The organism is Azoarcus sp. Soil_N_20 (assembly GCF_057656155.1).
Genome location: NZ_JBDGKX010000003.1, coordinates 416,422 through 474,092, shown reverse-complemented (window position 1 = coordinate 474,092; position 57,671 = coordinate 416,422). Strand labels below are relative to the sequence as shown.

42 protein-coding genes, 1 pseudogene and 1 riboswitch (2 of these 44 only partly in view) are annotated in these 57,671 nt (G+C 66.0%); of the genes and pseudogenes, 17 read left to right on the top strand and 26 right to left on the bottom strand.

Features of this window, described 5'->3' with window-relative positions:
* The 10 genes and pseudogenes from fucP to zwf form a co-directional block, all read right to left on the bottom strand.
* Nucleotides 1-926, bottom strand: partial view of an L-fucose:H+ symporter permease gene (gene fucP / locus AC3A35_RS09440; RefSeq protein WP_487435784.1) — the 5' portion only. The gene continues 418 nt to the left of window position 1, outside the view; only the first 926 of its 1,344 coding nucleotides appear in the window; its start codon is at nt 924-926; its stop codon lies off the left edge, out of view.
* Between the two features lie 118 nt (nt 927-1,044).
* Nucleotides 1,045-1,728: pseudogene (gene gpmA, locus AC3A35_RS09435) on the bottom strand (2,3-diphosphoglycerate-dependent phosphoglycerate mutase); the annotation flags it as partial.
* Nucleotides 1,729-1,745: 17 nt separating this feature from the next.
* Complete coding sequence (locus tag AC3A35_RS09430; protein WP_487435783.1) at nt 1,746-3,071, bottom strand: NAD(P)/FAD-dependent oxidoreductase; 1,326 nt, start codon at nt 3,069-3,071, stop codon at nt 1,746-1,748.
* 173 nt (nt 3,072-3,244) lie between these two features.
* Nucleotides 3,245-4,528 carry a phosphopyruvate hydratase gene (gene eno / locus AC3A35_RS09425; protein ID WP_487435782.1) on the bottom strand — a complete coding sequence of 428 codons (1,284 nt, stop codon included), beginning with the start codon at nt 4,526-4,528 and terminating at the stop codon, nt 3,245-3,247.
* Nucleotides 4,529-4,635: 107 nt separating this feature from the next.
* A complete protein-coding gene (locus AC3A35_RS09420) occupies nt 4,636-6,285 on the bottom strand; it encodes an NADP-dependent glyceraldehyde-3-phosphate dehydrogenase (protein ID WP_487435781.1) in 1,650 nt (549 codons plus the stop codon).
* A 49-nt stretch (nt 6,286-6,334) separates the two neighbouring features.
* Nucleotides 6,335-7,765, bottom strand: a complete 1,431-nt coding sequence (gene pyk, locus AC3A35_RS09415; RefSeq protein WP_487435780.1) for a pyruvate kinase — start codon at nt 7,763-7,765, stop codon at nt 6,335-6,337.
* A gap of 60 nt (nt 7,766-7,825) precedes the next feature.
* The gene (gene pgi, locus AC3A35_RS09410; protein ID WP_487435779.1) at nt 7,826-9,490 is read right to left on the bottom strand and encodes a glucose-6-phosphate isomerase; all 1,665 of its coding nucleotides are present in this window, start codon (nt 9,488-9,490) and stop codon (nt 7,826-7,828) included.
* 26 nt (nt 9,491-9,516) lie between these two features.
* Nucleotides 9,517-10,572 (bottom strand): glucokinase, encoded by a 1,056-nt coding sequence (locus tag AC3A35_RS09405; protein ID WP_487435778.1) that lies wholly within the window; start codon nt 10,570-10,572, stop codon nt 9,517-9,519.
* Nucleotides 10,553-11,248, bottom strand: coding sequence for a 6-phosphogluconolactonase (gene pgl / locus AC3A35_RS09400; protein ID WP_487435777.1), 696 nt, complete (start codon nt 11,246-11,248; stop codon nt 10,553-10,555). The genes AC3A35_RS09405 and pgl overlap by 20 nt, the downstream gene beginning before the upstream one ends.
* Complete coding sequence (gene zwf, locus AC3A35_RS09395; protein WP_487435776.1) at nt 11,248-12,708, bottom strand: glucose-6-phosphate dehydrogenase; 1,461 nt, start codon at nt 12,706-12,708, stop codon at nt 11,248-11,250. Before zwf ends, pgl begins: the two co-directional genes overlap by 1 nt.
* Nucleotides 12,709-12,981: 273 nt before the next feature.
* On the opposite strand from zwf, the gene edd reads away from it, so the two are divergent.
* The 3 genes from edd (at nt 12,982) to glk (ending at nt 17,456) form a co-directional block, all read left to right on the top strand.
* On the top strand, nt 12,982-14,805 hold the full coding sequence (gene edd / locus AC3A35_RS09390; RefSeq protein ID WP_487435775.1) for a phosphogluconate dehydratase: 1,824 nt from the start codon (nt 12,982-12,984) through the stop codon (nt 14,803-14,805).
* 47 nt (nt 14,806-14,852) lie between these two features.
* Nucleotides 14,853-15,494, top strand: a complete 642-nt coding sequence (locus AC3A35_RS09385; RefSeq protein ID WP_487435774.1) for a bifunctional 4-hydroxy-2-oxoglutarate aldolase/2-dehydro-3-deoxy-phosphogluconate aldolase — start codon at nt 14,853-14,855, stop codon at nt 15,492-15,494.
* 63 nt (nt 15,495-15,557) lie between these two features.
* The gene (gene glk / locus AC3A35_RS09380; protein ID WP_487435773.1) at nt 15,558-17,456 is read left to right on the top strand and encodes a glucokinase; all 1,899 of its coding nucleotides are present in this window, start codon (nt 15,558-15,560) and stop codon (nt 17,454-17,456) included.
* A gap of 443 nt (nt 17,457-17,899) precedes the next feature.
* Here glk and AC3A35_RS09375 read toward each other — a convergent pair whose 3' ends face one another.
* Complete coding sequence (locus AC3A35_RS09375) at nt 17,900-18,970, bottom strand: substrate-binding domain-containing protein (protein WP_487435772.1); 1,071 nt, start codon at nt 18,968-18,970, stop codon at nt 17,900-17,902.
* 236 nt (nt 18,971-19,206) lie between these two features.
* On the opposite strand from AC3A35_RS09375, the gene AC3A35_RS09370 reads away from it, so the two are divergent.
* The 7 genes from AC3A35_RS09370 to AC3A35_RS09340 all read left to right on the top strand — a co-directional run bounded on the left by AC3A35_RS09370 (nt 19,207) and on the right by AC3A35_RS09340 (nt 29,174).
* Nucleotides 19,207-20,856: a glycoside hydrolase family 13 protein gene (locus AC3A35_RS09370; protein ID WP_487435771.1), complete on the top strand. Its 1,650-nt coding sequence runs from the start codon at nt 19,207-19,209 to the stop codon at nt 20,854-20,856.
* A gap of 23 nt (nt 20,857-20,879) precedes the next feature.
* Nucleotides 20,880-22,568, top strand: coding sequence for a glycoside hydrolase family 13 protein (locus AC3A35_RS09365; RefSeq protein ID WP_487435770.1), 1,689 nt, complete (start codon nt 20,880-20,882; stop codon nt 22,566-22,568).
* Nucleotides 22,569-22,674: 106 nt separating this feature from the next.
* The gene (locus tag AC3A35_RS09360) at nt 22,675-23,943 is read left to right on the top strand and encodes an ABC transporter substrate-binding protein (protein ID WP_487435769.1); all 1,269 of its coding nucleotides are present in this window, start codon (nt 22,675-22,677) and stop codon (nt 23,941-23,943) included.
* Nucleotides 23,944-24,061: 118 nt separating this feature from the next.
* Nucleotides 24,062-25,048 carry a carbohydrate ABC transporter permease gene (locus AC3A35_RS09355; RefSeq protein ID WP_487435768.1) on the top strand — a complete coding sequence of 329 codons (987 nt, stop codon included), beginning with the start codon at nt 24,062-24,064 and terminating at the stop codon, nt 25,046-25,048.
* Nucleotides 25,045-25,890: a carbohydrate ABC transporter permease gene (locus tag AC3A35_RS09350; RefSeq protein ID WP_487435767.1), complete on the top strand. Its 846-nt coding sequence runs from the start codon at nt 25,045-25,047 to the stop codon at nt 25,888-25,890. Before AC3A35_RS09355 ends, AC3A35_RS09350 begins: the two co-directional genes overlap by 4 nt.
* Before the next feature lie 85 nt (nt 25,891-25,975).
* Nucleotides 25,976-27,157 (top strand): ABC transporter ATP-binding protein, encoded by a 1,182-nt coding sequence (locus AC3A35_RS09345; RefSeq protein WP_487435766.1) that lies wholly within the window; start codon nt 25,976-25,978, stop codon nt 27,155-27,157.
* A gap of 460 nt (nt 27,158-27,617) precedes the next feature.
* Entirely contained in the window at nt 27,618-29,174 is a 1,557-nt protein-coding gene (locus AC3A35_RS09340; RefSeq protein WP_487435765.1) for a carbohydrate porin, read from the top strand.
* A 360-nt stretch (nt 29,175-29,534) separates the two neighbouring features.
* Here AC3A35_RS09340 and AC3A35_RS09335 read toward each other — a convergent pair whose 3' ends face one another.
* The 5 genes from AC3A35_RS09335 to AC3A35_RS09315 all read right to left on the bottom strand — a co-directional run bounded on the left by AC3A35_RS09335 (nt 29,535) and on the right by AC3A35_RS09315 (nt 36,892).
* A complete protein-coding gene (locus tag AC3A35_RS09335; protein ID WP_487435764.1) occupies nt 29,535-30,674 on the bottom strand; it encodes an ABC transporter ATP-binding protein in 1,140 nt (379 codons plus the stop codon).
* Between the two features lie 44 nt (nt 30,675-30,718).
* Entirely contained in the window at nt 30,719-31,558 is an 840-nt protein-coding gene (locus tag AC3A35_RS09330; protein WP_487435763.1) for a carbohydrate ABC transporter permease, read from the bottom strand.
* Entirely contained in the window at nt 31,555-32,496 is a 942-nt protein-coding gene (locus tag AC3A35_RS09325; protein WP_487435762.1) for a carbohydrate ABC transporter permease, read from the bottom strand. The genes AC3A35_RS09330 and AC3A35_RS09325 overlap by 4 nt, the downstream gene beginning before the upstream one ends.
* Nucleotides 32,497-32,581: 85 nt before the next feature.
* Complete coding sequence (locus AC3A35_RS09320; protein WP_487435761.1) at nt 32,582-33,862, bottom strand: ABC transporter substrate-binding protein; 1,281 nt, start codon at nt 33,860-33,862, stop codon at nt 32,582-32,584.
* Between the two features lie 171 nt (nt 33,863-34,033).
* Nucleotides 34,034-36,892, bottom strand: coding sequence for an adenosylcobalamin-dependent ribonucleoside-diphosphate reductase (locus tag AC3A35_RS09315; protein WP_487435760.1), 2,859 nt, complete (start codon nt 36,890-36,892; stop codon nt 34,034-34,036).
* Between the two features lie 265 nt (nt 36,893-37,157).
* Here AC3A35_RS09315 and AC3A35_RS09310 point away from each other — a divergent pair, with 265 nt between their 5' ends.
* The 5 genes from AC3A35_RS09310 to AC3A35_RS09290 are packed head-to-tail and all read left to right on the top strand — an operon-like array spanning nt 37,158 to nt 42,188.
* On the top strand, nt 37,158-38,969 hold the full coding sequence (locus AC3A35_RS09310) for an NAD(P)H-dependent oxidoreductase subunit E (RefSeq protein WP_487435759.1): 1,812 nt from the start codon (nt 37,158-37,160) through the stop codon (nt 38,967-38,969).
* 18 nt (nt 38,970-38,987) lie between these two features.
* The gene (locus AC3A35_RS09305) at nt 38,988-39,692 is read left to right on the top strand and encodes a 2Fe-2S iron-sulfur cluster-binding protein (protein WP_487435758.1); all 705 of its coding nucleotides are present in this window, start codon (nt 38,988-38,990) and stop codon (nt 39,690-39,692) included.
* Nucleotides 39,689-40,237, top strand: coding sequence for an NADH-quinone oxidoreductase subunit B family protein (locus AC3A35_RS09300; protein ID WP_487435757.1), 549 nt, complete (start codon nt 39,689-39,691; stop codon nt 40,235-40,237). The genes AC3A35_RS09305 and AC3A35_RS09300 overlap by 4 nt, the downstream gene beginning before the upstream one ends.
* 8 nt (nt 40,238-40,245) lie before the next feature.
* Nucleotides 40,246-41,709: a Ni/Fe hydrogenase subunit alpha gene (locus tag AC3A35_RS09295; RefSeq protein ID WP_487435756.1), complete on the top strand. Its 1,464-nt coding sequence runs from the start codon at nt 40,246-40,248 to the stop codon at nt 41,707-41,709.
* A 5-nt stretch (nt 41,710-41,714) separates the two neighbouring features.
* Nucleotides 41,715-42,188, top strand: coding sequence for a hydrogenase maturation protease (locus tag AC3A35_RS09290; RefSeq protein WP_487435755.1), 474 nt, complete (start codon nt 41,715-41,717; stop codon nt 42,186-42,188).
* Here the strand turns inward: AC3A35_RS09290 and AC3A35_RS09285 are convergent.
* The 8 genes from AC3A35_RS09285 to AC3A35_RS09250 form a co-directional block, all read right to left on the bottom strand.
* Nucleotides 42,144-43,346 carry a benzoate/H(+) symporter BenE family transporter gene (locus AC3A35_RS09285; RefSeq protein WP_487435754.1) on the bottom strand — a complete coding sequence of 401 codons (1,203 nt, stop codon included), beginning with the start codon at nt 43,344-43,346 and terminating at the stop codon, nt 42,144-42,146. The genes AC3A35_RS09290 and AC3A35_RS09285 overlap by 45 nt on opposite strands.
* A 14-nt stretch (nt 43,347-43,360) precedes the next feature.
* Nucleotides 43,361-44,218, bottom strand: a complete 858-nt coding sequence (locus AC3A35_RS09280; protein ID WP_487435753.1) for an HDOD domain-containing protein — start codon at nt 44,216-44,218, stop codon at nt 43,361-43,363.
* A 27-nt stretch (nt 44,219-44,245) separates the two neighbouring features.
* Nucleotides 44,246-45,220 (bottom strand): cation diffusion facilitator family transporter, encoded by a 975-nt coding sequence (locus tag AC3A35_RS09275; RefSeq protein ID WP_487435752.1) that lies wholly within the window; start codon nt 45,218-45,220, stop codon nt 44,246-44,248.
* Between the two features lie 112 nt (nt 45,221-45,332).
* Nucleotides 45,333-49,400, bottom strand: coding sequence for a cobaltochelatase subunit CobN (gene cobN / locus AC3A35_RS09270; RefSeq protein ID WP_487435751.1), 4,068 nt, complete (start codon nt 49,398-49,400; stop codon nt 45,333-45,335).
* Nucleotides 49,397-49,753: a DUF2149 domain-containing protein gene (locus tag AC3A35_RS09265; protein WP_487435750.1), complete on the bottom strand. Its 357-nt coding sequence runs from the start codon at nt 49,751-49,753 to the stop codon at nt 49,397-49,399. The genes cobN and AC3A35_RS09265 overlap by 4 nt, the downstream gene beginning before the upstream one ends.
* The gene (locus tag AC3A35_RS09260) at nt 49,750-50,214 is read right to left on the bottom strand and encodes a hypothetical protein (protein ID WP_487435749.1); all 465 of its coding nucleotides are present in this window, start codon (nt 50,212-50,214) and stop codon (nt 49,750-49,752) included. The genes AC3A35_RS09265 and AC3A35_RS09260 overlap by 4 nt, the downstream gene beginning before the upstream one ends.
* Before the next feature lie 22 nt (nt 50,215-50,236).
* Entirely contained in the window at nt 50,237-50,773 is a 537-nt protein-coding gene (locus tag AC3A35_RS09255; RefSeq protein WP_487435748.1) for a ZrgA family zinc uptake protein, read from the bottom strand.
* A 76-nt stretch (nt 50,774-50,849) separates the two neighbouring features.
* Nucleotides 50,850-51,118, bottom strand: a riboswitch (cobalamin riboswitch).
* 123 nt (nt 51,119-51,241) lie between these two features.
* A complete protein-coding gene (locus tag AC3A35_RS09250) occupies nt 51,242-52,021 on the bottom strand; it encodes a DUF2189 domain-containing protein (RefSeq protein WP_487435747.1) in 780 nt (259 codons plus the stop codon).
* 432 nt (nt 52,022-52,453) lie between these two features.
* Between AC3A35_RS09250 and AC3A35_RS09245 the strand changes: the two genes are divergently transcribed.
* Both AC3A35_RS09245 and AC3A35_RS09240 read left to right on the top strand, forming a co-directional pair.
* Nucleotides 52,454-55,222 carry an AMP-binding protein gene (locus AC3A35_RS09245; protein WP_487435746.1) on the top strand — a complete coding sequence of 923 codons (2,769 nt, stop codon included), beginning with the start codon at nt 52,454-52,456 and terminating at the stop codon, nt 55,220-55,222.
* 99 nt (nt 55,223-55,321) lie between these two features.
* Complete coding sequence (locus AC3A35_RS09240) at nt 55,322-56,173, top strand: endonuclease/exonuclease/phosphatase family protein (protein ID WP_487435745.1); 852 nt, start codon at nt 55,322-55,324, stop codon at nt 56,171-56,173.
* A 12-nt stretch (nt 56,174-56,185) separates the two neighbouring features.
* Here the strand turns inward: AC3A35_RS09240 and AC3A35_RS09235 are convergent, their stop codons facing one another.
* Entirely contained in the window at nt 56,186-56,980 is a 795-nt protein-coding gene (locus tag AC3A35_RS09235) for a DUF2189 domain-containing protein (protein WP_487435744.1), read from the bottom strand.
* A gap of 123 nt (nt 56,981-57,103) precedes the next feature.
* Nucleotides 57,104-57,671, bottom strand: partial view of an alpha/beta fold hydrolase gene (locus AC3A35_RS09230; protein WP_487435743.1) — the 3' portion only. It continues 239 nt past the right edge of the window; the window shows 568 of its 807 coding nt (coding positions 240-807); its start codon lies beyond the right edge, outside the window; the stop codon is at nt 57,104-57,106.

Sequence of the window (57,671 nt, the reverse complement as noted above, 5' to 3'; positions counted from 1 at the left end):
GCACCGCCCCAGTACAGCGCCAGATATTTCGCGGCGACCTCCTCGGTCAGCCCGGCGATCTCGGGCGCACCCATGAAATTGATCAGGAAACTGCCGATGGCCACCTCGGCGCCGACGTAGGCGAAGATGGCGACGGCGCCGAGGACGAGGTGCCGATAGGCCCAGACGCTGTCGTGGCGGTGGTAAACGCTGCGTGCGTCGGGCGCTTCGACCGGCGTTTCCGGCGCCTCGAGGCGCGGCAGGCGGACGACTGCGATGACTACGGCAAGGACGAAGAACGCCGCCGCGAGGCCGAGGTAGGGCAGCTGCACCGCGCTGCCCTGGGCGATGCCGTAGGCCGCCAGATCGGCGGGATTCATCTGCTGCAACTCCTCGCTGGTCTTGAACGCCGCCGACAGGATCAGCATCGAGCCGAAGAAGGGGGCGAGGGTGGTGCCGAGCGAATTGAACGCCTGGGTCAGGTTGAGCCGGCTGGAGGCGGTTTCCGGTTTGCCCAGCACGGTCACGTAGGGGTTGGCGGCGACCTGCAGCAGGGTAATGCCGGAGGCGAGCACGAACAGGGCGCCGAGGAAGAATGGATAGGACGCCAGACTCGCCGCCGGGTAGAACAGCAGGCAGCCGCAGCCGGCAGTCGACAGGCCGATGATGATGCCGGTCTTGTAGCCGAGTTTCTCGACCAGATAACCGGCCGGGAAGGACATCACCAGATAGGCGGTGAAGAAGCAGAACTGGATCATCATCGCCTGGGTATAGCTCAGCGTGAACATCGCGCGCAGATGCGGGATCAGGACGTCGTTGAGCGAGGTCATGAATCCCCACAGGAAGAATATCGAGGTCAGGACGACCAGCGGTGTCGTGTAGCGGCCCCCGCGTGTGTGCGTGGCCGGTGCGGCGGATGCGAGCGTCGTGCTCATGTCGGTGCCCATGATCGGTGTCTCCGTTGTGGCGCCCCTTATGGAGCTGTGTCGTTGTGATTGTCGTGGTGCGGTGCGCGGGCCGCCCGGCCGGTGGGCAGCCCGCGTGTTCGAGCGCTTCCGCGGTTTACAGGTAGTAGCTGCGGATCGGCCTGAGGTCGTCGGTGAGCTCGTAGACCAGGGGCGTGCCGGTCGGAATGTTCAGTTCGATGATGTCCTCGTCGCTGACCCGGTCCAGATGCTTGATCAGCGCCCGCAGCGAGTTGCCGTGGGCGGCGACGACGACGCGTTCGCCGGCCGCGATCGCGGGCGCGATCACCTGGCGCCAGTGCGGGATCAGCCGATCCACGGTGTCCTTCAGGCATTCGGTGAGCGGCAGCGCTGGGCCCGACAGACTGGCATAGCGGCGGTCGTGCGCGGGGTGGCGGTCGTCGGCCGGGTCGAGTGCGGGCGGCGGCACGTCGTAGCTGCGGCGCCACAGCCTGACCTGCTCATCGCCGAATTCGGCGGCGGTCTCGGCCTTGTTCAGGCCTTGCAGGGCGCCGTAGTGACGCTCGTTCAGACGCCAGTGCGGATGGACCGGAATCCACGGCTGTTCCATCTGCTCGAGCACCAGCCACAGGGTGTGGATGGCGCGCTTGAGCACCGAGGTGTGGGCAAGGTCGAACACGAAGCCTGCCTCCTTCAGCCGCCTGCCCGCGGAGATCGCCTCGGCGCGGCCCTGTTCGGACAGCGCCACGTCGGTCCACCCGGTGAAGCGGTTCTCCTTGTTCCATATGCTTTCGCCGTGGCGAAGCAGCACGAGCTGTTTCATGTTCCTTCCTTTCGTGGTCAGTGAAGTTTGACGTGGGGGTCGGTGTGCCGCCGCATCCAGCCGGTGACGGTGTCGAGCGCGGTCTTCCAGAAGCCGTTGAGGGCGATCAGGTGGCTGCGATAGAGCAGCCAGTACATGAAGCTCGCCACCATGCCCTCAATGCGGATGCCCTTGCCGCGCACGAAACCCATCAGGTTGCCCAGGGTGTCGTGGTGGCCGATCGACACCAGCGAGCCGTAGTCCTTGTAGCGGAAGGCTGGTGGCGCTTCACCGCGCAATCGCGCCGGCAGCGCGCGGGCCAGGTAGCTGGCCTGCTGGTGCGCGACCTGGGCGCGCGGCGGCAAGGTGGCGTTGCCATCCTGCCAGGGTGCCGCGGCGCAGTCGCCGAAGGCGTAGATGCTGGGGTCGCGCGTGCTCTGCAGGTGGGTGTTGACCGCCAGGCGGTCGATGCGGTCGGTCTCCAGGCCGTCGAGCTCGTGCAGGAAGGCCGGCGCGCGGATCCCGGCGGCCCACACCACCAGATCGGCGGGCAGCGCTTCGCCGGATGCGGTGTGAACCGCGGCCGGCGTCACCTCGGTCACCTTCACGCCGGTACTGACGGTGACGCCGATGCCGGACAGGATGGTGTTGACCGCTGCCGACAGGCTTTCCGACAGGCCGGGCAGGATGCGCGGCCCGGCTTCGATCAGCCGGATGCGGATGTGGCGGTCGGGGTCGAGGTCGCGCAGGCCGTAGGCGGCGAGCACCCGGGTCGTGTTGTGCAGCTCGGCGGCCAGTTCGACCCCGGTCGCGCCGCCACCGACGATGGCGATGTCGAGGTGCGCGCCGGATCCGGGCAGATGGTAGTTGGCGCTGAAGCAGGCATTCACCAGCTTGCGGTGGAACAGGTGCGCTTCCCAGGCGGCATCGAGCTTGTATGCATGCTCGGCAACGCCGGGCGTACCGAAGTCGTTGCACAGCGAGCCCACCGCGATGACCAGGGTGTCGTAGCCGATCCGGCGCTCGGGGAGGACCAGTTCGCCGTCGTCGCCATGGACCGCGCCGACGGTGATCTCGCGCGTGGCCCGGTCGAGGCCGCGCATCGCTCCACGGCAGTACTCGAAGTGATTCCAGCGCGCCTGGTACAGGTAGTCGATCTGCTCTTCGTGGATGTTCAGACTGCCGGCCGCCACCGCGTGCAGCAGCGGCTTCCACATATGGGTGCGGGTCCGGTCCACCAGGACCACCTCGACGGTGCCGCGCCGGCCGTGGCGCCGGCCCAGACGGGTGGCCAGTTCCAGTCCGCCTGCTCCGCCGCCGACGATGACTATGCGGTGCGGGGTGGCGCTTTGCGCTCGTGTCATGACCTGTCTCTCCGTGCTGTGCATGTTGTGCTTATGAGGCTTCGGCGGCGGGCCCGTGGTGCTTTGGCCCGCGCCGCGGGCCACGGTCGAGCGGGCGCAAAAAAGGCCGGCACCACCGCCGGGGGAGGGAGCGATTGCGTGGTGCCGGACCAGGGCAAGCGTCGGGGATGCCGTCAGCGGCGGCGGAAGGCCTCCGATCCGGCGAAGCGGGCGGCGGCACCGAGTTCGCGTTCGATCGCGAGCAGGCGGTTGTACTTCTCGACGCGGTCGGAGCGGCTCGCCGAACCGGTCTTGATCTGGCCGCACGCGGTCGCTACTGCCAGATCGGCGATGGTGGTGTCGCCGGTCTCGCCCGAACGGTGGGAGACGATCGAGGCGTACCCGGCCTTGCGTGCCATGTCCATGGCCGCAAGGGTCTCGCTCAGCGTGCCGATCTGATTGGGCTTGATCAGGATCGCGTTGGCGATGCCCTTGTCGATGCCGGCGGCGAGGATCGCGGTGTTGGTGACGAAGAGGTCGTCGCCGACCAGTTGCACGCGGCGCCCGAGGCGGTCGGTGAGCTGGCCCCAGCCCGCCCAGTCGTCCTCGGCCATGCCATCCTCGATGCTGACGATGGGATAGTCGCCGACGAGGTCGGCGAGATAGCTGCAGAAGGTGGCACTGGAGTAGGCCTGGCCTTCGCCGGTCAGACGGTATTCGCCGTCGTGGTGGAACTCGGAGGCGGCGCAGTCGAGCGCCAGCGCGATCTGGGTGCCCGGCTCGTAGCCGGCGTGCTCGATCGCTTCGAGGATGAGCTCGAGCGCTTCGCGCGTGCCGCTCACGTTCGGCGCGAAGCCGCCTTCGTCGCCCACCGAGGTCGGGAAGCCCTTCTTGTCGAGCAGGGCGCGCAGCGCGTGGAACACGCCGACGCCGGCGCGCAGGGCATCACTGAAGCGCTCGAAGCCGTGCGGCACGATCATGCATTCCTGGATGTCGAGGCTGTTGTTGGCATGGGCGCCGCCGTTGATCACGTTCATCAGCGGTACCGGCAGGACATGGCCGAGCGCCGCGTCGCCCAGATGGCGGTAGAGCGGAATCCCTTCTGCGGCAGCCGCGGCGTGGGCGGTGGCGAGCGACACCGCGAGCAGCGCGTTGGCGCCGAGGTGGGACTTGTCCGGGGTGCCGTCGAGTTCGCACAGCCGGGCGTCGATCGCCGCCTGGTCCGATGCATCGCGGCCTTCGAGCGCGGCGGCGATCGGGCCCTCGATGTTCGCCAGTGCGCGGGTGACCCCCTTGCCGCCGAAACGCGCCGGGTCGCCGTCGCGCAGTTCGAGCGCTTCGCGCGCACCGGTGGAGGCGCCGGAGGGCACGGCGGCGGTGCCGACATGACCGGAGGCGAGTCGCACGGTGGCTTGCAGGGTGGGGTTGCCGCGGGAGTCGAGAATTTCCAGGCCGCTGAGGCCGATGATCGTTTTCATGGGCGTAGTAGGAGAAATGAGGGGCCAAAAGAGTGCCGGCAGCAGTGGCGAGGGGAGGAGCCGTCGCCGCCGGCCAAGGGAGGAAAGCGTGGTGCGCGTCGTCGCCGTCAGAGGATGAAGCGCGTATTGACGAAGTTCGACTTGTTGCCGAGCACGATGCTGTCGAGCAGCTTCTTGCTCGCTTCGGTCTGTTTGGCTGCGACCATGGTGCGGATCGAGAACGCGCGCAGTGCGTCATGCACCGACAGGGTGCCCTCGGCCGAGTCCTTGCGTCCGGCGAAGGGAAATACGTCCGGGCTGCGCTGGCACTGGCAGTTGATGTTCACCCTGCACACCTGGTTCACCAGCGGATCGACGAGCTGGGCGATCTGGTCCGGGTTGGAGCCGAACACGCTCACCTGCTGGCCGTGGTCCGAGCTGATGACGTAGTCGAGCGCGGTCTCGATGTCCTCGAACGGCGCCACCGGGATCACCGGGCCGAACTGCTCCTCGCGGTACAGCTTCATGCCGTCCTTTACCGGGAACACCACGGCCGGGTAGAACATCGTCTCCACCGCGCAGCCGCCGTCGGCATTGAGCACCCGGGCGCCCTGGGCCACCGCGTCGGCGATGCATTCGTTCATGTAGTCGACCTTCTGCATCTCGGGCAGGGGCGTGATCGTGACCCCCTGGTCCCAGGGCATGCCGATCTTCAGCTCGGCGATCTGTTCGCTGAAGCGGCGCAGGAACTTGTCGGCGATGGCCTGGTGCACCAGGATCATCTTGAGCGCGGTGCAGCGCTGGCCATTGAACGACAGGCTGCCGGCAATGCACTCCTTCACCGTCAGCTCGATATCGGCATCGGGCAGGATGATCGCGGCGTTCTTCGCCTCCAGCCCGAGCACCGCGCGCAGGCGGTTGGTCTTGGGGTGGGCCTTCTTGAGCTGGTCGGCGACCTTGCTGGTGCCGATCAGCGCGAGCACATTGACCTTGCCCGAGCTCATGATGTGCGGCACCACGACGCTGCCCTGGCCATAGACGATGTTGATCGCCCCGGCCGGGAAGGCGCTGCGGAAGGCTTCGAGCATCGGGTAGTAGAGCAGCACGCCGAAGCGCGGCGGCTTGAACAGCACCACGTTGCCCATGATCAGGGCCGGGATCAGGGTGCAGAAGGTCTCGTTCATCGGGTAGTTGTACGGTCCCATGCACAGCACGATGCCCAGCGGCGAGCGGCGGATCTGCGCGATCGTGCCGTCGACGATCTGGAAGCGCGAGTTGGCGTTGTCCAGGTTCTTCAGTTCGGCGATGGTGGCCTTGATGTAGTCGATGGTGCGGTCGAACTCCTTCTCCGAGTCGGCCAGGCTCTTGCCGATCTCCCACATGATCAGGTTCACGATCTCGCGCCGGCGGGCGACGATCTGGTTGGTGAAATTCTCGACGCAGGCGATACGGTCGGCGACCGACATCGTCGGCCACTGGCCGCGACCGTTGTCGTAGGCCTTCCACGCCGCGGCGATGGCGGCATCGGCTTCGTCGGTGCCGGTGACCGGGAAGCTGCCCAGTTCCACCGGCGTGAGGCCGCCGTCGGCGGCGCGCACATGCACGGGCGAGAACACGGCGCGCGTATCGCCCTTCCAGATCACCATCTCGCCGTTCAACAGGATGGAGCGTTGGTGCAGCGGCGCGAGCACGCGGCACTCCGGCGGGATGTCGGCTTCGGTGGGAAAGAGCTGATGCAGCCGTTCCTGCATCGGGGTCGGCTTGAGCTTGGTATCCATGATGGGCGGTTTCCTTGCGTGGGGTTCGGGGGTTGTCGTGGGCGGCGCGTCAGGCTGCAGGGGCGGTGGTCGGCCAGGCCAGGCGCAGCAGGTTGGTGCTGCCGGGGGTGCCGAAGGGCACGCCGGCGGTGACGATCACCGCCTCGCCGTCGCGCAGCAGGCGTTCGCTGCGGCAGCTCGCCACGGCGGCGTCAACCATCTCCTCGACGGTGCCGGTGGCGGTCGAGACCCGGGCACGGATGCCCCAGGCCAGCGTCAGCCGGCCGGCGACGCGCGCCGACGGCGTCAGGCACACGATGCGGGACTGCGGGCGCTGGTGCGCGATCCGCAGCGCGGTCGCGCCCGAGGCGGTGAAGGCCACGGTGGCGCACACCGGCATCATCGCGGTGATGCTGCGGATCGCGGTGCCGATCGCGTCGGTGCCGCCGGCCTGCATGTTGGTCGAGACCGTCTCGATGTACTGGCGATGCAGCGGGTCGGCTTCGGTGCGGCAGATGATGCGCGACATCATCTCGACCGCTTCCAGCGGGTACTGCCCCGAGGCCGATTCGGCCGACAGCATCACCGCATCGGCGCCGTCGAACACCGCGGTGGCCACGTCCGAGGCTTCGGCGCGGGTCGGCGCCGGCGCCGACACCATCGATTCGAGCATCTGCGTGGCCACCACCACCGGCTTGCCGGCGGCGCGCGCCAGGCGGACCAGTTTCTTCTGCAGACCGGGGACTTCCTCGGCGGGCATCTCCACGCCGAGGTCGCCGCGGGCGACCATGATCCCGTCGGCCAGGGCGAGGATGGCCTCGATGTCGGTGATCGCCGACGGCTTCTCGATCTTGGCCATCAACGCCGCGCGGCCGGCGATCAGCTCCTGCGCCCGGGCGACGTCGGAAGCGCGCTGGACGAAGGACAGCGCGACCCAGTCGACGCCGAGGGCCAACGCGAAGTCGAGGTCGATCAGGTCCTTCTTCGTCAGTGGCGACAGATCGAGCGTGGCCGAGGGCACATTGACACCCTTGCGATTGGACAGGGTGCCGTCGTTGACCGCCTCCAGTTCGAGCGCGTCGGCATGGGCGACCTTCACCTGCAGGCGAACCCGGCCATCGTCGAGCAGCAGTTCGTCGCCGGCCTTCGAGGCGGCGATGATCTCGGGGTGGGGCAGGCACACGCGGGTCCGGTCACCCGGCGCCGGATCGGAATCGAAGCGGATCGTGTCGCCGCGTCTGAGCGTCACCGCACCGTCGGCAAAGGTGCCGATGCGCAGCTTGGGGCCCTGCAGGTCGGCGAGGATGCCGATCGGGCGCCCGGTCTCGGCGGCGATCTCGCGGATCTGCGCGGCGCGGGCGGCGTGGTCCTCGTGGCTGCCGTGGCTGAAGTTCAGGCGGAACACGTCGGCCCCGGCCTGATGCAGCGCGCGGATGGTGGCAGTGTCCGAACTGGCGGGACCGAGGGTGGCGACGATCTTGGTATTGCGCGAGGTACTCACTGCATCTCCTGTAGGGCCGGGGCCGTATCGTTGTGGTGTGGATCGGTGCCGATCAGCGCCTCATGCAGGCCGGTCGGCGGCCTGTCGCCTGTGCTGGCGATAGCGTTCGATCAGCGCCGCGGTGCTGGCGTCATGGGGGTTGCCATCGGTCGCGCCGGCGAGGTCGTCGAGCACGCGCGCGGCGAGTTGCTTGCCGAGCTCCACGCCCCACTGGTCGAACGAGTTCACCCCCCACACCACGCCCTGCACGAAGGTGCGGTGTTCGTAGAGCGCGACCAGGGTGCCGAGGCCGAAGGGGTCGAGGCGCTCGAGCAGCAAGGTGTTGCTGGGCCGGTTGCCGGGGAATACCCGGTGCGGGATCAACGCGCCGATGCGCTCCCCGGCGACGCCGGCGGCGCGCATCTCGGCCTCGACCTCGGCGGCGGACTTGCCGCGCATCAGGGCTTCGGCCTGCGCCACCATGTTGGCAAAGGCGACCCGGTGGTGATGATCGAGGTGTGCCGGGTGCTCCAGAACGCCGATGAAATCGACCGGTGCGAAACGGGTGCCCTGGTGCAGCATCTGGAAGTAGGCGTGCTGGCCGTTGATCCCCGGCTCGCCCCAGATCACCGGGCTGGTGTGGCAACCGACCGGGGTCCCGTCGAGCTTCACCGACTTGCCGTTCGACTCCATGTCGAGCTGCTGCAGGTAGGCCGGAAGCCGGTGCAGGCGCTGGTGGTAGGGGGCGATGACGTGGGTCGGGGCGTCGAGGAAGTCGATGTTCCAGATCCCGAGCAGCGCCATGATCGCCGGCAGGTTGTGCTCGAGCGGTGCGCTACGGAAATGCTCGTCCATGGCGTGGGCGCCGGCGAGCAGTTCGTCGAATCGGTCGGCACCGATCTGCAGCACGATAGTCAGGCCGATCGCGCTCCACAGCGAGTAGCGGCCGCCGACCCAGTCCCAGAAACCGAACATGTTGGCGGTATCGATGCCGAAGCGGCTCACCGCCTCGGCATTGGTCGACACCGCGACGAAGTGGCGCGCGACCGCCGCTTCGTCGCCGGTACGGTCGATCAGCCAGCTTCGTGCGGTATGGGCATTGGTCAGGGTCTCCTGGGTGGTGAAGGTCTTGGAGGCGACGATGAACAGAGTCGTGTCCGGATTCACCGTGTTCAGCACGTCGTCGATCTGAACGCCGTCGACATTCGACACGAAGTGCATCCGCAGGCCCGGATGGGCGTAAGGCTTGAGCGCCTCGCACACCATCAGCGGGCCGAGGTCGGAGCCGCCGATGCCGATGTTGACCACGTCGGTAATCGGCCGGCCGTCATGGCCGAGCCAGCTGCCGAGCCGCACCTGCTCGCTGAAGTGGCGGATGCGTTCGCGCACGTCGACGATATCGCCCATCAGCGCGTGACCATCGACCGTGAGGCTGGCGTCCGCCGGACGGCGCAACGCGGTGTGCAGCACGGCGCGGCCTTCGGTGGTGTTGATGTGCACACCGTCGAACATTGCCGCGGTGCGCTCGGCAAGGCCGGCGTCACGGGCGAGGCGGAACAGCAGTGCGAGGGTCTCGGCGGTGACGCGGTTCTTCGAATAGTCGAGGAACAGGCCGCAGGCCTCAGCCTGCATGCGCGTGGCGCGCGCCGGATCGGTGGCGAAAATCTCATTCAGGTGGCGTTCGCCGAGTTCGGCGCGGTGCGCGGTCAAGGCGCGCCAGGTGGTGCGGTGAGCGGGACTCGTCATGATCGGGGATCCTTCGTCTGCGGAATTCAATCTCGGATAGGGGGGCGGGCGCCGCGATCAGCGTCGGCGGTGGGTGTCGCGGTCGCGGCACGGGCGTCGCAGCCCAGGGTGAGCGGTGTCTCGAGCGCCCGTGCGGCGCCGAGCAGGGCCGGGTAGGGGGCGTCGATGACGTAGGTCGGGATGTTTGCCAGATAGGTGACGAATCGCCCCTTGTCCTCGAAGCGACGGCGGAAGGCGGAGGCGGCGAAGAACGCGCCCAGCCGCGGCACGATTCCGCCGCCGATGAAGACCCCGCCGCGCGCACCCAGGGTCAGGGCGAGATCACCGGCGACCGAGCCGAGCATGGCGCAGAAGGTGTGCAGGGTGTCGACGCAGAATGGGCAGCTGCCGGCAAGTCCGCGCGCGCTGATCTCGGCACTGCCGAGTTCGAGCGCCGGCGCCCCCGCCAGGGTGCGGAGCGCATCGTGCAACGCGACCAGGCCGGGGCCCGACAGGACGCGTTCGGCCGAGACGTGATCGTAGCGCGCGGCCAGTACCGCGATGATCTGTGCCTCGCGGGCGTCGGCGGCGGCCAGGGTGACATGGCCGCCTTCGCCTTCGAGCGGTACATGGTGGGCGCCACAGGGGATCAGCCCCGAAATCCCCAGCCCGGTGCCGGCCCCCAGCAGGCCGATGGCATGGCCCGGGACTACACTGCCGCCACCGACCTGACGGCGTTCGTGCGGCTGCAGCTGCTGCAGCGACAGCGCGAGCGCGGTGAAATCGTTGATCACGAGCAGGCGTTCCAGGCCCAATCCCCGGCGCAGCGCCTCGACAGAGAACTTCCAGTGGTGGTTGGTCATCGCCACGTGGTCGCCGGTGATCGGATTGGCGATGCCGAATGCGGCGAGCGGCGGCACGGCCAGCCCTTCGAGGGCAAGGTAGTCGAGGATGGCTTCGTGCGGACCGGCGTAATCGGCGCAGGAAAGACTGCGGATATGGGTCGGCTGTTCGCCCGCCGCGGCGACGATTGCGAAGCGGGCGTTGGTTCCGCCGATGTCGCCGACGAGGCGCGGCGTGCGTTCAGAGCGTCCAGTAGACATGGCAGGGCACCTGATCCTGTTGAATGATGGCGCGGACCGGAAAGGTGTCGACCGGACCGGGTTTGAGTGCTTCGCACAGCACCGACCACTTGGCGGAGCCAGTGAAATGCAGCGCCAGCCATCGGCTGTCGAGGAGGGCGGCCGGGGTCAGCGACAGGCGGTCGTGAGGGGCCTGCGCCGGGCGGACACCGATGCAGTCGCCGCTGGCGGCGGTCGAAGGCGACGGCAGCGTGTCGGCGGCGGGGAACAGCGATGCGGTATGGCCGTCCTCGCCCATGCCCAGCAGCACCACGTCGAAGGGGCGCGGCAGCTCGGCGACGGCGGTGCAGGCCGCGTCCAGCCCGGCCCACGGATCGGCCGCGCCGTTGTAGAGCGGGATGAAGCGCGCGGCGGCGGCCTTGTCCTGCAGCAGCACGCTGCGGACGGTGCGTTCGTTGCTGTCCGCGTGATCGGGCGGAACCCAGCGCTCGTCGGCCAGCGTGATGCGGACCCGATCCCACGCCAGGTCGGTGGCGGCGAGGCGGGCGAACAGGCCGCGCGGGGTACGCCCGCCGGACAGCACCAGGCTCGCGGTGCCACGCCGCTCGATGCCATCGCGCAGTTTTTCGACCACCATCTCGGCCAATGCGTCGTCCAGCGCGGTGGTATCGGGGTAGCGCTTCAGTTCGAGTGCCATCACAGCTCCTCGTGCCAGTGGAAGCCTTCGCGGCCGGGCAGCGCGGTCGACGCGGCCGGTCCCCAGGTGCCCGCGGTGTAGGGCTTGGGCGGGTCGGCGGACTCGTTCCAGCACGACATGATCGGTTCGACCCATTTCCACGCCGCCTCCTGTTCGTCCCGACGCACGAACAGGGTCAGGTTGCCGCGCATCACGTCCATCAGCAGGCGTTCGTAGGCTTCGAGGCGACGGGTCTGCGAGCCCTCGGCGAAATCGAGGTCGAGCGACACTGGGTTGAGCACCATCTGGTCGCCCGGGCGCTTCGCTTGCAGGTGCAGTTGCACGCTCTCGTCGGGCTGCATGGTGATGACCAGGCGGTTGTTCTGCAGTGCGGCCGAGCGCTTGCCGAAGATCGAATGCGGTACGGCGCGGAAGTTGATCACGATCTCGGCGAGGCGTTCCTGCATGCGCTTGCCGGTGCGCAGATAGAACGGGACGTCGGCCCAGCGCCAGGTGTCGATGTTGGCCTGCAGGGCGACGAAGGTTTCGGTGCGGCTGCCGGCGGCGATCCCGGGTTCGTCCCGATAGCCGGCCACCGGCTGGCCGCCGCTCGCCCCCGCACGGTATTGGCCGCGTACGGTACGAAGCGGCACTTCTTCTGCCGCGATCGGACGCAGCGCGCGCAGGATCTTGAGCTTCTCGTCGCGTACGGCGTCGGCGTCGATCGAGGCCGGCGGCTCCATGGCGACGATGCACAGCAACTGCAGCAGGTGGTTCTGCACCATGTCGCGCAGGGCGCCGGTCTTGTCGTAGAACTCGGCGCGTTGTTCGACGCCGATCTGTTCGGCGACGGTGATCTGCACGTCGCTGATCCATTCGCGCCGCCACAGCGGCTCGAACAGGGCATTGCCGAACCGCAGCGCGAGCAGGTTCTGCACCGACTCCTTACCAAGATAGTGGTCGATGCGATAGATCTGCGCCTCGCCGAAGTAGCGCCCGACCTCGTCGTTGATCTCCCGCGACGAAGCCAGATCGTGCCCCAGGGGCTTTTCCAGCACCACACGGCTGGCGGGCGTGATCAGTCCCGCCTCGTGCAGGTGCCGACAGATGGCGGTGAACAGGATCGGTGAGGTGGAGAGGTAATACACCTGGCTGCGGCGGCCGACATCGCCCAGGCATTCGGCCAGAGCACCAAAGGTCGCGGGGTCGCGGGCGTCGAGCGGACGGTAGTGGATGCGCGCTTCGAACGACTGCCACTGGGCGTCGTCGAACTCGGTCTTGAGGAAGCGCCGGCATTGTTCCTGCGCAATCCTGCGGTATTCGGCGGTGTCGATCGGCTCGCGCGCAATGCCGATGATCGAAACGTCGGTGGCGAGCATGGCGTCGCAGTGCAGGTGGTAGAGCGCGGGGAGTAGTTTGCGCATCACCAGGTCGCCGGTGCCACCGAAGAGCACGACATCCTGTCCGGGTTGTTCTGACATCTTGGCCTCGCTCGGGAAGGTAGCGCGATAGCGCCGTTGAATGAAACTATAAGTAGTAAGACTACAGAAAGCAAGTGACGAAGTGAAAAATCGATGAGAAATTGTCGATTGGCCGGATCGGCCGGAAAATCGCCATATCTAAGCGAAAGCGTTATTAATTAAGGCGATTGCGGTAATTCATGAACACTGTGGTCGGCAATGACGCAGAAACCTTTTGATTTTTGGATGTAGTCAAACTACACTTCGACCATACCTTGATCAGCGAGTACTGCGATGCCCCTTCATCCGACCCTTGAGCTTGTAACCGAGCGCATCCGTGCGCGCAGCGCGGCGTCCCGCCAGCGTTATCTGCAGCGCATCGACGACGCAGGGCGCGCGGAACCGCTGCGCGGCTCCCTGTCATGCACCAACCTCGCCCATGGATTTGCGGCGGCACCGGTGGGCGACAAGATCATGCTGCGCGAGCAGCGCCGGCCGAACATCGCGATTGTGTCGTCCTACAATGACATGCTGTCGGCGCACCAGCCGATGCAGGTGTTTCCGGAGTGGATCAAGGAGGCGGCGCGCGAGGCCGGTGCCACCGCGCAGTTCGCCGGCGGAGTGCCGGCGATGTGCGACGGCGTCACCCAGGGCCAGCCGGGCATGGAGCTGTCGCTGTTCTCGCGCGACGTGATCGCGATGGCCACGGCGGTGGCGCTGTCCCACAACATGTTCGACGCCGCGCTCTGTCTCGGGGTATGCGACAAGATCGTTCCGGGTCTGCTCATCGGTGCGCTCGCCTTCGGTCATCTGCCGACGATCTTCGTGCCGGCCGGGCCGATGGGTTCCGGGTTGTCGAACAAGGACAAGGCGGCGATCCGCCAGCGCTACGCTGCCGGCGAAATCGGCAAGGCCGAGCTGCTCGAGGCCGAAGCCCGCGCCTACCATTCGGCCGGTACCTGCACCTTCTACGGCACCGCCAACAGCAACCAGATGCTGATGGAGGTGATGGGCCTGCATCTGCCGGGGGCGGCCTTCGTCCCCCCCGGGACCGCGCTGCGCGAGGCGCTGACCCGCGAGGCGGCGCGCCAGGCCGCGGCCATCAGCCGCGAAGGCAGCCGGTACACACCGGTCGGGCGGATGATCGACGAGCGCAGCATCGTCAATGCCATCGTGGCCCTGCTTGCCACCGGCGGCTCCACCAACCACACCCTCCATCTGGTGGCGATCGCACGCGCGGCGGGGATGATCATCGACTGGAACGACTTCGATGCGCTGTCGTCCTGCGTGCCGCTGCTGGCGCGCGTCTATCCCAACGGCAGTGCCGACGTGAATGCGTTCCACGCCGCCGGGGGGACGGGCTTCCTGATCGGCGCACTGATCGATGCCGGGCTGGCTCATGAGGATGTCGACACGGTGGTCGGGCGCGGGCTGTCGAAGTACCGGACGCAGCCGGTGCTCGACAACGGGCGGCTGCAGTGGCAGCCGAGCCCGGCCGAGAGCGGCGACAGCAGCGTGCTGGTCGCGGCCGGGCAGGCCTTTTCCGCCGACGGCGGCCTGAAGGTGCTCGATGGCAACCTGGGCCGCGCGGTGACCAAGGTTTCGGCGGTGAGCCCGGATCTGCGCGTCGTCGAGGCGCCGGCGCGGGTATTCGAATCGCAGGAGGGGCTGATCGAAGCCTACAAGCGCGGCGAGCTCGAAGGCGATTTCGTCGCCGTCGTGCGCTTCCAGGGCCCCAAGGCCAACGGCATGCCCGAGCTGCACGGCCTGACGCCGACCCTTGCCAACCTGCTGGACAATGGGCAGCGCGTGGCCCTGGTGACCGACGGCCGTATGTCCGGGGCCTCGGGGAAGGTGCCGTCGGCGATCCATGTCACCCCCGAAGCCTGCGACGGCGGGCCGCTCGCCCGCGTGCGCGATGGCGACATCATCCGGGTCGATGCCGAGCACGGCGTGCTCGAAGTGAAGCTTTCCGCCGCGGAACTCGGGGCGCGGCCGCTTGCACCGGCCGAGCTCGCGGGCAATCAGGCGGGCATGGGGCGCGAGTTGTTCACCAGTTTCCGTGCCGTGGTGTCCGGTGCCGAAGACGGTGCGATGACGTTCGGGCTGTCGGTCTGAGCGTCCTCGGGCCGAAGCGATAACAACATCCACAACAGAGGTCGTTCATGGAATCGAAGGAAAGTATTCTCGATAGAATCCTGGGGCTCGGCCCGGTCATGCCGGTGCTGGTGATCGACGATGTCGCCGACGCGGTGCCGCTGGCGCGCGCCCTGGTCGACAACGGCGTGCGGGTGCTGGAGGTGACCCTGCGCACGCCCAATGCGCTGGCGGCGATCGCCTGCCTGGCCGAAGCGGTGCCCGAGGCGGTGGTCGGCGCGGGCACGGTGGTGTCGCCCGAGCAGCTGGCCGCGGTCGAACGCGCCGGCGCACGCTTTGCGGTGTCGCCCGGACTCACCCCGAAACTGATCGCCGCCGCCCGCGATACCGCGCTGCCCCTGCTGCCGGGAGTGATGACCGCTTCCGAGGCGATGACCGCGGCGGAGCATGACTTCACCCGGCTGAAACTGTTCCCGGCCCAGCAAGCGGGCGGGGTGGGCATGCTCAAGGCGCTGTTCGGGCCCTTGCCCGGTTTGCGCTTCTGCCCGACCGGCGGCGTGACGGTGGATAATGCGTGCGAATTTCTCGCGTTGCCGAACGTGATGTGCGTTGGCGGGTCGTGGCTGGCGCCCGATGCATTGATGCGTTCGCGAGACTGGAAGGAAATAGGGCAGCGCGCCCGGGCGGCATCGATGCTACGCCCTCGCTGAGGCGGGACGGTGATGGAGTCGGGCGCCCGTATCTATCACCGAAAACGGAAAGTACAGGCGTTTATGGGACGAGCAGAGGATCTGGACCGACCGGGGCGCACCCCGTCGTACGCAGGCGGACCGCGGCTGATCGCCAATATCGGGGCGAGCAGCGCGCGCTTCGCGCTGGAGACTGCCCCCGGGCGTTTCGTGCAGGCACGCAGTTTCGCCTGTGCCGATCATGCCGGCATCGTCGAGGTCTGCCGCGCCTATCTGGCGACGATCGTCGGGCCTGCGCCGGTCCACGGGGTGATGGCGCTCGCCAACCCGATCGACGGCGATCGGGTACGCATGATCAATCGCGACTGGGCGTTCTCGATCGAGGCCACCCGCGCCGAGCTCGGCCTGCAGACCCTGCTCGCGGTGAATGACTTCATGGCGATGGCGATGGCCTTGCCGCGTCTGGGCGACGAGCAGCGGCGTCAGGTGGGGGGCGGCAGTCCGCGCGCCAATGGCGTCATCGGATTGCTCGGCGCCAGTACCGGATTGGGTGCATCGGCGCTGATTCCGCGTGGCGGGCGCTGGATCACGCTGGCGTCGGAGGGCGGGCATGCAAGCTTTTCGCCGTCGAACGAAACCGAACTCGTCATCCTGCGCCATGCATGGAAGACCTGGACCCATGTATCGGCCGAAAGGCTGATTTCGGCGTCCGGGCTGGTTTTGATGCACGAGGCGCTGGCGGCGGAGCGTTCGGGTGCCAGGCCGGCGACGGCCTCGCCCGGTGCGGAAGAGATCATCCGCCGCGGCCTGGAGGAGGGCGATGCGCTGTGCGTGAAGGTGCTGGAGTGTTTCTGCGAGATGCTCGGCACCCTGGCCGCGAACCTGGCGGTCACGCTCAATGCGAGCGGGGGGATCTATGTCGGCAGCACCCTCGTTCGCCGGCTCGGGGACTTCTTCGTACGCTCGGGTTTTCGTCGTGCTTTCGAGAACAAGGGCCGCTTCTCCGAATTCACCGCGTCGGTCCCGACCTACATGATCCTCACCGACCAATGCTCACTGCTCGGTGCGGCCCAGGTGCTGCGCGATCATCTCGACGACAAGTCCGGCTCCGGCCTGCTGCTCGACCGCATCCGCGCCGAGATGCCGACCTTGACGCCGGCCGAGCGCCGGGTGGCCGCGCTGGTGCTGGAGCAGCCGCGCACCGTGCTCAACGAGCCGGTGGCCGGGATAGCGGCCAAGGCCGACGTCAGCCAGCCGACCGTGATCCGGTTCTGCCGTTCGCTCGGCCTGCAAGGCCTGTCGGACTTCAAGCTCAAGCTCGCTTCCGGGCTGACCGGCGCGGTGCCGGTGCAGCACAGCCAGGTCAGGGTCGATGACAATGCCGATGATCTCGTCAGCAAGGTGCTGGACAACACCACGTCCGCCATCATGAAGCTGCGCGACGAACTCGATTCCAGCGCGGTGGATCGGGCCATCGGCATGCTCTCCAAAGCGCGTCGTATTGAGCTCTACGGGGTGGGCAACTCGAGCGTGGCGGCGCTCGATGGCCAGCACAAGTTCTTCCGTTTCAGTATCCCGACCAACGCCTACATCGATTCCCACGTTCAGTTGATGGCGGCGGGCATGCTCGGCAAGGGCGATGTCGTGGTGGCGATCTCGAAGTCGGGCGATCGGCCCGAGATCCTGCAGGCCGCCGAGGCCGCGCTGCGCGCCGGCGCCAGCGTGATCGCGATCACCGCCGCAGCTTCGCCGCTGGCGCGCCGCGCCACGGTGGCGCTCGAAGTGGAGCATCAGGAACAGGGCGCGGGCTACCTGTCGATGGTGTCCCGCATCCTGCATCTGCTCCTCATCGACATCCTCGCCGTCGGCGTCGCGATGCGACGGATGTCCACGGCCGGCGCGGCGCTCGGGGAAACCGACCTGCGCCGCGAACTCGAATTGCTTCAGGCCCGTTTCGAGGCGCTCATTTCGCATGCGAGCTAGGAGGCTGTCGGACTTGAGCGATCGTCACGAGCCTAGTGGGAAAGCGAGGACAGATTCGGCCGTTTTCGAGATGCATAGTCATTCTATGCAACGAGAAAACGGGCGGATATGGACCGCATCTCCCTCTGGCGCAGTAGATCAGACTCAAGTCCGACAGCCTGCTAGGGTGGTGTTGCAGTCCTGGCGCAAGCTGTAGCCGTCGCGAAACCGGCCTTGCTCGAAGGGCCGATACTCAATTACGGCAAAGCATGGCCTCGGCGTAGGGTGGAAAAGCGAAGTGCCTTCCACCATTCCTGCGCGTCAGTGTCTCACTTCGATGCTCGCCAGTCGGGCTGACGACGGACGGCGTGGACGGGTGGCGACCACCGGGCGTTTGTCGGGTGCGTCGGGCAGGGGGGCCGGCAGCGGCCCCTTTGACGCCGGAGGCCTGAGACCGCGGCGCTTCAATCGTCCGCTTTCACCGCTTTGGACCGGGGTTTGCGCTTCGGGGTCGGAACCGCGACAAGTGGTCCGTCGGTTCCACCCGGCTCGATGCAGGGCTGTTCAAGGTGCTGGAGCTTCGTGATCGACTTGCCGCCGAGCAGGTCGATGAGCATCCGTGCCATGGTCCGGCCCGATTGTGTGCCGGTGGGCTGAATCACTGCCGTGACCTTGTATGGCAAGGGTATATCCATCGATACGCCTTCGTAGACGATGACCGAGATGTCACGGCCCGGCTGTATGCCCTTGTCACCAAGGGCGCGCAGGGCCCCAATGCCGGCAAGATTGTTGTTGATCAGCAGTGCGGTGGGTGGTTTGTCGCAGGCAAGCAGATCGAGCATCGCCTGGTAGCCACCGGTTCGACTCAGTGGGCTTTGTGTGATCAGTGTCGGATCGGGATCGATTCCCGCTTCACGTAACGCCGCAAGGTAGCCGGCATGGCGTTGGGCAGAGAAAGTGAATTCGAGCGGTGGGTGGATCAAACCGATACGTCGGTGACCAAAGCCGATCAACCGTTCGACGGCGATGCGTGCCCCCATTTCATTATCGAAGTCGAACCACGGGTACGGTATCCGGCTCGTGGTCCGACCGTAGGCCAGAAACGGAAAGTTGTGTTCCTGCAGCAACTCGATGCGGGGGTCCGTGACCAGTGTCCAGGTGACGATCAGGGCGTCCACGCGGCGGCTGTCTATCAGGCGCCGATAGGTTGCCAGCTCGGCTTCAGGCCGGATCGGGATGATGCTCAGGTCGATGCCATGGGCAGCAATGCCGTCGGTGAGGCCGTCCACCACTTCGCCGAAGCCGTGGTAGCCAAACTCGGTCGCGCCAAATGGAAACACCAGGCCGATCGTATCGGTCCGACCGGTCGCGAGCCGGCGGGCGAGGGGGTCGGGTTGGTAGCCAAGGCTCCGAGCCGCTTCCATGACGCGATGGCGGGTCTTTTCGGCGACGTCCGAATAGCCGTTCAACGCACGACTGACGGTGGTTTGCGACAGGCCGAGCGACTCGGACAACATCTTTAAATTGACTTTCACCTGGCACTCCCTGGGAAATGAGTCCGGAGACCTCAAAGTGCTTTGGACTTCACGGACCGGAGTTTAGCGGGTTGAATGAGGCGAGTCCAAAAAAAGCGGAAACGGGTTTACATTCAAAGCGGTTTGGATTAGGATCCAAACCGCTTTGAATGATTTTATAAGCCTATTAAAGCTGCTGATCGGGGCCGTGCCACAGCAACGGCATGAGCCCGCCAGCCGGCCTTGAGGAGTCGAAAGTGGAGACGAAGTGGTGGCACGATGCTGTCGTGTATCAGATCTACCCGCGCAGCTTTTGCGATGCCAATGGTGACGGCATCGGCGATCTTGCGGGCATCATCGAAAAGCTCGACTACCTGCAGGTTCTCGGTGTGAACGTGATCTGGCTGTCGCCGGTGTTCCGCTCGCCGATGGACGACAACGGCTACGACATCTCCGACTACTGCGACATTGCGCCCGAGTTCGGCACCCTCGAAGAGATGGAGCGGCTGATCAGGGAGGCGGCGCAGCGTCACATCCGCATCGTGATCGACCTGGTCGTCAATCACACCTCAGACGAGCATCCCTGGTTCGTCGAGGCAAGGAAGTCGAAGGACAATCCCTACCGCGACTACTACATCTGGCGCGCGCCACGCACCGACGGCACGCCGCCGGATGCGCAGCGCGCGAGCTTTGGCGGCAGCGCGTGGGAACTCGACGAAGTCACCGGCGAGTACTACTACCACCTGTTCTCGCGCCGCCAGCCGGACCTCAACTGGACCAACCCGAAAGTCCGGGAAGAAATCTACCGGATGATGAACTGGTGGCTGGCCAAGGGCATCGGTGGTTTCCGCATGGATGTGATCGACCTGATCGGCAAGGACGTCGACCGTGGCATCACCACCAACGGGCCGAACCTGCACCCCTACCTGCAGGAGATGAACGCGGCGACCTTCGGCGACCGCGATGTGCTCACCGTCGGCGAGACCTGGGCGGCCAATCCGGAGGTCGCGAAACTCTACTCCGACCCGCAGCGCGCCGAGTTGTCGATGGTATTCCAGTTCGAACACGTGACCCTCACTCATGACCCGGTCGAGGGCAAATGGAAGCCGCGGCCGTTCGATCTGCTGGCGTTCAAGGAGGTCATGAGCAAATGGCAGGCCGAACTCGCCGACGTGGGCTGGAACTCGCTTTTTTGGAACAACCACGACCTGCCGCGCGCGGTGTCGAAGTACGGCGATGCGGGCCGCTACCGCGTCGAGTCGGCAAAGATGCTCGCGACCGCACTGCATTTCCTCAAAGGTACGCCTTACATCTACCAGGGCGAGGAGATCGGCATGACCAGCGTGCGCTTCGACGCCATCGACGACTACCGGGACATCGAGTCGCTGGGTGTTTACCGGGAGCGCACCGCGGCCGGAGTGCCGCATGAAGCCATGATGGAGGGCATCTACGCCAACGGTCGCGACAATGCCCGTACGCCGATGCAGTGGGATACGGGCCACAACGCCGGATTCTCGCGTGGCAGTCCGTGGTTGAAGGTGAATCCCAACTACCGCGAGATCAACGTGCTGGCTGCGCTCGCCGATCCGGGCTCGATCCTCTACCACTACCGCACGCTGATCCGTTTGCGCAAGGAACGCGCGGCGATCGTCCATGGTGACTACCAGCCGCTGTTCGACGCCCATCCACGGATTCTCGCCTACCAGCGCCGCCTCGGCGACGAGCGCATCGTCGTCATCAACAATTTTTCCGCCGAGCCGGTCGAGATCGAGCTGCCTGATGAACTGCGGGGGCTGTCGGGCGAATGCCTGGTGAGCAACTACGCGGGCCATCACCAACTCGGCGAGCGTCTGGCACTGCAGGCCTACGAGTCCTTCGCCATCGCCACCCACAGTGCGCTGGCCTGATCCCATCGAGAGGGTGTTTACAAATGAAAGAGCAAGGCAGTACGGCTGCGACGACGCAATGGTGGAAGGAGGCGGTGGCCTACCAGATCTACCCGCGCAGCTTCATGGATTCCAACGGCGACGGCATCGGTGATCTCACCGGCATCATTATGCGCCTCGACTATCTCAAGTCGCTGGGTGTCGACGTTATCTGGATCTGCCCGATGTACAAGTCGCCCAACGACGACAACGGCTACGACATCAGCAATTACCAGGACATCATGGAGGAGTTCGGCGCCATGGCCGACTTCGACCGTCTGCTGGCAGAGGTGCACCGCCGGGGTATGCGCCTGATCCTTGACCTGGTGGTCAACCACACCAGCGACGAACATGCCTGGTTCATCGAATCGCGTGCGTCCCGTGACAACCCCCGGCGCGACTGGTACGTGTGGCGCGACGGCAAGGGCGGGCGCGAACCGAACAACTGGGAGAGCATCTTCAAGGGCTCGGCATGGAAGTACGACGAACCCAGCGGCCAGTATTTCCTGCACCTGTTCTCGACCCGTCAGCCCGACCTCAACTGGGAAAACCTCGAGGTCCGCGCCGCGGTGAACGAGATGGTGCGCTGGTGGCTGGACAAGGGCATCGACGGCTTTCGCCTCGACGCCGTGAGTCACATGAAGAAGGTTCCGGATCTGCCCGACATGCCGAATCCACAGGGACTCGAGCACGTTCCGAGCCAGGACATGCACATGAATGTCGGTGGCGTGCTCGAGTACATGGACGACCTGTGCCGCAACAGCTTCCGCCACTACGACATCATGACCGTGGGCGAAGCCAATGGGGTGTCGGCCGAGCAGGCGCGCGACTGGGTCGGGACCGAACACCAGCGGCTCAACATGATCTTCCAGTTCGAGCACCTCTTGCTGTGGTCGAACGATACGCAAGCCGGGTTGGATCTGTTAGCACTGAAGACGATCTTCACCCGCTGGCAGAATACCCTGCACGGGGTCGGCTGGAACGCACTCTTTCTCGAGAATCACGATATCCCGCGCATCGTGTCGAAGTGGGGGGATGTGGATCGCTACTGGCGCGAGAGTGCGACCGCGCTGGCGACGATGTACTTCCTGATGGAGGGTACGCCGTTCATCTACCAGGGCCAGGAGATCGGGATGACCAATACCCGCTTCGACGGCATCGAGGACTTCGATTGCATCTTCGCCAGGAACGAGTTCGTGCTGCGACGGGCGCGAGGCGAGACAGACGAACAGATTCTCGCCGCGCTCGCGGTGACTGCGCGCGACAACTCGCGCACCCCGATGCACTGGGATGCGTCGCCGAACGCAGGCTTCACTACCGGCACGCCGTGGCTGAAGGCGAACCCGAACTACCCGGCGATCAACGTCGCACAGCAGGATGCGGACCCCGCTTCCGTCCTCAACTACCACCGCCGCCTGATCGCGTTGCGCAAGGCCGAGCCGGTGCTGGTGCATGGCCGCTATGCGTTGCTGATGGAGGCCGACCCGCAGATCTACGCCTACACCCGCAGCCGGGGTGAGGCCCGGATCGTCGTGATCGCCAACCTGTCCGGCGACACGGCGCGCTACACGCACGACGAATTTGCACTGCGCCATGCCGGCCTGCTGCTCGCAAACCACGAGGTCGAGCGCCATCCGCCGACCGACACGCTCACCCTGCAGCCGTACGAAGCGCGGGTGTACCGCATCGATTGATTGAACCCACGGTCGCGGGTTGCGGCCACTACGAGGTTTGTGCACCGGGATGAGGCGTCCCGCGCACATCAGAACCGACAAGCTGAAAAAAACAGGAGACACGACAATGAAATGGAAGAACCTTGCCCTTGCGGGCGTCATCGCCAGCGGTGGCCTGACTGGCGCTCATGCCGCTACGGTGAAAATGGAATGCGGAAGTGGCGCGACCGTGCCTGAATTCTGCGACTACATCAAGGAGCGTTTCGAAGCCGAAACGGAGCACAAGCTCGAGGTCATCGATCTTCCGGCAGCGTCCGACGAGAAGCTCTCGATGCTGCAGCAGATTTTCGCCACCCGCGCCAACGACGTGATCGACGTGTTCGCGATGGACGTGATCTGGCCCGGCGTGATCGACCGCCACCTGCTCGACCTGACCCCGGCGGTCGCCGAACTGGAACCGGCCTTCTTTCCCTCGGCCTGGAAGAACAACGTCGTCAACGGTCGGATCAAGGGTGTGCCGAGCTACATCGACGCCGGCCTGATGTTCTACCGCAGCGATCTGCTGAAGAAATACGACGAAACGCCGCCGCAGACCTGGTCCGAACTCGCCCGCATCGCCGAGCGCATCCAGAATGCGGAGCGTGAAGCCGGGCATCGGACGCTTCATGGCATCGTGTTTCAGGGCAAGGCCTATGAGGGGCTGACCTGCGTGGTGACCGAACTGGTGGCGTCCCATGGCGGCGGCAACTTCGTCGATGCCAAGGGAAATATCACCATCAACAACCCGCGCGCGGCCATGGCGCTTGATACTGCGGCGAGCTGGATCGGCACGATCGCGCCCCACGGCGTATTGGGCTACAAGGAAGAGGAGGCGCGCGCCGTGTTCCAGAACGGTGACGCCGTGTTCATGCGCAACTGGCCCTATGCCTGGCTACTGAGCCAGGATGACACCAGCCCGGTGAAGGGCAAGGTCGGCATCATGCCGGTGCCGCGTGGTGGCGACGAGGGGCAGCACGCCGCCGCGCTGGGGGGGTGGCAGTGGGCAGTGAATACCAACACCACGGTGCCGGAAGCGGCGATCGCACTGGTCCGCCTGCTTGCCGATGCCAAGAGTCAGAAGATGAATTTTCTGTTGATGGGCGTTGCGCCTGCACGCATGGATGTTTATGACGATGCCGAGGTACAGGAGAAGGGCCCTCATCTGGCCGGACTCAGGGCGGTGTTCGACGCGGCCGTGCCGCGCCCCTCGACGGCTACGCGATCCCAGTATCCGCGCGCGTCCAATGCAATCTGGAACGCCACCTACGATGTATTGAGCGGGCGTACCGACGGCGCACGTGCGGTGGCCGATCTCGAAAACAGGCTCGGTCGTATCAAGGGCCGTGAGTGGCGGTGAGTTAGCTGATCCGCACATCCGGAATGACCTGGATGCGCGGGCGACGTGGCGCTGACCCGGTGCGCCTCCAGTCCCGGGCTCGACGCGCCGATTTCACCGAACCCTATGAGAGAACGCCATGAATCTGAAATCACCGCCCATGACCGGCGTCGGGGCCCTTCCGGGCATTGTCCCGGCGTCGCGGGGCAAGCGCAGTCTTCAGGCGCGGCGCAGCCACTCCGCGTGGTTGCTGGTCGCGCCGACCCTGATCCTGCTTGCCGGCGTTGCCGGCTGGCCGCTGATGCGCACCGTGTTCTACAGCTTTACCGACGCACTGCTGGATACGCCCCACGAATACCTTTTCGTCGGTCTCGCGAACTACCTCGAGTTCGCCGATGGCGAAGCCTATGGCGTCCTCGCCGACCCGGTGTGGTGGCGTTCGGTGCGCAACACCTTGTGGTTCACCTTCGTTTCGGTATCGATGGAACTGGTGCTCGGCATGGCGCTGGCGCTGTTGATGAATCAGAAGTTTCGCGGCCAGGGGCTGGTGCGTACCGCGATTCTGGTGCCGTGGGCGATTCCGACCATCGTCACCGCCAAGATGTTCAGCTGGATGTTCCACGACCAGTACGGAACCATCAACGACCTGTTGCTGCGGGTTGGGCTGATCGACGCACCGCTGGCGTGGATCGCCGAGCCGGGCCTGTCGATGTGGGCGGTGGTGCTGGCGGATGTGTGGAAGACGGTGCCCTTCATGGCGCTGATGCTGCTTGCCGCACTGCAGATGGTGCCATCCGACCTGTACGAGGCGGCCCGCGTCGATGGCGCCAACGCCTGGCAGCGCTTTCGTCGCATCACGCTGCCACTGATCATGCCGGCGATGATCGTGGCGCTGATTTTCCGCACCATGGATGCATTGCGTGTGTTCGATCTGATCTACGTACTCACCTCCAACAGCGAGGCGACGATCTCGATCTCGGGCTACGCACGCGACCAGATGGTGGCCTATCAGGAAATGGGTGTCGGCTCGGCCGCTTCGGTGCTGGTGTTCATGATGGTAGCCGGTGTTGCCGCGGTCTTCCTTCGCGTCGGACGCTTCTCTGAACCGAAGGAGAAGCAATCATGAAACTCACCCGCAAACAGAAGCAGACCGCGTCGCGCGCGTGGATCTTCGCCGCCTCGGCGCTGGCCGTGGTGATCTGCGTCTTCCCGCTGTACTACGCGATCCTGACCTCGCTGCGCAGCGGCCAGGATCTGTTCCTGCCGAACTATCTGCCGACCACCTTCCACTGGGACAACTACTACACCGCGCTGGTGGAGAACGGCGTTGGCCGGAGCCTGCTGAATTCGGTGGTGGTGGCGACGGTGACGGTGGGGGCATGCCTGCTGGTGTCGATCTCCGGCGCGTTCGCGCTTGCCCGCATCCGCTTCCACGGGCAGAAGGCGATCCTGTTTACCGTGCTGTGCGTGTCGATGTTTCCGCAGGTTGCGGTGCTCTCGGGCATGTTCGAGCTGGTGCGCTTTCTCGGCCTGTACGACTCGCTCGGGGCGCTGATCCTGTCGTACGCGACCTTCTCGCTGCCCTTCACGATCTGGGTGCTGACCACCTTCATGCGCAACATTCCGGTGGAGCTCGAAGAGGCGGCGATCGTCGATGGTGCCAGCCTGTGGGTGATCATCACCCGCGTGTTCATGCCCATCCTGGGGCCGGCACTGGTGACCACCGGCTTGCTCGCCTTCATCGGTGCCTGGAACGAGTTCATGTTCGCGCTCACCTTCGTGCTATCCACCGACAACCGCACGGTGCCGGTGGCGATTGCGCTGTTGCAGGGTGCGTCCCAGTACGAGCTGCCGTGGGGCGCGATCATGGCCGCGTCGGTCACGGTGACGCTGCCGATCATCGTGCTGGTGCTGGTCTTCCAGAAACGCATTGTCGGTGGCCTGACCGCAGGTGCGGTCAAGGGCTGAGCGATCGTCTGTCCCTTGTTATCGACCCCATATGAAACGGGGCGCCCGTGCATCGGGCGCCAAGCTGACCAAAAGGATCAAGATCATGGCTCAACTGACCCTCGACAAACTGAACAAGCGCTACAACGACAAGGCCGTGGTGATCAGGGCCCTCGACCTGCAGGTCAATAGCGGCGAGTTTGTCGTCTTCGTCGGCCCCTCCGGCTGCGGAAAGTCCACCCTGCTGCGCATGATCGCGGGGCTGGAAGACATCTCCGGCGGAAGCATGTACATCGACGGCACCTATGTGAATGACGACACCCCGTCCGAGCGCGGCATCGGCATGGTGTTCCAGTCCTACGCGCTGTATCCGCACATGACGGTGTATGAAAACATCGCCTTCGGCCTGCGTATGGCGAAGATGCCCGCGGACGAAATCGCCCGCCGGGTCGCGGACAGTGCACGTATCCTGCAGCTCGAACCCTTGCTCCAGCGTCGCCCCAAGGACCTTTCCGGTGGTCAGCGCCAGCGGGTTGCGATCGGCCGTGCGATTGCGCGCGAACCCAAGCTGTTCCTGTTCGATGAGCCGCTGTCCAATCTGGATGCCTCGCTGCGCGTGCAGATGCGCATGGAGATCGCCGCGCTGCACCGGCGGCTGGGCTCGACGATCATCTACGTGACCCACGATCAGGTGGAAGCCATGACGCTGGCACAGCGCATCGTCGTGCTCAACCAGGGCAAGGTGGAGCAGGTGGGCACGCCGCTGGAGCTCTACGACCAACCCGCGAACGAGTTCGTGGCCCAGTTCATCGGCTCGCCGAAGATGAACCTGATGCCCGCCACCGTGATCCGGGCCGGCAACGCCGAGAGCGTGGTCAAGCTGTGGAACGGCAAGGACCTGGCCGTGCCGATTGCAACCCCGGCGAGCGCCGAAGGGCGCACGGTCAAGCTGGGCATCCGTCCCGAGCACATCGTGTGGGGTGAGGTGTCCGAAGCGCCTTATCTCGCCGATGTCCTGTTCGTCGAGCACATGGGTAATGAAACCTACCACTATCTCGACAACGGCAAGCACGGCGACCCCTGGGTGGTGCGCGACGCCAGTCGGTCCGCGATCGCGGTGGGCGAAACCGTCGGCTATCGCATTCCGCCGGAGCACTGTCATCTGTTCGCGGAAAACGGCAAGGCCTACCCCCGCCTCGTGCACTCGAACGGAGAGGCGCGGGTTGGTGCCAACCAGGTCGAGCCGGTGAGGTTCTCGAACCGGGTGGGGCCCACTCCCATTCACTGACATTCACTGAGCCCGGGGTCGGCGTTCGGGCCAGGCGCGCACGGGTTGCGTTCCGGTCAGGCGCCGGGCTTTTGGGTGCGATCGGGCGATCGCCCGGCGTATCTGCATTGTGCTTCTGGATCGCCGCAAGCGGGCAGCGCCGGTCGCTGGCGGCGAGCCTGCCGTAACGCCCGCCAGGGTCGCTTGGATTCACCCGACCTTCCGAAAAAATTGCAGAAATAAGTGCCTGCCGTCGAGTCGGCTCTGATCGTTGGCTACTCAATTAGAAATCTAAATCAAAAGCGCTTTTGCCCATTATCCAAACCGCTTTTTCTTGTTCGTGAATTCGAGGCTGGAGTCCATACGTTCCAGTCGATCGAACGGTCTCGCACGGGATCGCGGGAGTGTCGTCAGGCTTCCCGGAAAGACCTGAAGGATGGGCGAACGCCCGGCAGCGCGAAACATAAAACTCAAAGGAGACATGATGATTCACGACCAGAAACAGATCACGGGAGCGCTGTGCGCACAAGGACGGGCGCGGCGCTCGGCGAGTCCGTCAAGGCATGGGGCGGTGAGGCGATCCGCCATCGCGCTTGCCCTGGTGTTGGCATTCGCTTCCTCGGCGGCTCAGGCGCAGGGTGACGCCCGCCAGGTCGAGGCGCTGGAGGCGCGCATTGCCAAGCTGGAAGAGCAATTGCGGGCGGTCACCGCCATGGCGCAGCGGGCCGGTGAGGTTGCCCGGCAGGCCGACTCGACCGCATCCGAGGTCAAGGTCGCAAGCCAGGCGCAAGCCGCGCTGACCGAGGCGGCGGCGGAAACGGCTTCCTCGTTCGAGTTTCACGGCTATGCCCGCTCGGGCACGGTGTCGGGCGGCGACATGACCACGGTCAAGGGCGCCGGGCCCTACATCACGCCGGCGGGCAATCTCGGCGGCGCGGTGGGTCGCCTCGGTCTCGAGACCGACACCTATGTCGAAGCGAAGATGATCAAGAACTTCCGCAGCGACGACGGCAGCTGGGCGAGCTTCAACTTCATGGTGGCCGACGGGGTCAACAGCAACAACGACTGGACCGGTGGCGAGAACGGGGTCAACGTGCGCTGGGCCTTCGTCGAGATGGGTAATCTGCCGACCTTCAAGGGTACGGCGCTGGAGAACGCGTCGATCTGGGCCGGCAAGCGCTTCGACAAGAAGAACTTCGATATCCACTTTTTCGATTCCGATTTCATCTTCCTCTCCGGTACCGGTGCCGGCGTCTACGATGTCCAGGTCACGCCGGACTGGAAAACCAGCCTCTCTGTCTACGGTCGCGACTTCCTTAACGGAAATGATGAAAGCATCAAGAGTTACATCGCCACCAGCAACAACTACGTCGGCAACTGGCAGCTCATGCTGAACGGCATGCGGGCGAAGCAGAAGGGCGCCGGCGGCGAGCGCGCCACCACTGGCTATCACGGACTGCTGGCCTACCATGCCCCCAGCTTCTATGGCATGACCGAGGGATTCTCGAAGACCGCCGTCCTCTATGGCCAGGGTCTAGGGGCCGAGGTCAAGCGCCTCGGGGCGGTCGGCAATCTGCTGGACGATGCCCGTACCGTGCGTCTGACAAGCTTCGGCGTCACCGATCTCGCTCCCGACTGGAAGATCTCGCCCGCCTTCATGGCCGAGGTCAGTGAGGATCGCTTCAACAAGGGCGACGAATACAAGTGGGCTTCGGCCAACTTGCGCCTGACCAATGCCATCAACAAGAACTTCGCCATGCAGTACGAAGGCAGCTATCAGTACATGGATCTGGACAGCACCTTCTCGACCGGAAAGGGCGGCTTCTACAAGCTGACTGTGGCGCCGACCTTCAAGCTCGATACCGCTGCGGGTTTCTTCGCACGTCCCGAACTGCGCCTGTTCGCCACCTGGATGGGCTGGGACAAGGACTTGAACGGTTTCAGCTACGACGGTTCGGCGAACACCGGGTTCGGCAGCACGACCTTCAAGGGCTCGAGCAAGTGGCTGGTGGGCGCCCAGATGGAAGTGTGGTTCTAGACCTGGGAGGCTGTCGGACTTGAGCGATCGTCACGAGCCGAGTGGGAAAACGAGGACAGATTCGACTGTTTTTGAGGCGCATAGTCATTCTATGCAACGAAAAAACGGGCGAATATGGACCGTCTCTCCCACTGGCGCAGTAGATCAGTCTCAAGTCCGACAGCCTCCTGAGCCGAAGCAATTTGTCGACTCCGCCCGGTGCTCGGGACCATTCCTCAGCCCGTATGGGCATTGATGAACGGGTTTGCGGCACTGGGCGTGGTCGACGGCGTGCTGATTGCACGGCAGCCCGAGTTCAGGACGGCTTCGGCTGGACGAACGGGGTGGTGCGTGCGTATGTCGAGCGCTTCGGGGTGTCGTTTAGCTGGTTTCGTGGAGCCCCTCAGTCTCACCTGCCTCATTGTTGCCAATACACTGGCGGATGAATGCCGTCCCGTGCTCGTCGAACAGGTAGCAGGCGGTGACCGGTGCGCCGAAGGACAGCGTATCGCCGACGCGAGTCCCGACCCCGCCCTCGCACTTGAGCAGCAGCGGATCTCCGGACGTGGCTGCGACGTGAATATAGGTTTCGCCACCCAGGTGCTCGACGGCGACAACCGGCCCTTCGAACCGCAGTGCCGCCCCATCGCCCCGAACCAGGTGCTCGGGGCGCAGCCCGAGGACGACTTTCTGCCCGCGACGTGCGCCGTTTCCGCGTACGGGAAGGTCCACCCGGGCGCCCGCGCCCAGGTCGACCGTCACCGCCCGCGGACCGACGTCGGCGATCGTGCCGTCGACAAAGTTCATTCGCGGAGAACCGATGAAGCCGGCGACGAAGAGGTTGCGCGGCTGGTGGTAGAGCTCGAGCGGTGTGCCGAACTGCTCCACCGCGCCGTCGTTGAGGACGACGATGCGATCGGCCAGCGTCATCGCCTCGACCTGGTCGTGGGTGACGTAGACCATGGTTGCATCGAGCGCCCGGTGCAGCCTGGCGATCTCGACGCGCATCTGCACGCGCAGCGCCGCGTCGAGGTTGGACAGCGGTTCATCAAAGAGGAAGACGCGCGGATCGCGCACGATCGCCCGTCCGATCGCGACCCGCTGGCGCTGGCCGCCCGACAACTGCCTGGGCTTGCGGTCGAGCAGGTCCTCGAGTTGCAGGATGCGTGCGGCCTCATGCACGCGTTCGGCGACCCCGGCACGATCGTTGCGGGCGAGCTTGAGGCCGAACGCCATGTTGTCGAACACGCTCATGTGCGGGTACAGCGCGTAGGACTGGAACACCATGGCGATGCCGCGTGCGGCCGGCGGCAGCTCGCTCACGGCCTCGCCATCGAACAGGATCTCGCCGGCGCTCAAATCCTCCAGCCCCGCGATCAGGCGCAACAGGGTGGATTTGCCGCAGCCCGAGGGGCCGACGAAGACGACGAACTCCTTGTCGTGGATTTCCAGGTTCACGTCCTTGATGACGCGTGTCTTGCCGAAGGACTTGCTAACGCCCCGCATGGTGATGGCAGCCAAATCTCGCTCTCCTCGGTCTCTGCCGTGTCGTTAGCCGCCGCAGCCTACCCTTTCACCGCACCGGCGGTGAGGCCGGATACGATGCGCCGCTGAAAGACCAGCACCAGCGCGATCAGCGGCACGGTGACCACCACCGAAGCGGCCATGATATGGCCCCAGGGCAGCTCGAAGGAGGTGGCCCCCGAAATCAGCGCGATCGCGACCGGTACCGTGCGCATTTCCGACGACAGGGTGAAGGTCAGGGCGAACAGGAACTCGTTCCAGGCGGCGATGAAGGCGAGCAGGCCGGTGGTGACGAAGGCCGGGCCCATCAGCGGCAGGAACACGCGGGTGACGATGGTGAAGGGGCCGGCACCATCGACGATCGCCGCCTCTTCCAGCTCCTTCGGCAGCTCGCGCATGAAGGTGGTCAGCACCCACACGGTGAAGGGCAGGGTGAAGATGGTGTAGGAGAAGGTCAGCGCCAGCAGGTTGTTGTACAGCCCCAGCCCGCGGATCAGCTCGAACATGCCCGACAGCACCGCGATCTGGGGAAACATCGAGACCCCGAGCACCACGAACAGCAGCAGGCCGCGGCCGCGAAAGCGCACGCGGCCCAGCGCATAGGCCGCGCCAACGGCGAGGGCGAGCGACAGCAGCACGGTCGATGCCGCGACCGCGATCGAGTTCAGGATGTTGCGCCCGAAGGGCTGCTCGCGAAACACCGCGACGTAGTTGTCCCAGGCCGGCGCGCTCGGCCACGATTCCACCAGGAACAGCGCGGAGCCGGTCTTCAGCGACGACACCACCGCCCAGTAGAAGGGGAACACGGTGTACAGGACGACCAGCGTGAGAAAGCCGTGGAAGGCGATGCGACCGAGCAGCCGGCGCGCCTTGTAGCTCATCGTTCGTCCTCCCGTCCGACCTGCGCCAGGGTCAGATACACCACCGTGAACAGCGCGATGATCAGGAACAGCAGAGTGGCCGCTGCCGAACCGTAGCCCACGTCCTGGAAGTCCACCAGTTGCTGGCGCGCGTACACAGACATCGACATGGTGTCGCGGTTGTTGCCGGTCATGACGTAGATCAGGTCGAACACGCGTAGCGCGTCGAGCGTGCGGAAGATGATCGCCACCACGAGTGCGGGCTTGAGCAGCGGCAGGGTGACCTTGAAGAACACCTTCAGCGGATGGACGCCGTCGACGCGGGCGCCCTCGTAGCATTCGTGGGGCAGCATCTGCAGGCCGGCGAGCAGGAGCAGCGCCATGAACGGCGTGGTCTTCCACACGTCGACCAGGATGATCGCGAGCAGCGCGGTGTCGGGCGAGGCGGCCCACGCGATCGGCGTCACAATCAGCCCGACCGCCAGCAGCACGTGATTGATCACCCCAAAGACGTCGTTGAACATCCAGCCCCACATCTTTGCCGACACCACGGTCGGGATCGCCCACGGGATCAGGACCGCCGCGCGCAGCACGCCGCGGCCCTGAAAGCGGGCATTGAGCGCCAGCGCGATGGCCAGCCCGAGGCCGGTTTCAAGAGCCACCGACGCCCCCGCGAAAACGAGCGTGTTGCGCACCGCCTGCCACCAGTCGGGGTCCGCCAGCAGATAGCGGTAATTGTCGATGCCGACGAACCCGGCAGCGGCGAGATCGGAAAGATTGGCGTCGGTGAAGCTGAACCAGATGGTGCGGGCGAGCGGCCAGCCCGCCACCAGGGCCAACACGATCAGCATCGGTGTCATGAACAGCCACGCCGAGCGTATCCGCTCGCGGGTCAGGCGCGAGGCCGGCGGTGCCGTCCGGACGACGTGCGTTTCGTCCGCCCGGGAGGCCGGCCTCACCGCGCCGCTCCCGTGCCCGCTTCTCGCCGAGCGCTTGCGGTCCGGTCGCGCACACGGCGAATGTCGTGACCTGCCATCGCGTGACCTACCAGCGTCCACCTCGCGACAGTCGTTGCAACCGACTTTCGAGTCTGTCCAGGCCGGTCTCGGCCTCGGTCTTGGCGCTCAGAATGTCGTGTACCGCGCTGTAGAACTCCGCGCTGACGCGATTGTAGTTGGCGCCGGTCACCGCCGACGGGCGCGCCACGGCGTTGGCGAAGGTGTCGTACAGCTGGCCGAAGAAGGGCACCGCAGCGAGCACTTCGGCATCCTGGTAGAGCGCGGGCAGGGTGGGGTTGTACGAGCCCTCGATGGCGCGCCGCTTTTGCTCCGCCGCGCTGCTCAGGTAACGCACCAGATCGGCGGCCAGGTCGGGGTGGGTGGAATATTTCGATACCGCCAGTTGCCAGCCACCGAGCACACCGCTGTGCTTGCCGGCGTCGCCGCCCCGGGGCAGGGCGGCGACGCCGACCTTGCCGCGCACCGCGCTGTCGTCGGCTTGGGCGAGTGCCCAGGCATAGGGCCAGTTGCGCATGAATACCGCGTTGCCGGACTGGAACACCCCGCGGCTTTGCTCTTCGTCATAGTTGAGCACCCCTTCGGGGGCGATGTCCTTGATCCAGCTCGCCGCGAGCGTCAGCGCGGCCGCGGCACGCGGGTTGTTGATCGTCACCGCGCCGTCGTCGGCCACGATCGTGCCGCCGGCGAAGCTGTCGATCCACTCCAGCGCATCGCAGGTGAGCCCCTCGTAGCCCTTGGCCTGGAAGACGAAGCCCTGCATCCGCTCATTGCCCGCGGCGCGCTCGGCCTGCTGGACGTCCCTTGCGGTCTCGGTCAACGCCTGCCACGTCGTCGGTACCGGTTTTCCGTATTTTTCCAGCAGGTCGCGGCGATAGTAGAGCACCCCGGCGTCGGTGAACCAGGGCATCGCCACCAATGCACCGTCGACGGTGTTGTTCCTGACGATCGCGGGAAAATGTCGAGCCGTCGTGTCCCCGTCGATGTACGCGGACAGGTCGACAAAGTGGTTCGCCAGCGTGCCCGGCCAGACCACGTCGATCTGGAAGACGTCGATGTCGGCCGACCCCGCAGCCAGGATCTGCTGATACAGCGCGAGCCGTTCGGTAGCCGAATTCGGTGTCGATACGATCCTGACCTGGTGGCCGGTCAGCTTCCCCCACGCTTCGACTCCCTCGCGGCACAATTGCAGCTCGCGCCCGAGGGCACCGCACGAGATCGACAGGGTGGCCGACTGGGCGACGGCGGTCGTGGCGGAACAGAGCGTGAGCACGGTCGCCACGCAGATCGTGGTGATGATGTTGCGCATCCGGATTGTCTCCCCGATTCTTGTTCGAGCCCGGCCAAGGGTAGACCAAGAACTCGTGAAGGCAAAATGCGGCGGCGCAGGCCGAGTGGGGGCGGCCGGAAAGAAAAAACCCACGGCGTACATAAGCGCCGTGGGTTTTCCGGTGCCGCCGGTGCGTCCTTCGGACCGTCCTCAGCCGCAGGTGCCGACCGCGCCGCAGGCGGTGCAGAAGTCGCAGCCGTCCTTGCGGATCACGGTGTGGTTGCCGCACTCATTGCACAGCGCACCCTGCATCAGCTTGGGCTCGCTGTCGTCGCGCGGGGCTTCGAGGATGCCCATTTCGCGCATCGGATAGCCCTTCTCGTCGAGCACGCCGAGCATCGCGTAGCGGTGGATCATCAGCTGGGCGATGTAGGCCACCGTGCTCGGGTAGTTCTGCTGGCGCTTGGTGCCCGGAATGAAGGCCATGAAGTCGCCCAGCGGCTCGGGGTAGTCGAGCAGCTTGCGCAGCTTCATGCCGATCCAGGCCGGATCCATGACCCGCATGTCGAGCGACAGGATGCGCGACAGGCCGTCGAGCGCACGCGGGTAGTTGCCCGACAGCCACATCGAGTACGGCCGGGTGACGCCGTCGGGCAGGGTGATCTCCTTGAGGCCGAGGACGAATTCCTCGCTGGTGGCCGGGTTGTAGATATCCACCGTCCACGACAGGGTGCCATCGGTACCGGTCTTGGGCTCATCCAGGCTGAACAGGGTGTCCAGCACCGGGGTCGTCCCTTCGGTCTCGAATGCGCCGAGCTTTTCGCAGCGGTAATTCACCACCTGGGCGAAGGCCGAGACCACGCCGGGCATCAGCTTCTTCTCGCCATGCGGCGGGAAGGGCATCTCGAAGGACTTCTCACCCACGGTGCGCGACAGGGTCTCGAGCTTGAGCTTGAGCCAGCCGCGGTCGTTGGCGCGCATGTCCATCGACAGGGTCTTGGCTACCGCGCCGAGGCCGCGCGGCTGGTCGGCGCCGTTGACCCACACTTCGAACGGGAAGGTGCCACCATTGGTGCCGAACTGGCCGACGAACAGCGCGAAACCGCCGGTCGGGGTGTTCAGCATGTAGGTCCAGGCGAGGTTGCCGTCGGGCATCTCCGGACGGCCCGGCCAGCGCAGGCTGGCCAGCACCGGGGCGGGCAGGCTCTTGATCGACAGGCGCTTGTTGGCGTCCGAGATGGTGACGTCGTGCGGCTGCTTCTGTTCCGTGGTCGGGGTCACCGACAGCACCGAACCGAGCACCGAGTTCGGGCGGTAGGTGGCGAGGCCCTTGAGGCCGGCCTTCCACGCGGTCAGGTAGAGGTCTTCGAACTCGGTGTAGGGGTAGTCGCCGGGGACGTTTACCGTCTTCGAGATCGACGTGTCGACGTAGGGGGCGACCACCGCGACCATGTCCTTGTGGGCCTGGGCGGAGATTTCCAGCGCGGTGACGAAGGTCGGCGGCAGCTGGTCCACATTGCCGCCCATGTGCTTGTACAGGCGCCAGGCGTAGTCCTCGACCGCGTATTCCTTGAACGTGCCGTCGGACATGCGCTTGCGCCGGGTGTAGGTGTAGGAGAACGGTGGCTCGATGCCGTTGGAGGCATTGTCGGCGAAGGCGAGCGAGATCGTGCCGGTGGGGGCGATCGACAGCAGGTGCGAGTTGCGGATGCCGTGCTTGCGGATCTTGTCCTTGACCTCGGCCGGCAGGCGCGAGGCGAAGTTGCCGCCGGACAGATACATGTCCGCGTTGAACAGCGGGAAGGCGCCGCGCTCCTTGGCCAGTTCGACCGAGGCGAGATAGGCGCGGTTGCGCATGTACTCGGAGATCTTGCGCGCCTCTTCACGCGCTTCGGGCGTGTCGTAGCGCTTCTGCAGCATGATCAGGGCGTCGCCCAGGCCGGTGAAGCCGAGGCCCACGCGGCGCTTGGAGTCGGCTTCGGCGCGCTGCTGATCGAGCGGCCAGTGGGTGGAGTCGAGCACGTTGTCGAGCATGCGGATGGAGACGTCCACCACCTTGCCGAAGCCGGCGTAGTCGAACTCGGCCTGGTCGGAGAACGGGTTCTTGACGAACGGGGTCAGGTTGATCGAACCCAGGCAGCAGCAGCCATACGGCGGCAGCGGCTGTTCGGCACACGGATTGGTGGCCTCGATCGTCTCGCAGTAGTACAGGTTGTTGTCCTGGTTCATGCGGTCGAGGAACAGGATGCCCGGCTCGGCGTGGTCGTAGGTCGAGCGCATGATCTGGTCCCACAGGTCGCGCGCGCGCACCTTGCGATAGACCCAGGGTCCGTCGTCGAGCTGATAGGCGCCGGCCGCCTTGATGTCGTCGGTCGGCTCGGACTTGTGCACGAGCTCGATGTCGCCGTCGCTCTCGACTGCGGTCATGAAGGCATCGGTCACGCCCACCGAGATGTTGAAGTTGGTGAGATCGCCCTTGTCCTTGGCGTGGATGAACTCCTCGATGTCCGGATGGTCGCAGCGCAGCACGCCCATCTGCGCGCCGCGACGGGCACCGGCGGATTCCACGGTCTCGCACGAGCGGTCGAACACGCGCATGTAGGACACCGGCCCCGAGGCGTTCGATGCCGTGCCCCTGACCACCGCGCCCTTGGGGCGGATCGAGGAGAAGTCGTAGCCCACGCCGCCACCGCGACGCATGGTTTCTGCGGCCTGGGCGAGCGCGGTGTAGATGCCCGGCCGACCGTCGACGGCCTCCGACACCGAGTCGCCGACCGGCTGCACGAAGCAGTTGATCAGGGTGGCGGCCAGGGTGGTGCCGGCGGCGCTGTTGATGCGGCCCGCCGGAACGAAACCCTTTTCCTGCGCCTCGAGGAACTTCGCCTCCCAGTGCGCGCGTTTGTCTTCTGTCTCGACTGCGGCAAGGGCGCGCGCGACGCGCTGGCGGACCGCGTGAACGGACTGCTCGTCGCCCTTGGCATATTTCTCGATCAGGACTTCGCCCGAAATTTCCTGCATCGCCAGGTTGCTGGCGTCGGCTTTGACGGTGCTCTGGGTGGTTGCGCTCATGATCTTCTTTGTCGTCCTCTGTGTGCGTTTCAACGATGTGAAGGATAGCGCAAAATGGCGAATAAGCAAAAAAAAGAAAACTGACTAAAAACAGCTAGTTAATAACTTTAGTTGTGTGTCAACGGATAAATTGACACTACATCTAGTGGCTCGTCTGGCGCCTGTTATTGGCCCGATCTCCAGTGTTTTCGCGGGGTTTCGAGCCGTCATGACGCTTCGATAAGGGCCTATAATGGGTCTCGAGTTTCTCGTGGAGCGTCGATTCATGAAGTCTCATGAAACCCCCCCGACACCGGTTGAGCGGGTGGTCGATCGCCACGGTCGGAATGCCACCCGCCTGCTCCAGATTCTGATCGAAGTGCAGGATGAATCGGCCTGGCTATCGCCGGCCGTGATCACCGAGGTGGCCGGCAAGCTGTCGATTCCGCGCTCGCGGGTCGAAGGCGTGGCCGGCTTCTATCAGTTTCTCCACACCCGTCCGGTTGGTCGCTACCAGCTGCTGTTCGCCGACAACATCACCGAACGGATGCAGGGTTCGGCCGAACTGATGGCCGCGTTGTGCAGCAAGCTATGGGTCGAGCCGGGCAAGGTGTCGGAGGACGGGCTGGTCGGCATCGACACGACCTCGTGCATCGGCATGGGCGACCAGGGGCCGGCGCTGCTGGTCAATGGCCGGCCGCTCACGCGCCTGTCGCATCAGCGCGTGAACCAGATCGCGGAACTGGTGCGCAGGGAGACCCCGGTGGATGAGTGGCCAGCCGGATTCTTCCAGATCGACGACAACATCCGGCGGCGCGACGCCTTGCTCGGCCTCGCCATGGCGCCGGGCGCTGCGCTGCGGGCGGCGCTCCGGTCCGGACGCGAGCACTGGATGACGGAGGTGCAGGTCTCCAAGCTCCGTGGCCGCGGAGGCGCCGGGTTTACCACCGCAGTGAAGTGGATGGCCTGCCGTGACGCGCCCGCGGCCGACAAGGTGGTGGTGTGCAATGCCGACGAGGGCGAACCCGGTACCTTCAAGGACCGGGTACTGCTCACCCGCATGGCCGATGCGGTATTCGAGGGCATGACGCTGGCGGCCTGGGCCGTGGGCGCACGCGAAGGCTATCTGTATCTGCGCGGCGAATACCGCTACCTGCTGGCGCATCTGCAGGAGACGCTGGACTTGCGGCGGGCGCAGAACCTGCTCGGGCGCGGCATTCTCGGCGAAGCCGGTTTCGATTTCGATATCGATATCCACCTCGGCGCCGGCGCCTATGTGTGCGGCGAGGAAAGCGCGCTGCTCGAATCGCTCGAAGGCAAGCGCGGCACCCCGCGCATCCGGCCGCCGTTTCCGGTGACGCACGGCTATCTGGGCCGGCCGACGGTGGTCAATAACGTCGAAACCCTGGCCAAGACCTGTCTGATCACGCTCGGTGGCGGCGAGGCTTTCGCCGCCACCGGCACGGCGCAGTCGACCGGGACCAAGCTGCTGTCGGTGTCGGGCGATTGTGCCCATCCCGGAATCTACGAATATCCGTTCGGGGTCGCGGTGGAGCGGGTGCTGGAGGAATGCGGCGCATCCGATACCCAGGCGGTGCAGGTCGGGGGCGCCGCGGGCATCACCCTGGCGGGCTACGAGTTTCATCGCCGTATCGCGTTCGAGGATGTGCCCACTGCCGGCGCCTTCATGGTGTTCGACTCCGGTCGTGATCTGTTCGAGGTGGCGCGCAATTTCGTCGATTTCTTCGCCCACGAGAGCTGTGGCTTCTGCACGCCGTGCAGGGTCGGCACCGCGCTGCTGAAGAAGGCGATGACCAAGCTGGCGGAAGGCCATGGGGCAAAAATGGACCTCGCCGACATCGAGTGGATCAACCGCCTGCTCAGGAACGCCAGCCACTGCGGGCTGGGCTCGGCGGCGGCCAATCCGGTCGTGGACACCTTGCTGAAATTCCGCCCGACCTACGAGCGCCGTCTCAAGTCGCTCGATTTCGAGCCCGCCTTCGACCTCGATGCCGCACTCGCCGCCGCCCGCCGCGCCAGCGGCCGGGACGATGCGGCGGCACACCTGGTCGATGGCGAAGCGGGGCACTGTGGGTAAGACGTCGAGGGCATTACGATGACCAAGCAGTTCCTGTTCGATGGCCGCCCGGTTGCGTTCGAGGACGGCCAGACCATTTTGCAGGCGGCGCGCGCTGCCGGCCATTACATTCCGCATCTGTGCTGGCACCCGGATTTTCCGCCGCACGGTTCGTGCAAGCTGTGCATCGTCAAGGTCGCCGGTCGCCACGTGTCGTCCTGCGCGATGCCGGCGAAAGAGGGCTTGGAGGTCGAGAGCGATACCCCGGAGATCAACGGCGAGCGCCGCGCACTGGTGCAGATGCTGTTCGTCGAGGGCAATCACTTTTGCCCCTCGTGCGAGAAGAGCGGCAACTGCGAGCTGCAGGCGCTGGCTTACGACCTCGAGATGATGGGCGAGCGCTTCGCCCATTTCTTTCCCGACCGCCCGGTCGATGCCTCGCATCCGGACATGCTGCTCGACTTCAATCGCTGCATCTTCTGCGAACTGTGCGTGCGTGCCAGCCGTGATGTCGATGGCAAGAACGTGTTCGCGCTCACCGGTCGCGGCATCCACAAGCACCTCGTGGTCAATGCCGAATCCGGCCGCCTGGGCGATACCGACTTCACCGCCGACGATCTGGCCGCACACATCTGTCCGGTGGGGGTCATCCTGCACAAGCGGGTCGGTTTCGCCACCCCGATCGGCGAGCGCAAGTACGACGGCAAGCCGATCCGCATCGTTGCCATGGAGGACGGAAAGTGAGCACCCCACGCCCCAAGGTCCGGATCGCGACCACTTCGCTCGCCGGCTGCTTCGGTTGCCACATGTCGTTTCTGGACATCGACGAGCATCTGTTCGATCTGGTCGAGGTGGCCGAGTTCGACCGCTCGCCGCTGACCGACATCAAGCACTGCGGCCCGTGCGACATCGGCCTGATCGAAGGCGGGGTGTGCAACGCCGAAAATGTCCATGTGCTGCGCGAGTTCCGCCGCAACTGCAAGACTCTGGTCGCGATCGGTGCCTGTGCGATCAATGGCGGCCTGCCCGCGCAGCGCAACCACCTCGAGCTCGAGTCCTGTCTGCGCGAGGTGTATCTGTCGCGCGCCGGGCTGGGGCAGGGCGGGGTGCCGGACGATCCCGAACTCCCCTTGCTGCTCGACAAGGTGCGGCCGATCCACGAACTGGTTCGGATCGACTACTTCATTCCCGGGTGTCCGCCCTCGGGCGAAGCGATCTGGAAGTTCCTCACCGACCTGATCGCCGGGCGCACCCCGCGCCTGTCCCATCCGATGCTGCATTTCGACTGAGACTCCCGATGGCTGCCGAACTTGAGACTGCAACGAACCGCGAGAATCTGCGCAAGGTGGTGATCGACCCGGTATCGCGGGTCGAGGGCCACGGGCGGGTGACCCTGCTGATCGACGACGATGACCAGGTGCTCGAGGCGCGCCTGCATATCGTCGAGTTCCGCGGCTTCGAAGTCTTCATCCAGGGCCGGCCGTACTGGGAAGTGCCGGTGATGGTGCAGCGCCTGTGCGGCATCTGTCCGGTGAGCCACCATCTGGCAGCGTCGAAGGCGCTCGACCGGGTAGTCGGTGCGGTGCCCCCGAGCCACAGTGCGGTGCAGTTGCGGCGGCTGATGCACTACGGCCAGATCCTGCAGTCGCATGCGCTGCACTTTTTCCACCTGTCCGCGCCCGACATGCTGTTCGGCTTCGATGCGGAAGTCGGCAAACGCAACATCGTCGGCGTGGCTGCGGCCTATCCGGACGTGGCGCGCCAGGGTGTGTTGCTGCGCAAGTTCGGCCAGGAGGTGATCCGCGCCACCGCCGGCAAGCGTATCCATGGTACCGGTGCGGTGCCGGGCGGCATGAACCGCCATCTGGCGATGGCCGATCGCGACATCTTGCGGGCCGATGTCGGGCAGATGGTCGAATGGAGCCGCGCCGCGGTGGAACTGGTCAAACGCCTGCATCGCGCCGATCCGGATCTGTACGACGTGTTCGGCACCTTCCGCTCCGGAGTGGCGAGCCTGGTGCGGGCCGACGGGGGGATGGATCTGTACGACGGCGCACTGCGTTTTCGCGACGACGAGGGTGCGATCATCCTCGATCAGGTGTCGGATCAGGACTATCACCAGGTGCTGCGCGAAGACGTGAAGCCGTGGAGCTACATGAAGTTTCCCTACCTCGCCGCGCGCGGACCCGAGGCTGGCTGGTACAAGGTGGGTCCGCTGGCGCGGGTGCAGAACTGCGATTTCATCCCGTCGCCGCTTGCCGAGGCCGAGCGCCGCGAGTTCATCGACCATGGCAAGGGCAAGCTGATCCACGCGCCGCTCGCCTACCACTGGGCGCGGATGATCGAGATGCTGCATGCGGCCGAGGTGATTCGCGACCTGCTCGACGATCCGGCGTGCACCGACGGCGCGCTGATGACCCATGGCCCGCGCGCGCGCGAGGGCGTCGGCATCATCGAGGCCCCGCGCGGCATGCTCATTCATCACTACCAGGTCGGTGAGGACGACCTGGTGACGATGTGCAACCTGATCGTGTCCACCACCCACAACAACCAGGCAATGAACACCGCGGTACGCGAGGTGGCGAAGCGCTACCTGTCGGGGCGCACGCTGACCGAAGGTTTGCTGAATCACATCGAAGTGGCGATCCGCGCCTTCGACCCCTGCCTGTCGTGCGCCACCCATGCGCTCGGGCAGATGCCGCTGGTGGTGGAACTCGCGGCCGCCGACGGCGAAGTGCTCGATCGCGTGGTGCGTGATTGAGCGTCATGCCCCGGCTCATCGTCTTCGCGATCGGCAATGATGCGCGCGGCGACGACGCGCTCGGCCCCTTGCTCGCGCGCCGGATCGAGCACGGCGATTTTGCCGGCGTGACCCTGTTCACCGAGTACCAGTTGCAGATCGAGCATGCGCTCGACCTGGGCGTAGCGGCGGCAGTGCTGTTCATCGATGCGGCGAAGGGGCTGACGCAACCGTTCGAGTTTCGCCCGGTCGCGCCCGATCCGGGAACGCCGGTGTTGAGCCATGCGCTGAGTCCGGCAGCACTGCTCGGGGTGTTCCAGCGTGTCGAGGGCAGGGCGCCCCCGCCGTCCTTCGTGCTTGCGCTGCGGGGTGAGACTTTCGAACTCGGCGCCGCACTTTCGCCCCCGGCGGTCGTCGCCCTGGAGTCGGCCTGGGCGTGGCTGCACGGACGGTTGTCAGTGTCCGCCCTGCTTGGCTGCCGCGCGGGTGCCGGCACGTAACACCAGCAGCGCGAGGGTGCCCGCGACGATGCCCCAGAACGCCGAACCGACGCCGAGCAGCGACACCCCGGACGCGGTCACCAGAAAGGTGATCAATGCCGGCTCGCGTTCATGCTCGTCGCGCAACGCAGTCGCCAGGCCGCCGCCGATGGTGCCGAGCAGGGCAAGGCCGGCCACTGCCAGCACCAGTTCGCGCGGGAACGCGGAGAACAGCGCGCCGACGGTCGCGCCGAAAACGCCCATCACGAGGTAGAAGCAGCCGGCGGCCACCGCGGCCACGTAACGCTTGTCCGGGTCGTGATGCGCCTCGCGGCCCATGCAGATCGCTGCCGTGATCGCCGCCAGATTGAACGCAAAGCCACCGAAAGGGGCGAGCACGAGGGTGGCGATCCCGGTCCAGCCGATCACCGGCGAGATCGGCACCTTGTAGCCCGAAGCGCGGATCACCGCCACTCCGGGCACGTTCTGCGAAGCCATGGTGACCACGAATAGCGGCAGGGCGATGCCGAACAGGGCGTTCAGCGACCAGGCGGGGGCGGTGAATACCGGCTCGGCCAACGACAAGCGCAGCGCGTCGAGATGGAGCAGCCCCTGCATGCCCGCGATGCCGACGCCGACCGCCAGGGCGCCGACCACGGCGTAGCGCGGCCACAGGCGCCGCCCGGCCAGATAGATGCAGAAGATGACGAACACCAGCACGAACTGTGCTTTCATCGCGACAAATACGTCGAGCCCGAAGCGCAGCAACACGCCGGCCAGCATGCCGGCTGCGAGCGAAATCGGGATCCGCCCCATCAGCCGCTCGAACAGGCCGCTGAAGCCGGCAACGGTGATCAGCAGCGCGCAGACCAGAAAGGCGCCGATGGCATCGTTCATCGGCACGCCTGCTGCCGCACTGATCAACATCGCCGCACCCGGGGTGGACCACGCGGTGAGCACCGGCGCCCGATAGCGCAGCGACAATGCGATCGAACTCAGGCCCATGCCGAGCCCGAGCGCGCCCATCCACGAGCCGATCTCGGCCGGGCCGGCGCCCAGTGCGGCCGCCGCCTGGAATACCAGGACCGCCGAACTGGTATAGCCGACCAGAACCGCAACGAAGCCGGCAACGATCGCCGACAGCGATGCGTCGCGGAGGATCCGGGGGTGGTCCGGCAAGACCGGGACTCGCCTCAGTGCTCGCGTCGCCGCGGAAAGAACGTGGCGATGCAGGCCGAAAGGTGGAGTTCGGCGTCTTCCCTGACCTTGGCGATGCACTCGGGGCCGAGGCCGATGTCGTCCCACATTGCGGGGTCGATCCGTGCAGCGGCAATCTCGCTCGACTCCTGGTAACGATCGGCGTGAACGATGCCGGTGGCGATATGAAGCAGGGTGGCCTCGGCCGTGCGTTCGCCCCCGAGGCGCGGAACGAGCTGGGCGCCGATCACATCGGCAAAGCAGGACGGCAGTCGCCAGGCGTCCATCAGCGCCGCGCCGACTTCCGCGTGATCGCAGCCGATGATCCGGCGCTCGACCAGGTAGAGCGCTTCGCCACTCGCATCGGCCGCGGACTGCGCCTCTTCGGCCAGATCCGGGATCGTCTGGTACATCACCAGATGGCCGATATCGGCCAGCAGTCCGATCACGAACATGCGCTCCGATGCCGCGTTATGTGCCGCGCGTGCGAGCGCCCGGGACGACAGCGCGCATATCATGCTGCCATGCCAGAAGCGATTCATGTCCATGTGCTCGGGCTGCATGCCCTCGAACACCGCACTCACCGCGATGGCGAGCACGAGATCGTGCACCTGCTGCAGTCCGAGAATCGGCACCGCGCGTTCCACGGTGTCGATCTGGCCCCCGAAACCGTAGAACGCGCTATTGACCAGACGCAGCACCCCGGTGGTCAGCGCCGGATCGGACGAGACCAGACGGGCGACTTCGATGATGGAGCCGTCGGGGGCGTCGAGTTGCTCCCGAATCCGGTGGTACACCGTGGGCAGCGAGGCAAGCGATTCGACGTGACTGACGATTTCCTGGGCGGAATGCATGATGGAGTTCCGTAATAGTCCAATCAATTATCGTCGATCTGCGGCTGCACGGGAATGCTGCGGCACGAATACGAGCGGTTGATCGGGCGCGAGTTCCGGTTGCAGGGTGACGTGTTCGATGCCGAAGCGGGCCGCGAGCAGTTCGCGCTGGTGGCGCAAGATGACAGGCCACTGCTGCGCGTCGCTGATCACCAGATGAGCGGAAAGCGCGGGATGACGCGAGTCCAGACTCCAGATGTGCAAATCATGAACGGAGCGTACGCCCTCGACGGCCGCCATCGATTGCCCGACCTCGGGCAGTGACAGGTTGTCGGGCACGCCTTCCATCAGCGTATGCACGACGCGGCGCAACAGCGCCAAGGTCGAGGCCAGGATCAGACCGCAGATCAGCATCGTGAGCAGCGGGTCGATTGTGACCCAGCCGGTGAACTGGATCACCAGCCCCGATGTGAGTGCGGCGATGGAGCCGAGGATATCGCCCATCACATGCAGCAATGCCGCCCGGGTATTGAGATCCGTCTCGCCGCGGGTCAGCAGCCAGGCCACCAGCAGGTTCACGCCAAGGCCGGCGAGCGCGACCAGGGTTACCGCTTCGCCCACGATCTCCCGTGGATTGCCGAGGCGGACCATGGCCTGCCATAGCAGGGTTGCCACCAGGGTGATCATCAGCAGTCCGTTGATCAGTGCGGCCAGGCTTTCGACCCGCCGCAGCCCGAACGAGTGGCGCACGCTGGTCGGCCGCAGCGCGAGGCGAGCTGCGAGCGCGGCGAGCCCGAGCGCCATCGAGTCGGTCACCATGTGACCGGCATCGCCGAGCAGGGCCAGCGATCCCGACCACCAGCCGGCAATCGCCTCTACCGCCGCAAAGCCGAGAGTCAGGCTCAGCGCCAGCGGCAGCCAGCGACTGGCCGAATGATCGTGATCGTGGCTGCCATGCCCATGACCGCCAAGATCGTGGTCGTGGTCGTGGGCATGTGCGGGATGATGGTCGTGTGCAGACATCGGGTCGTAAGCGGGGGAGTCGGGTTCCAATGATGCCAGTGAAGCGCGCCGAATGGGAGTTGCGGCACGCCCCTCCCGCCTGGTCCGGCGCCGCACGATGATTGCATCCCGGTCATCGGCGCCCGATGGCAGGCAGCCGACGCCCGGGGTGGCTCGCCCACTGCCGGGTTGCGCCGGCGCCAGCCACCAGCGCCATGACCAGCATCGTCAGCACGGCGGGCAGCTTGTCGGCCGCGGCCGCGACCTGATCCTCGCGCCGCAGCAGCACGCCCCGCAGCACGGGCGCCGCGGCGGGCGGGTGCTCGGTGTCGGGTGACGGCGGCTCGACCTGTGGTGGCGGCAGGGGCTGCGCGGTGGGCACTGCCACGGCCAATCCTCGGGACCGCCTGCGCGTCGTGTTCTCCGGTGGTGACAGCTGGTCGTGAACCCACTGGCGGACGGCGGGCAACTCGCGCGCGAGCGGTGCGCGGCGGGTCAGCTCCTCGTACAGTTGCGCCAGCTCGCGGCGGCCTGCAGCGTCGGGCGCCCAGTGGCCGTGGCGCTGCGCCTGCACCAGCCGTTCCAGGGTCTGGGCATAGGCTTGCGGGTGGCTGCGCAGCCATTCGGGGATGCCCAGCGCGTGCTTGTCCTTCACCAGTACGTCGTAGAACCCTTGCCAGTGATCGGGCCGCACCGTGCCGTCGACCGTGGCCTGCCAGCCCCAGATGAACTGGACCGCCTTGAGTACCTGCAGGGTGCCGGCATAGCCCTCGGCCTTTTGCGCCTCGATCCAGCCCGGGTGGAGATAGCGCGACTGCATCTCCATTGCGATGCTGCGTTGCGCGCTCTCGGTGAACGGCTCGTTGCCGTCCTGCAACTGGTTGACGAACAGGTGCAGGGGTTTCGTCTTGCCGGCAGTGCGTGCGGCGGCCGCAAGGCCGCCGAGATACTGGAACGGATCGTCCGAACTCGCCATTGCATACAGATGGGAGGTCCGCGACAGGATGGCGGCGTCGGCGCGACGCAACTGCGCGCCGATCGCCTGGGCCGCGATCCCGGCGGGAATGCCTTCGAGCGCGCTGCCGCCGATATAGGGTTGGCTCATGCGCTGCAGGAACATGGCGCCCAGTCGATCGTCACGGGTGCGCAGTCCGTTGTCCTGAACTGCGTCGGAAATACCGGTGCCGTAGTCGCCGACCGCATTGCCGAATACCCGCGCCTGACCGAGCAGCCGGGCTTGTGCTGCAGGCACGCCCTTCCGGGCGAGCTCGGTGGCGACCTCGGTACTGTTGAGCGCGATCGCACCGAGCGGCTCGGCCTCGGTCACCGCGGCCACCGCCTGGTCGAGGAGCGCCATCAGGGCCGGAAACTGATCGCGGTAGGAACCGGTTACGCTCAGCACGACATCGACCCGCGCCCTGCCGAGTTCGTCCGCCGGTATCAGCTCGACCGTGCGTGGCCGACCGGAATCGTCCCACACCGGGCGCACCCCGAGCGCCACCATCGCCTGGGCTTCCATGATGCCCTGGTGACGCAAGGTTTCGCCGGCCCACAGCGACAGCACCATGCGCCGTGGCGGCTGCCCGCCGTTAGCCTTGTGCCAGTCGTCGAGCCAGTTCTTGAACAGGATGCGGGCGACGTTGTAGGCCTGGCGGGTCGGCAGGCGACTGGGGTCGAGCCCGGTCAGGTTGCGCCCGGTGGGCAGACTGTCCGGGTTGCGGATCGGGTCGCCGCCATACGCCGCCGGCACGAAGCGGCCCTCGAGTGCGTTCAACAGCCCGTCCATCTCGCCTTCGGTGGCCAGCAGGCGGTCCAGGGTTTGCGCACGGCCGGCAAGTTCGAGCAGCGCATCGTGGTCGATCGCGCGGCGTGCTGCGCGATTGGGTACGGCGGTTTCGGGTTCGGGCGGACGCAGGTCGAGCACACTCGCCGCCTGCGGGTCGCGCAGCGCGACTTCGAGCCAGCGCGCGGGGCGCGAGTAGGCGACGTCGCGATAGGCGATCAGGAAGGTCTCGTCGATATCCTCGCCCAGGGCATCGAGCAGCGGCTGGCGCAGGGCCTGCAGGATGGTCTGGCGGCGCAGCCCCTCGTCCGGGGTCTTGCCGAATACGGCCAGGCCCCTGGGTTGTGAGCTCTGCGCGAGCTGGTCGAGCCAGGGGTGCAGGACTTCCATGAATTTCTCGAGCTCGGCACTGATCTGGTCGCGGCTCCAGCCAAGGTCGCGGTGAAACTGATGTTCCACGATCAACTCCACCAGCTGGTGGGTGAGTGCGGTGCGGGTGGGGCCAAGGTCGGCGATCTCCCATTCGTGCATCAGCTGGTGCATCTGGGCCAGTCTGGCCGGAAAGCCGGCGGTGGCGAACACCGGGGTGCGATGGCTGACCAGCAGCGCACGGCCACGGCGCTTGGCGGTCAGCGCCTCGCCGAGGTTGTCGACGATATAGGGGTAGATCACCGGCAGATCCCCGAGTGGCAGCAGTGCATCGTCGAGCACGTCGAGTGCGCGCGATTTGCCCGGTGCCCATTCCTGGGTGCCGTGAGTGCCGAAATGGATCAGGGCATCCGCTTGCTGTGCCCACAGGTAGACCGCGAGGTAATGGTGCGACAGCGGCTGTTTGCTGCGGTGCATGAAGGGGTTCTGGCCGCGGCGCAGGGTCTCCTCGCGTGGTGGCTGCGGCAGTACCGACAGCTTGCCGATCTGCAGGCGGGGGATCACGAACACCGGTTCGCCCTCCCACTGCACGACATAGCGACTGCTGGCAGGCGGTCCCCAATGGCGCTCGATCCGCTGCCGCACCGGCGCCGGCAGGGTCTGCCACCAGGTCTCGTAACGCGCCAGCGGCAGCGCCTCTGCCTGCTGTGCCTGCAGCAGGGCGACGAGATCGGCGTCCGGGTAGTAGGCCCGGAGCAGGGGTTGGAGCCCGCCAATCCAATCGGCCTCGGGTGTGGGCCGGGTGTCGTAACCGGCTGCGGCCAATGCGCCGGAGACCTGTTCCAGACTGCGCGGTACGTTGAGGAAGGAGGCGCCGAAATTGGTCCCGCCCGGCGGATAGTTGTACACCATGGCGACCAGCTGCTTGTCCGCGGCTGGGCGCGAACGGAGCGCAAGCAGACGCTTCGCCTTTGCCACCACCGCGTCGGCCTGGCGCTCGATGAGCACGGTGCGTCGGCCCCGGTCGGCATGGGTGACCACCATCAGCGGATCGATCGCACCGGCGGCCTCGGGCTGGACCAGATAGAACGGGGTGTCGCCGAGCGACAGCCCTGCGGCGTCCTGTTCCCACGCCGCCTGATCGCCCTGGCGGTAGGGCTGGGTCGCCAGCACCGGGGTGGCCCAGCGCTCGAACAGCGGCTGCAGTGCGGCGGCCTGCGGGGTGAGCTGATGGACCACGATCAATCGCGGGTGCGGGGTGGGGGCCGCGGCTGCGGAGTCCTGCTCCAGCATGGCCGCGAGTCCGGCGCCATCGACCTGCTGGCCGAACACCGCATAGGCAAAGAGGCCCTGGTGCGCGAACCGCCGAAGCCAGTCGTCCAGCCAGTCGGTGGCGCCGTTGATGAAATGGTAGCGATGCACCAGCACCGCGACTGCGGGTTGGTCGCTGTAGCGGGGGACCGTGCCTTGCCAGGCCGCCAGTGCGTCGGCGTTGTCGAAGAAGTCCGGCGCATCGGGATGATAGAGGCCGCGCGCGGGCCACCGCCGCGGAGCCGGCAGATCCGGCACCGCAGCCTGGTCGATGGCGGCGGAGGCGAGCGTGAACGCGTGGCGGACGTTGGTTTCGCCCCCCGCGCGCAGATACTCGTCCATACGCCGTGCCGCACGGTCGGCCGGAGCTGCCGGCACTTCGGCGCTGATCCATACCACCCGCTCGGGATGACTGGCCGCGTGGGCGTCGAGCATGGAACCGAAGAGTTTGTGCAGCCGGGCATGGGCGCTTGCGTGAGGCACATCGACCCACACCAGGTCGGCCTGTGTCAGGGCCCGGGCCATGGCTTCGCGCTGTTCCGCGGCCTGCCCCGGGGTGTCACGCAGCGGATGGTCGAGGTGGCGGACCGTCCATCCTGCCGCAGCACCGAGACGTTCGATCATCGCGCTGCGCGCGGCAGGAGTGATGTCCGCCGTCACCCACAGCAGGTCGCGGGCGAGGGCGTTGCCGCTCGCGCACCAGAGGGCGATGCACAGCAGCCGGAGCAGCGTGTTCATCGGTCGTCACCTGCGCCCGGTTTCTCGCCCGCGGCACCATCCTCGGGGACATAGATGATGCTGCCATCGTGCAGGCGGTATGCAACGCCGGCACGCACGCCCTTGCCATCGCTGACGCTTCCACTGCCCTTGTAGCGGACTTCGCGTCCCTGCTCGGTGACCACGATCTCCATGTCCGGCTCGCCCGCCTTGTGCACCCGGGTGGGGTCGGGAGGGGCGGTCTGGCGCGTACTCGCCGCCACTGCAGCGAGCAGGGCGACCACCAGCACGAGGAACACGTCGACCAGATTGACGGCCGACAGCATCGGATCTTCATCGTCCTCGTCGAGCACCTTCAGATGCTTGAGACTCATGCCCGCACCTCACGGGCCTTGCGGATGGACAGCAATTCGGCCAGCAGCCAGCGCCGCCGCACCGAATAGACTACCAGGCCGACCGAAGCCGCTGCCAGCGCCAGTACCACGCCGGCAAAGGCGCCGCTGAATACCGCCAACGCTTCGTGCCCCTGGCCGGTGGCCACGCTTTGCAGCGCGGGGCCGAGCGGAATCATGGTCGCAATCAGTCCGAGCATCGGCGTGACCCGGCTCAGCAGCCGCAATGGCTCGATCTGGCGCAGTACCCGCATCTCCAGTTCTTCCATCGAATACCCGGCGTCACCGGGCAGGCAGGCATAGTCGGGCAGGCGCCAGCGTTGCCAGCCTTCCATCAGGGTCCTGCCGGCGACCCACAGGGCGTAGGTGAAGGCAAGCGCGACGAGGGTGAGTACCGGCCACAGCAGGGCTTGGGCGATCTGCAGAAAGCTTGCTTCTATCATTGTCGGTTTCCGGTGACGGGGGTCAGAAGGTGATGGCCGGAAACTTCGGCCTTACGGTGACGGTCTTGCGGCCGGCCGGTGCGCTCAGGCTGACCCTCAGCTGCTTGAGCCCGGCATGGTTACCGAACGCGGAGAAGACGATCGATTGCAGCGCGGACACCCGGGCACATTCGAACTCGAACGCATAGACGATGTTGGCAATGTCCGCCGATCGGTCCGCGGTCGCGAGATCCGGTGCAAGCTGTGAGCGGGCGACGGTGCAGGCCGCTTCGGCAGCGGGCTCGATGAACTTGTCGAGTTCGCCGAGACGGCCCTTCAGGAGATCGAGGGTCTGCTGTTGCGCGGGGGTCTTCGGTGGGTAGTCGAACCCGAGCAGGCTCTCCAGCGGGAAGTTGAATTCGCCCCTCAGTACATCGCCCTCGATGACGAGGGTCAGGGTGGCGTGCCCATGGGTGTGGTCGCCGTGGCCGAAGGCGGGCGTTGCGACAGTGGTTACGGTGGCGACGGCCACGGCGCAGGCGAGCGCCGTCAGCGGCGAACGGCCGGGTCGGATGGTCATGGTGATGAACTCGAAAAGTCGCCCTCACTGTCTTCCCCGACAGTGCGTGGGCACAAGGTTGCGGTTCGTCAGGCGAACCGCAACAGCCTTGTTGGCCGGTATCCGGGCTGGCGGCACACATTTCCATCGCCTTCCCGGGCGGATCTGATCGATCCCGGTTCCAGTGGCTGGGTGATGGAAGTGGCCCGGACATCGAATTCCGGGCCTGGCCGCTTACCGTTGCGGGGGCAGCGCAGGTTATCCCGCCCCGCGCAGCCGTTCGAGGCCGGGGGGACGAGACTCCTGCTTCCCGTTGAACTGTGCTCCCGGAAAGGAAGCACGAGCACCAACGGGCCTGATGTTAGCCGAATGCCGACCGAGTGTCAGCCGTGTCCGGTTCGCCCGCCACCGCGTTGCTACCGTCGCGCAAGGCCCGGACATCGCCGGCGAATGGCTTCGTCCGGAGCAGTTGCCGCGAATCCGGGCTTTCTACTTCGGAAAGACCCTGAAGTAGAAGGCCCGGCTGGCGTAGGCCATCACCGGCAGGGTGATCAGCAGCAGCGGCAGCACCAATGCGCTGATCATGATCACCACCGCAAGCACCACGGCCCAGCACATCATCACCGGAAAACGCGTGAACACTGCGCGGACGCTGGCGACGACGCCGGAGACGAGGTCGGCGCGCCGGTCGTGGATGAGCGGGATGGAGAACGCCGAGATGGTAAACAGAATGAAGGCCAGCACCGCACCCATGATCGAACTGAACAGGATGAAATCGCTTACCCGCGCGTCGGCCGGCAACATGCGGGCGAACCCGATCGGCTCGTGACCGACCATGAAACCATAGAGGGTTCCCGCATCGGTGAGCCAGATCAGGAACAGCAGCGCGCATACGAAGGAGACGACCCAGCCGCCTCGCGGCATGCGCCGGAACCCACGCGGGATGTCGGCGGCCACCGGCTTCCCGCCGGCGTGAAGGACGTCCGAAACCGAGAAGAAACCGGCCAGCAGTATCGGCCCGACCAGCATGAATCCACCCGCCAGTGAGAGGCTGAGCGGCGCGATCGACACCGCGTCGAGGACCAGAAACAGCATGCCGCCCAGAACGACGAACACGGCCGCGTAGGCCGCACTCAACATCGGCACGGCGCGGAACTGAGCCATCCCGACCGCGATCGACGACCACAGGTCGGCCAGACTGACCTGCGCCGGCTGCAGCGATCGCGCGGCCGGTCTGCTTTTCGGGTGTTCGGGAGCGGGTTCGGACATGGCAGAGCATCCTCGGTCGACACCGGAGGCCGCATCCGTCCGGCACGATGCGCGAGTGGGTGATTGGGTCATGAATCGCGCGACCGTGCGGCCGGTGACGATTCCGTTTCATGTCGATTGTGGGCGGCGCCGGCCGCAGCTGCCTTGATCGAAATCACATTCGGCGGGCGGCAGAACTCGTCCGGATGAGAGGTGTCCGTCTACGAGGCGTGGGCTGCTGCCCGCCCCGAGCACTGCATGTAGCCGGCGTAGGGCAGGCCACCCGCGGCGAAGGCCGCAGGGATACCGGGCTGGCGGGCGTCCGATGCGCAGGGAAGTTGCGTCCGGGTATCGAAGTCGCGATCACGCGCGCGTCTCCTCCGGGTGTTACCTTGGTTGCAGCGACCGTCGAATACCGGAGGCATGAACGTGTCGGAACGATCAGGATCCGATTTGCCGCACGATGTTGCCCGCCTGCTGAGCCTCGTCGACGACTTGCTGCGGGAGCTGCAGCCGCGTTCGCAGACGCGGGCCGGACTCGACAGTCTGTTCGACCGCGATCTGGGTCTGGACAGCCTTGCCCGGGTCGAACTGCTGGCGCGGGTGGAGCGCGGCTTCGACGTCCGCCTCCCGGCGGAAGTGCTGGGGGCGGCCGAAACGCCACGACAGCTCATCGACGCGATCGGAAACGCTGGGCATCGGTCCGCCCGCTCGGCGCTTGCGGGTGTGCGGCTGGCGATCCCGGAACAGGCCGAGGGCGTTCCGGCGGACGCCGCCACCCTGGTCGAGGTGCTCGACTGGCATGTGGCCCGCCACCCCGACCGCATACATGTCACCTTCTACCGCAGCGCGGACGAGACCGAGGCCCTGAGCTATGGGCAACTCGCCGATGCCGCCGCACGGGTTGCCGCGGCACTGATGCGCGTCGGCATCCGGCCGGGGCAGTGCGTGGCGATGATGCTGCCGTCGGGGCTGGATTTCTTCCGCAGCTTCTTCGGAATCCTGTTTGCCGGCGCCGTGCCGGTGCCGATCTATCCGCCGGCACGGCCGGCCCAACTCGAGGACCATCTGCGGCGACAGGCCGGCATCCTGCGCAATTGCGAGGCGCGCGTGCTGATCACCTTCGATCAGGTTCGCCCGCTCGCGCGCATGCTTGCAGGTCTGGCGCCGGCGCTCGATCGCGTATTGACGCCTGCCGATCTCGATGCCGCGCCGATGTCGCGCATGCCTGCCGATGGCGACGAGCTGGCACTGATCCAGTACACCTCCGGATCGACGGGCGACCCGAAGGGCGTGATGCTCAGCCATCGCAACTTGCTTGGCAACATCCGTGCGTGGGGGAGCGCGATCGGGCTGACCTCGACCGATGTCGCGGTGAGCTGGCTACCGCTTTACCACGACATGGGCTTGATCGGCGCGTGGCTGGGCAGCCTCTACTACGCCTGCCCGCTGATACTGATGTCGCCGCTGGATTTTCTGGCCCGACCCGAGCGTTGGCTGTGGGCCATCCATCACCATCGCGGCACGGTGACCGCGGCCCCCAACTTTGCGTTCGACCTCTGCGTTCGGCGTTTGTCCGACCAGCCACTGGAGGGGCTGGATCTGTCCAGCTGGCGGCTGGCGATCAATGGCGCCGAGCCGGTGAGCCCGGATTCGATGGCGCGTTTTGCCACTGCCTTTGCCGCTTACGGACTGCGGCGCGAAATTCTCACCCCGGTCTATGGTCTCGCCGAATGTACGGTGGGACTGGCGATATCGCCACCGGGTCGCGGGGTGCAGCTTGACCGCGTGCAGCGCGACGCCATGATGATCCACGGCCGCGCCGAACCCGCCGCAGCCGGTGATGAAAGTGCCCTGGTCTTCGTCTGTTGCGGACCGCCGCTACCCGGCCACCAAGTGCGGATCGTCGATGAAGGCGGGCGGGTGCAGCCCGAGCGCAGCATCGGCAGTCTTGAGTTTTGCGGGCCTTCGGCCACGGCCGGGTACTACCGTAACCCGGCGGCAAGCGCCACCCTCTTTAATGGCCAATGGCTGGTCTCTGGTGATTACGCCTACCTGGCCGACGGCGAGGTCCATATCACCGGGCGGGCCAAGGACATGATCATCCGCGGCGGACGCAATTTCTACCCCTACGACCTGGAACAGGCAATCGGCAATCTCGCCGGCGTACGCAAGGGCTGTGTGGCGGTCTTTGGTGTCGTCGGTGCCCACCGTGCGGACGAAGAACTCGTCGTGGTGGCCGAGACGCGCGCGCGCGATGACGCCCCCCGGCACACCCTCGAGCAGCGCATCACGGCCGCGGCGGTCGACCAGGTCGGACTGCAGCCCGATGTGGTGGTGTTGGTGCCGCCCCATGCGGTGTTGAAGACCTCGAGTGGCAAGATTCGCCGCGCTGCAGTGCGCGATGCCTATTTGAACGGCACGCTCGGCGCATCGGCACGGGCGCCGTGGCTGCAGCTTCTGCGCCTGGAGATCGCCAGTTGGAGGGGACGCGTGCGTGCCGGCGGTGAGCGTGCCGGCCAGCTTCTCCATGGGATCCGGGTGTGGGCGGGATTCGGTGTGCTTGCGCCGCTTGCCGCGCTTGCGATCCTTACCCTGCCCACGCTCCGGCTGCGCTGGGCCGTGGCCCGCACGTTGGCACGCCTGTTTCGCGTGGTCAGCGCATGCCCGCTGCGGGTGGAAGGTCTCGAACACCTGCCGTCCGGTCCCTGCGTGCTGGTCGCCAATCATGCGAGCTACGTCGACGGGTTCGTGCTCGTCGCTGCGCTGCCGAGGCCGGTCGGTTTCGTCGCCAAGGCCGAATTCAAGGCCAACCCCTTGATGCATGCGCTGTTTTCGCGCATGGGTGCCCGCTTCGTCGAGCGCTTCGACTCGCGCAAGGGCGTCGAGGATGCACAGACGCTGGTCGCTGGCGCCCGCGTTTCGCCGCCGCTATTGTTCTTTGCAGAAGGCACTTTCAATGCGCGACCGGCCCTTCAGGCTTTTCGTCTCGGGGCTTTCCAGGTCGCGGTTGCGAATGGCCTGCCGGTGGTCCCGATCGCGCTTGCCGGTACGCGGCAGGTGCTGCCCGACGGGTCGTGGCGACCGCGTCGCGGCCCGCTGGCGGTGACGATCAGCCCCCCGGTCGAACCGACCGGGGCGGGATGGCACGACATGCTCGCGCTGCGCGACAAGGTGCGCAGCTTCATCCTGACGCACTGCGGGGAGGATGATGGTGCCTGATGCGCCAGGTTTCGCGCGCGGCGCAGATCGTGAACCTGCGACGGGGGGCGACCGGCTGCAGCCTGTCAGGACCCGTTACGGCAAGGATGAGGAGGTTATATGCGGATAGTGAGCTGGAATATTCAGTGGGGCCGAGGGGCGGATGGACGGGTCGATCTGGATCGGACGATCGCTGCGCTGCACGCGATCGGTGATGCCGACGTTATTTGCCTGCAGGAGGTGGCTCAGCGCTTTTCGGGGCTTGCCGGGGGACATTGCGAGGATGGGCCGGCGATTCTGGGGGCGGCCTTTGCCGACTATGAAGCCGTGTTCGGCGCCGCGGTCGATGTGCCCGATGGCAATGGTGGCCGGGCGCGATTCGGCAATCTGCTGTTGTCGCGGCATCCGGTCGGGCAGGTGTTTCGTCATCTGCTGCCGAGCCCGGCCGATCCGACCGTGCCTGCAATGCAGCGGATCTGTGTCGAAGCGGTGGTGGATGCACCCGGCGGGGCGCTCAGGGTGCTGACGACGCATCTGGAATACTACTCGGCACTGCAACGCGCTGCCCAGATCGCGCGCCTGCGGGATGTGCACCGTGAAGCGGTTGCCCACGCGCTGGCGCCGCCAGTCATCAAAGAGTCAAATCCGGGCTTTCGGGCGTGGCCCCGGCCGGCCGCCGCGGTGTTGTGTGGCGACTTCAACTGCGAGCCGGGCTCGGCCGATTACGATGCCATTCTTGCGCCCACGGACCCTGCGGTACCCGCATGGCGGGATGCCTGGTGCGTGGTCGAGGGGCCCACGCCGCATCCGCCAACGGTTGGCCTGCATGGCGCCGACTGGCCGGACCGCCCGTACTGCTGCGACTTTGCCTTTGTCAGTGCAGATCTCGCATCGAGGGTGAGGGCGGTGACCGTGTGTGCGGACACCGATGCGTCGGATCACCAGCCCGTCGTGCTCGAACTTGGCGGCTGAACGTTGCCGTGTTCAGCGCGTCGGCAACGGCTCCACCAGATCGCGATAGGCGTGCCAGGTGGCGTGGCCGATGATCGGCATCAACACGACCAGGCCGATGTGGAAACTGAGAAAGCCGATGATGGTCATCGAAACCAGCAGAATGGCCCACACGCTCATTGCCGCCGGATTGCGCACCAATGCGGCGATGCTGGCGAGCATCGAACTGATGGCATCTTGGTTGCGGTCGAGCATCAGCGGAATCGAGACCACGCTGACGGCGAACACGAGGGTGGCGAAGACCAGCCCGATGCCGAGATAGACCAGCAGGAATTCGATGTTCTCGAGCGCCAGCAACTGGCCCAGGAAACCGGAGAGGTTGGGCATCTCGTTGGAGTAGAACAGGGCGAACACGACCAGTGACGCTCGCGCCCACACCAGAAAGACCACGCCGAGCACCACCGCGAACAGGCCGATGTTGCCGGCGTTGCGCTTCCACACCGTGAGCGTCGGTGCCAGCGAGCAGTTTTCGCCGAGCTGATGCCGGCGACTGATCTCGTACAGACCCATGGCAAGGAAGGGACCCAGCAACAGAAAGCCCGACGTCAGCGCCGAGGTGTATTCGTACGCGTGCTCGAACACGAAGGTGACCAGCAGGCCCATACCGGCGAAGCAGAAACCATAGAACAGGCTCGGGATGGGGCAGGCCCTGAGGTCGCCGAATCCCCGCGCGACCCACGCGAAGGGGGCGGTAAACGGGATGTCGCGAACCGTGGGGAAGGGAAGCCCCGCGGCATCGTCAAGCTCGGTATCGTTCGGCTGCGACATGTGTCTCTCTCCTGTCGGGTTGTATTTTTTCAGCAGCAGAATGGTTGTGGTAGGGCAAGGGACAACGATGGAGGCAATTCGGGTTGCCGACCGGCGTAACAGTCCACCTGTAATCCGCCAGCACTACGCCTCCAGAAACCTCCTAATTGCATTGCCGACCGCGGCGGGCGATTCGGCCATCATTGCGTGGCCGGCGCCCGCCAGCGTCATCATACGCGCACCGCCCGCCGCGTTGGCCAGTGCGTCGTATAAGGGTTTTACCGCACGCGCGGGGGTCATCTGGTCGCGCTCGCCGCACAGCATCAGTGTCGGGCAGCGGATCCCGGCGGCGGCCGTTAAGCCATCGGTCCATGCGTTGCACGCCTGCAGGTCGGTGGCCAGAACGCCGGCCGGCTGGCGTTCCATCAGGCGCTGGTTTGCACCGACGAGCGAGATGCCGGGCGTGGCGCTGGCGCCGAGTTGAGCGGTCGGGCTGAAGGACCACTGATTGATCATCGCGTGGGCGCGATCACGGTCGTCGCCGGCGGCGTCCAACAGCACCGGCGCAACCGGCATCGGCGCCACGCTGCCCACCAGGATCAGGCGGGCGACCCGGTCGGCTGCCTTTGCCGCGGTCGCGAGCGCGATCAGCGACCCCATGCTGTGGCCGACGAGGTGCATCCGGGTGCAGCCGACCGCGTCGGTCAGGTCG

What these genes read in the sequence shown, in the direction of transcription:
- AC3A35_RS09345 (WP_487435766.1), top strand. Translation starts at nt 25,976, where the DNA reads ATGGCTCAACTGACCCTCGACAAACTGAACAAGCGCTACAACGACAAG.
- AC3A35_RS09315 (WP_487435760.1), bottom strand. Translation starts at nt 36,892, where the DNA reads ATGAGCGCAACCACCCAGAGCACCGTCAAAGCCGACGCCAGCAACCTG.
- eno (WP_487435782.1), bottom strand. Translation starts at nt 4,528, where the DNA reads ATGAAAACGATCATCGGCCTCAGCGGCCTGGAAATTCTCGACTCCCGC.
- AC3A35_RS09255 (WP_487435748.1), bottom strand. Translation starts at nt 50,773, where the DNA reads ATGACCATCCGACCCGGCCGTTCGCCGCTGACGGCGCTCGCCTGCGCC.
- glk (WP_487435773.1), top strand. Translation starts at nt 15,558, where the DNA reads ATGGGACGAGCAGAGGATCTGGACCGACCGGGGCGCACCCCGTCGTAC.
- AC3A35_RS09275 (WP_487435752.1), bottom strand. Translation starts at nt 45,220, where the DNA reads ATGTCTGCACACGACCATCATCCCGCACATGCCCACGACCACGACCAC.
- AC3A35_RS09340 (WP_487435765.1), top strand. Translation starts at nt 27,618, where the DNA reads ATGATGATTCACGACCAGAAACAGATCACGGGAGCGCTGTGCGCACAA.
- pgi (WP_487435779.1), bottom strand. Translation starts at nt 9,490, where the DNA reads ATGACGAGTCCCGCTCACCGCACCACCTGGCGCGCCTTGACCGCGCAC.
- AC3A35_RS09360 (WP_487435769.1), top strand. Translation starts at nt 22,675, where the DNA reads ATGAAATGGAAGAACCTTGCCCTTGCGGGCGTCATCGCCAGCGGTGGC.
- AC3A35_RS09310 (WP_487435759.1), top strand. Translation starts at nt 37,158, where the DNA reads ATGAAGTCTCATGAAACCCCCCCGACACCGGTTGAGCGGGTGGTCGAT.
- AC3A35_RS09420 (WP_487435781.1), bottom strand. Translation starts at nt 6,285, where the DNA reads ATGGATACCAAGCTCAAGCCGACCCCGATGCAGGAACGGCTGCATCAG.
- AC3A35_RS09295 (WP_487435756.1), top strand. Translation starts at nt 40,246, where the DNA reads ATGGCTGCCGAACTTGAGACTGCAACGAACCGCGAGAATCTGCGCAAG.
- edd (WP_487435775.1), top strand. Translation starts at nt 12,982, where the DNA reads ATGCCCCTTCATCCGACCCTTGAGCTTGTAACCGAGCGCATCCGTGCG.
- AC3A35_RS09330 (WP_487435763.1), bottom strand. Translation starts at nt 31,558, where the DNA reads ATGAGCTACAAGGCGCGCCGGCTGCTCGGTCGCATCGCCTTCCACGGC.
- AC3A35_RS09350 (WP_487435767.1), top strand. Translation starts at nt 25,045, where the DNA reads ATGAAACTCACCCGCAAACAGAAGCAGACCGCGTCGCGCGCGTGGATC.
- pgl (WP_487435777.1), bottom strand. Translation starts at nt 11,248, where the DNA reads ATGGCACTCGAACTGAAGCGCTACCCCGATACCACCGCGCTGGACGAC.
- AC3A35_RS09365 (WP_487435770.1), top strand. Translation starts at nt 20,880, where the DNA reads ATGAAAGAGCAAGGCAGTACGGCTGCGACGACGCAATGGTGGAAGGAG.
- AC3A35_RS09235 (WP_487435744.1), bottom strand. Translation starts at nt 56,980, where the DNA reads ATGTCGCAGCCGAACGATACCGAGCTTGACGATGCCGCGGGGCTTCCC.
- AC3A35_RS09320 (WP_487435761.1), bottom strand. Translation starts at nt 33,862, where the DNA reads ATGCGCAACATCATCACCACGATCTGCGTGGCGACCGTGCTCACGCTC.
- AC3A35_RS09250 (WP_487435747.1), bottom strand. Translation starts at nt 52,021, where the DNA reads ATGTCCGAACCCGCTCCCGAACACCCGAAAAGCAGACCGGCCGCGCGA.
- AC3A35_RS09405 (WP_487435778.1), bottom strand. Translation starts at nt 10,572, where the DNA reads ATGTCTACTGGACGCTCTGAACGCACGCCGCGCCTCGTCGGCGACATC.
- zwf (WP_487435776.1), bottom strand. Translation starts at nt 12,708, where the DNA reads ATGTCAGAACAACCCGGACAGGATGTCGTGCTCTTCGGTGGCACCGGC.
- AC3A35_RS09265 (WP_487435750.1), bottom strand. Translation starts at nt 49,753, where the DNA reads ATGAGTCTCAAGCATCTGAAGGTGCTCGACGAGGACGATGAAGATCCG.
- AC3A35_RS09280 (WP_487435753.1), bottom strand. Translation starts at nt 44,218, where the DNA reads ATGCATTCCGCCCAGGAAATCGTCAGTCACGTCGAATCGCTTGCCTCG.
- AC3A35_RS09260 (WP_487435749.1), bottom strand. Translation starts at nt 50,214, where the DNA reads ATGATAGAAGCAAGCTTTCTGCAGATCGCCCAAGCCCTGCTGTGGCCG.
- AC3A35_RS09240 (WP_487435745.1), top strand. Translation starts at nt 55,322, where the DNA reads ATGCGGATAGTGAGCTGGAATATTCAGTGGGGCCGAGGGGCGGATGGA.
- AC3A35_RS09430 (WP_487435783.1), bottom strand. Translation starts at nt 3,071, where the DNA reads ATGACACGAGCGCAAAGCGCCACCCCGCACCGCATAGTCATCGTCGGC.
- cobN (WP_487435751.1), bottom strand. Translation starts at nt 49,400, where the DNA reads ATGAACACGCTGCTCCGGCTGCTGTGCATCGCCCTCTGGTGCGCGAGC.
- AC3A35_RS09305 (WP_487435758.1), top strand. Translation starts at nt 38,988, where the DNA reads ATGACCAAGCAGTTCCTGTTCGATGGCCGCCCGGTTGCGTTCGAGGAC.
- AC3A35_RS09385 (WP_487435774.1), top strand. Translation starts at nt 14,853, where the DNA reads ATGGAATCGAAGGAAAGTATTCTCGATAGAATCCTGGGGCTCGGCCCG.
- AC3A35_RS09290 (WP_487435755.1), top strand. Translation starts at nt 41,715, where the DNA reads ATGCCCCGGCTCATCGTCTTCGCGATCGGCAATGATGCGCGCGGCGAC.
- AC3A35_RS09355 (WP_487435768.1), top strand. Translation starts at nt 24,062, where the DNA reads ATGAATCTGAAATCACCGCCCATGACCGGCGTCGGGGCCCTTCCGGGC.